This is a genomic window from Mesorhizobium sp. B2-7-3 (genome assembly GCF_006440715.1).
Classification (GTDB): domain Bacteria; phylum Pseudomonadota; class Alphaproteobacteria; order Rhizobiales; family Rhizobiaceae; genus Mesorhizobium; species Mesorhizobium australicum.
The window spans coordinates 1-54,961 of record NZ_VFTY01000012.1 but is presented as its reverse complement, the minus strand read 5'-3'; the positions used below and the strand labels follow the sequence as shown (position 1 = coordinate 54,961).

The following is a 54,961-nucleotide window of genomic DNA, read 5'->3' as shown; positions in this document are numbered from 1 at the left end:
ATGGCGCTGATCGACGGCGATCAGATGATCACGGCCTATCGCGATCACGGCCACATGCTGGCGATGGAGCTGTCGCCGCGTGGCGTGATGGCCGAGCTGACCGGACGCCGCGGCGGCTTGTCCAGAGGCAAGGGCGGTTCCATGCACATGTTCTCCAAGGAGAAGCATTTCTATGGCGGTCACGGCATTGTCGGTGCGCAGGTGTCGCTTGGAACAGGTCTGGCCTTTGCCAACCGCTACCGCGACAACAACAATGTCTCGCTGACCTATTTCGGCGACGGCGCCGCCAACCAGGGCCAGGTCTACGAAAGCTTCAACATGGCCTCGCTGTGGAAGCTGCCGGTGATCTACATCATCGAGAACAACCGCTACGCCATGGGCACCTCGGTGTCGCGCTCTTCGGCGGAAACCAATTTTTCGCATCGTGGCGCGTCGTTCAAGATTCCGGGCATCCAGGTCGACGGCATGGATGTGCGTGCGGTGAAGGCGGCTGGCGATCTGGCTACCGAGTGGTGCCGTGCCGGCAATGGGCCGATCATTCTCGAAATGCAGACTTATCGCTATCGCGGCCACTCGATGTCCGACCCGGCGAAATATCGCTCCAAGGAAGAAGTCCAGAAGATGCGCTCCGATCATGATCCGATCGAGCAGGTCAAGGCGCGGCTCATCGAGAAGAAGTGGGCGACCGAGGACGAACTCAAGACCGTCGACAAGGAGGTTCGCGACATCGTCGCCGACGCCGCCGAATTTGCCCAGCACGACGCGGAGCCGGATCCGTCCGAGCTCTGGACCGATATCGTATTGTAAGGGAGGGCCAGGACATGCCGATCGAAATTCTCATGCCCGCCCTCTCGCCGACCATGGAAGAGGGCAATCTTTCCAAGTGGTTGAAGAACGAGGGCGACAAGGTCGTCGCCGGCGACGTCATTGCCGAGATCGAAACCGACAAGGCGACGATGGAAGTCGAAGCCGTCGACGAAGGTACGCTGGGCAAGATCCTGATCGCCGCCGGCACCGAAGGCGTCAAGGTCAACACGCCGATCGCCGTTCTGCTGCAGGATGGCGAAAGTTCTGGCGACATGGACAAGGCCTCCAAGGCGGCTCCCGCCTCCACGCAGGACGCGGTGTCAACTGGTGGGCAGCGCGCCGACGCGGCCGAGGAAGGCTCGCAACGGGCGCCGCAGGATGCTGGAGAGGCGCCGAAAGCCTCCGTCCCCGCCGCCCCGGTGGTCAACCTCGCTGCCGATCCGGACATTCCTGCCGGCACCGAAATGGTCTCGACCACGGTGCGCGAGGCGCTGCGTGATGCCATGGCCGAGGAAATGCGCCGCGACGGCGATGTCTTCGTCATGGGTGAGGAAGTCGCCGAATACCAGGGCGCCTACAAGATCACACAGGGCTTGCTGCAGGAATTTGGGCCGCGGCGCGTCGTCGACACGCCGATTACCGAGCATGGTTTTGCCGGCGTTGGTGTCGGCGCGGCGATGGCTGGGCTGAAGCCGATCGTCGAGTTCATGACCTTCAACTTCGCCATGCAGGCGATCGACCAGATCATCAACTCCGCCGCCAAGACGCTCTATATGTCGGGCGGCCAGATGGGCGCGCCGATCGTGTTCCGCGGGCCAAATGGCGCGGCGGCCCGCGTCGCGGCACAGCACTCGCAGTGCTATGCCGCCTGGTACAGCCACATTCCAGGCCTGAAGGTGGTGATGCCATACACGGCCGCCGACGCAAAGGGGTTGCTTAAGGCAGCGATCCGCGATCCGAACCCGGTCATCTTCCTCGAGAATGAAATCCTCTACGGCCAGTCCTTCGACGTTCCGAAGCTGGACGACTTCGTGCTGCCGATCGGCAAGGCGCGCATCCACAAGGCAGGCAAGGATGTCACCATCGTCTCCTTCGGCATCGGCATGACCTATGCGGTGAAGGCTGAAGCCGAGCTGCGCGGCATGGGCATCGACGCCGAGATCATCGACCTCAGGACTATCCGTCCGCTCGATCTCGACACCGTCATCGTCTCGGTCAAGAAGACCAACCGGCTGGTCGTGGTCGAAGAAGGCTACCCGCAGAATTCGGTTGGCGACCACATCGCCAACCAGGTCTCGCAGCGCGCCTTCGATTTCCTCGACGCACCGGTCATCACCATTGCCGGCAAGGACGTGCCGATGCCTTATGCGGCGAACCTCGAAAAACTGGCTTTGCCGAATGTCGGCGAGGTCATCGAGGCCGTCAAAGCCGTCGCATATCGCTGAACCGGGTGGGAGGACAATATGCCAATCAACATCACCATGCCGGCGCTCTCGCCCACTATGGAAGAGGGCAATCTTTCCAAGTGGCTGGTCAAGGAAGGCGACAAGGTTTCGCCCGGCGACGTGATCGCCGAGATCGAAACCGACAAGGCGACGATGGAGGTCGAAGCCGTCGATGAGGGCACGGTTGCCAAGCTCGTCGTGCCGGCCGGAACCGAAGGGGTCAAGGTCAACGCGCTGATCGCGGTGCTTGCGGCGGAAGGCGAAGATGCCGGCGCCGCGGCGAAAAGCGGCGGCGCCACACCGGCGAAAGCCGAAGCTCCGAAAGCGGATGCGCCTAAAGCCGAAGCGCCGAATGCTGAAGCGCCAAAGGCCGAGGTCGAGGCCCCAAAGGCGCAGGCGGCTCCGGCCGCCAATGGCAACGCGGCTGGCGACCGCACCTTTGCATCGCCGCTTGCCCGCCGTATCGCCAAGGACGCCGGCGTCGACGTCTCTGCGGTCACCGGCACCGGCCCGCACGGCCGCGTGGTCAAGGCTGACGTAGATGCCGCGATTGCCGGTGGTGGCGCCAAGGCGGCACCGGCTGCCAAGGCTCCGGCCGGCGCGCCTGCCTCCACCCCGGCGGTAAAGGCGATGTCGGACGAGCAGGTGCTGAAACTGTTCGAGGAAGGCTCCTACGAACTCGTCCCGCACGACAATATGCGCAAGACCATCGCGCGGCGCCTGGTCGAAGCAAAAACCACCATCCCGCATTTCTATCTGACGCTCGACTGCGAACTCGACGCGCTGCTGGCTTTGCGCACTCAGCTCAATGCCGCGGCACCGGTGAAGAAGACCGACAAGGGCGAGGCGCCCGCCTACAAGCTGTCGGTCAACGACATGGTCATCAAGGCGATGGCGATGGCGCTGAAGGCCGTGCCGGATGCCAATGCGTCATGGACCGAGAGCGCCATGGTCAAGCACAGGCATGCCGATGTCGGCGTCGCTGTGTCCATTCCCGGTGGCCTGATCACGCCGATCATCCGGCATGCCGATGAAAAGACGCTGTCGGTCATCTCCAACGAGATGAAGGACCTGGCCAGCCGCGCCCGCAGCCGCAAGTTGAAGCCGGAGGAATATCAAGGCGGCACGACCGCCGTCTCCAATCTCGGCATGTTCGGCATCAAGGACTTTGCCGCCGTCATCAACCCGCCGCATGCGACGATCCTGGCGGTCGGCGCCGGCGAGGAGCGGGCGGTGGTCAGGAACGGCGAGATCAGAATAGCCACCGTGATGTCGGTGACGCTGTCAACCGACCATCGTGCGGTTGATGGCGCGCTGGGGGCCGAACTGCTGGTCGCCTTCAAGAAGCTGATCGAGAATCCGATGGGCATGCTGGTCTAGGAAAGGGAAAGGCTGTGCGGATATTCTTCACCAGCCTTTTCGCCTTTTTGATTTCCGGCTTGGCCGGCGGCCTTATCGCGCAATGGTTGGCTGTCGCCACCGGCGCCGAGGAAGAATACATCATCGTCTTCATGTTCTCGGTGCTGGTGACTTTTGTCGTCACCTTCATCTTCTTCGTTGCGCAATTGACGAACGATCCGGTCGCGGCCGTCGCCAGCGCAGGCAAGTGGACGCTGATTGCCTTTGTGGCGCTTCTCGTCCTGCTGGTCGCGCTGATCCTCTACAGCGACAGCAGCGCCGCGGTGGTCAGGAAAGACATACCGATGGTTGCCGGTCTCGGTCTGCCGGGCCTGGTGACGATCGTCATCCATTGGTTGTTCGCACGCTGGCGCGTGAAGCGCGGCGTGGCCGACACAAAGGCAGGTTGAACGGATGAAGACGGTGCTTTGTTACGGCGACTCGCTGACCTGGGGCTACAATGCCGAGGGCGGCCGTCATGGGCTCGGGGATCGCTGGCCAAGCGTCCTGCAAGCAGGCCTCGGCGAAGGCGTTCAAGTCGTCGCGGAGGGGCTCAATGGCCGCACCACCGCCTTCGACGATCATCTGGCCGGAGCCGATCGCAACGGCGCGCGGCTGCTGCCGACAGTGTTGACGACGCATGCGCCGATCGACCTGATCGTCATCATGCTCGGCGCCAATGACATGAAGCCATGGATCCATGGCAACCCGGTTGCCGCCAAGCAAGGCATCCAGCGGCTGATCGATATCGTGCGTGGCCACGACTATCCGTTCGACTGGCCGGCACCGCAGATACTGATCGTTTCGCCGCCTCTTGTCAGCCGCACCGAAAATGCCGACTTCAGGGAGATGTTCGCCGGCGGCGATGAGGCCTCGAAGCAGCTTGCGCCGCAATACGCCGCACTCGCCGACGAGGTCGGCTGCGGCTTCTTCGACGCTGGCACGGTGGCGCAAACAACACCTCTCGATGGCGTCCACCTCGATGCCGAGAATACGCGAAACATTGGCGAGGCGCTGACGCCGGTCGTGCGCGTCATGCTGGAATTGTGATTGAAGGAGAAAACCCGTGGCTGAGAACTACGACGTCATCATCATCGGCTCCGGTCCCGGCGGCTATGTCACCGCGGTGCGCTCCGCCCAGCTCGGCTTCAAGACGGCGATCGTCGAGCGCGAGCATCTAGGCGGCATCTGTCTGAATTGGGGCTGTATTCCGACCAAGGCGCTGCTGCGGTCGGCCGAGATCATGCATTATTCCGATCATCTGAAGGATTACGGCCTGAAGCTCGATGGCGGCAAGATCAGTGCCGATACCGCTGCCGTCGTCGATCGGTCGCGAAAAGTGTCGCTCAGGCTCAATGGCGGCGTCGCCTTCCTGATGAAGAAGAACAAGGTCGACGTCATCTGGGGCGAGGCCAAACTATCCAAGCCCGGTGAGATCGTGGTTTCCAAGACGGCCAAGAAGCCGATGGAGCCGCAGCCGCCGGTGCCGAAAGGCGTCAAGGGCGAGGGCACCTACACCGCCAAGCACATCATCCTGGCGACCGGCGCCCGGCCGCGCGCTCTGCCCGGCATAGAGCCGGACGGCAAGCTGATCTGGACTTATTTCGAAGCCATGGTGCCGAAGGAGATGCCGAAGTCGCTGCTGGTGATGGGCTCAGGCGCTATCGGCATCGAATTCGCCTCCTTCTATCGCACAATGGGCGCCGAGGTCACGGTGGTCGAGCTGCTGCCGGCGGTGATGCCGGTCGAGGACGCCGAGGTCTCGAAATTCGCGCAAAAGCAGTTCGAGAAGCAAGGCATGAAGATCATCCTCGAGGCCAAGGTAACCAAGGTCGAGAAGGGGACGAACTCGATTACCGCGCATGTCGAGATGAAAGACGGCAAGGTCGAGAAGATCACCGCCGATCGCATGATCTCGGCCGTTGGCGTCCAGGGCAATATCGAGAACCTCGGCCTTGAAGCACTCGGTGTTAAGACCGAGCGCGGTTGCGTGGTCATCGACGGTTACGGCAAGACCAATGTGCCTGGTATCTACGCCATCGGCGATGTCGCCGGTCCGCCCATGCTTGCTCACAAGGCCGAGCACGAGGGCGTCGTGTGCGTCGAGAAGATCGCGAATTTCCCCGGTGTTCATGCCACGGACAAGCTCAAGATCCCCGGCTGCACCTACTGCAATCCGCAGGTCGCCTCGGTTGGACTGACGGAAGCAAAAGCCAAGGCCGAGGGCAAGGATATCCGCGTCGGCCGGTTCCAGTTCGGAGCCAACGGCAAAGCCATCGCGCTTGGGGAAGACCAGGGCTTCATCAAGACCATCTTCGACAAGAAGACCGGTCAGTTGCTCGGCGCACACATGGTCGGCGCCGAAGTTACGGAACTGATCCAGGGTTTTGTCGTGGCGATGAACCTCGAAACCACCGAGGAAGAGCTGATGCACACCATCTTCCCGCATCCGACGCTGTCCGAGATGATGAAGGAAAGCGTGCTCGACGCCTATGGCCGCGCCTTGAACGCATGATAGATTCCCCGCAGGAGACTCAGCTGTCAAAGCCGTGGGATCTCGACGGCGAGGCAGTTCGTTTCCGAATGCATTTTTACTGGCGCAAGGAGAAGGCATATGCACTTGAACGGCGTGGGCTGGATCGCAGCAATCATTATCGGCGGCCTGGCAGGCTGGTTGGCCGAAATGGTCATGAAGAGCAACACCGGCATATTCATGAACATTATCATGGGCATCGTTGGCGCGGTGGTGCTGAACGCAGTCTTGCAGGCGCTCAACATCGGCGTGTTCGGCGTCGGCTGGACCGCCTATCTGATCACCGGCTTCATCGGTGCCTGCCTGCTGATCTGGGTAGGTCGCCTGTTGCGCCGTTAGTCGATATCGTTTTCGCTATGCGAAAACGGTTGTAGCGGCATGCGCCGCTGCAGCCTTTTTCTTTGTCCCGAAAAGTCCTAGATGACGTTAAGGTGACGATCGCCGACGGGCGGTCGCAAGAAAGGCCAGGGTTCAGATGGTCACTGTCCTCGACACGATCGCCAACGCGCCGCGGCTGCGGCATCCCGAGAAGGCCCACAAGCCCGACCAGGAGGTATTGCGCAAGCCGGACTGGATCCGCGTCAAGGCGCCGGTGTCGAAGGGATATGCCGAGACACGGGAGATCGTGAAATCGCACAAGCTGGTGACAGTATGCGAAGAGGCCGGTTGCCCGAACATCGGTGAGTGCTGGGAAAAGAAGCACGCCACCTTCATGATCATGGGCGAGATATGCACGCGCGCCTGCGCCTTCTGCAATGTCGCCACTGGCATCCCGACCGCACTCGACTCCGACGAGCCCGCGCGTGTCGCGCATGCCGTCAAGCAAATGGGCCTCAGCCACGTCGTCATCACCTCCGTTGACCGCGACGATCTCGACGATGGCGGTGCGCAGCACTTCGCAGATGTCATCCGTGCGATCCGGGCGGCAACGCCTCTGACGACGATCGAAATCCTGACGCCCGATTTCCTGCGCAAGGAAGGCGCACTGGAGATCGTCGTGGCGGCCCGGCCCGACGTCTTCAACCACAACCTCGAAACCGTGCCGTCGAATTATCTTAAGGTCCGGCCGGGCGCCCGCTATTTCCACTCGATCCGGCTGCTGCAGCGGGTCAAGGAACTCGATCCGTCGATTTTCACCAAGTCCGGCATCATGGTCGGCCTTGGCGAGGAGCGGAACGAAATCCTGCAATTAATGGACGATCTGCGTTCGGCCAATGTCGACTTCATGACCATCGGCCAATACCTGCAGCCGTCGAAGAAGCACCACCCGGTGATCCGCTTCGTCACGCCGGAGGAATTCAAGTCCTTCGAGACGATCGGCAAGACAAAGGGTTTCCTGCTGGTGGCATCGAGCCCGCTGACACGCTCTTCGCACCATGCCGGCGACGATTTCGCCCGGCTGCGCGCCGCGCGCGAAGCGCAGCTCCAGAAATTGGTCTAACGCCGGTTTCATGCCGAAATTCGAAGCCACCCGCCGCGTCGCCCACACGCCTGAGCAGATGTTCGCGCTGGTCGCCGACATCGAAACTTACCCGCAATTCCTGCCGCTTTGCGAAGCGTTGGCGGTCCGCTCGCGCAAGGAGCGTGACGGCCGCACCATCCTCGTGGCCGACATGAGCATCGGCTATAAGGCGATCCGGGAGACTTTCACGACGCAGGTGCTGCTCAAGCCCGACGAACATGCCATCGACGTGAAGTATATTGACGGCCCGTTCAAATATCTGAGCAATGTCTGGCGGTTCGAGCCGGATGGTGCCGGTTGTGCCGTGCGCTTCTTCATCGACTATGAATTCAAGAGCCGCATCTTGGGTGCGCTGATGGGCACGATGTTCGATCGTGCCTTCCGCATGTTCGCCGAAGCTTTTGAAAAGCGCGCCGACATCATCTACGGCAAGAAACCGGCGGCCTGACTCTCGCCAAGCGCCTGCAAGCCGATCTCAAGTGCATGATGGACCGTTTCCCGGCGGATGAAGTCACGGCCATTGTCGGCAAACAGCTTGCGTTCAGCCGTCACGGGTCGGCCGTTCACCGCAACGCCAAACCAGACCAGCCCGACCGGCTTTTCCCTGGAACCGCCACCCGGACCGGCAATGCCGGTGACGGCCAGCGCCAGCCCGGCACGCGAACGGGCGAGCGCTCCGGCGGCCATCTCGATGGCTGTCTCGCGGGAGACCGCACCATGCACGTCGAGCGTGGCGGCGCGAACGCCGAGCATGTCCATCTTGGCTTCATTGGAATAGGTGATGAAGCCGCGATCGACCACGGCGGAAGAACCGGCAATGTCGGTCAGCGCGGCGATGATCATCCCGCCGGTACAGCTTTCCGCGGTCGCCAGCATGATGCCGCGCTCCCGGCACGCCTCAAACAGGGCGGTTGCCAGTTCGCTGTTGGTCATTCCGGAACCTCGCCTGGAAACACCACACTGGCGGTGGCGATCGCCGCGATACCTTCCTCGCGGCCGACAAAGCCGAGCTTCTCGTTGGTTGTCGCCTTGACCGAGATGCGGTCGGCGGAAATGCCCAGCATCTGCGAAAGGACTGATGTCATCGCCTCGCGGTGCGGGCCGACGCGCGGCGCCTCGCAGATCAGCGTGATATCGGCATTGGCGATGCGTCCGCCGCGCTCGCGCACCAGTCTTGCCGCATGTTCGACGAATATCCGCGATGCAGCGCCTTTCCACTGCGGATCGGATGGAGGAAAGTGCGTGCCGATATCGCCGGCCCCGCAGGTCGCCAGCAGCGCGTCGGTCAGGGCGTGCAGGCCGACATCCGCGTCGGAATGGCCCGACAATTTCCTGTCATGCGGGATGGCGACGCCACAAAGCGTAACATGGTCGCCGGGCTCGAAGGCGTGGACATCGTAGCCATTGCCGGTGCGGATGTCGGGAAAGTGTGTCCGCTCGCTAGAAAGTCGCTGGTGCGCCATGGCGATATCCCGTGCCCATGTGAGTTTGACATTGTCGGGCGATCCAGGAACGAGCTTCACCGGCATTTGCATCCATTCGGCGATCGACGCGTCGTCGGTAAAGTCGGATTTGCCGCTGTCATAGGCTTGCTCATGCATCGTCATGATCGCGAGGAAGGGAAAGCCTTGCGGCGTTTGCGCCGCGTGCAGCCCGCTCCTTGGCACCGTTTCGCCGACCATGCCGGTCGCCGATTCGCGTTTCAGCGTGTCGGCGACCGGCAGGGCGGGAAGCGCGCCTTCACGTTCGCCGATGGCCGCGATTGTGCGGTCGATCAGATCCATGTCTACAAAGGGGCGCGCGGCGTCGTGGATGAGGACCTTGTCCGGCGCGTAGCTTCTCAGCGCCTGCAGCCCGAGCCGAACCGAATCCTGCCTGGTCGCGCCTCCGGCAATTGCCGTTACCCGATCCGCATCGGTTCCGACCGCTTGCTGAAAAAGCTCGCGGTCCTCGGCATGGATGGCCACGACGATCCGGCCGATGAGTGGGTGCGCCAGAAAAATGTCTATCACACGAGCGATAACGGCGCGTCCGCCAATTCGTTGATATTGCTTCGGACCATCGGTTTGTCCGGCGCGCGCGCCGCGACCGGCCGCGACGATAACCACCGCGACTTTGCCACCCGGATCCGGAGCCTGATTTTCGGTTGCGCCAGTCATGCAGTCCGGTCCTAGTCGCGGCCAAGGCCGAAGGCCAGCATTTTCCCAATTGCGCCTTAATGTGGCGTCATTCCGCGTTGCACATTTCTCTCGATCTGGCTAGAGAATGTGCAACGAATGGACGTGCTTGGTTTTTGTGCATGGTTAACTTGACCGGATTGGCCCAGCCTCTCGACGTCGGCGGCGTCAGAATACGCAACCGCGTCTTCCTCGCGCCAATGTCGGGGATCACGGACGAGGCGTTCAGGCAGCGCGCCCATGGGCATGGCGCAGGCCTGGTCGTGTCCGAAATGGTGGCCAGCGGCGAGCTCGCCAAGGGCAGGGCGGGTTGTGGCCTGCGGATACGCCATTCCGGACTGCCCGTCCATATGGTGCAGCTTGCCGGGCGCGAGGCCAAGCATATGGCCGAAGGCGCGCGGATCGCCGCCGGCGAGGGCGCCGACATCATCGACATCAACATGGGCTGCCCGGCCAAGAAGGTCACCGGTGGCTATGCCGGTTCGGCATTGATGCTGGATTTAGACCACGCGCTCTCGCTGATCGAGGCCGTGGTAGGCGTGGTCCAGGTGCCGGTGACGGTCAAGATGCGGCTGGGTTGGGACGAAGGCGTGCTCAACGCTCCTATCCTGGCGCGCCGGGCCGAGCAGGCGGGCGTCAGGATGGTCACGGTCCATGGCCGCACACGCTGTCAGTTCTACCAGGGCAAGGCGGACTGGCGCGCCATCGCTCGCGTCAAGGAGGCTGTTTCCATTCCGGTCGTCGCCAATGGCGATGTCTGCTCCCCAAGCGAGGCAGCCGCCGTTCTCGAACAGTCCGGCGCCGATGCGTTGATGGTCGGCCGCGCCCATTATGGCGCGCCGTGGGTCGCCGGCGGCATCGCTGCGGCTGCCGCCGGGACATTTTCGCCCGGCATTCCCCAGACCCCGCAAGCGCTTACCGACTATGTCGCCGCCCACTACGAGGACATGCTGGCGCTTTACGGCATCGAGAGCGGCCTGCGCCAAGCGCGCAAGCATCTGGGCTGGTATCTCGACCGACATGCCGAGGGTGTCGCTGGCGAGAGTAGGAAAGCGATATTGACCGCGTCCGAACCGGCCCGCGTCATTGCCTTGCTGCGTGACGTGTTTTCGCGCGATCCGCAAACCTTGAACCTGCGGAGCGCCGCATGACCGCAACCCCTGGCCAAGGCGTTGAAATGGCGGATGCTGCCCAGATCGTGCTAAACACGATCCGCCGCCCGGTGATCATGATCAGCGAGGAAGGCTTCATCACCTTCGCCAATGCCGATGCCGAGGACTTCTTTCGCTCCAGCGCGACCATGCTGGCGCGCAACACCCTGTCCAAGCTCATACCCTTCGGCAGTCCGCTGCTGACACTGGTCGACCAGGTGCGCGAGCGCCGCGCGCCCGTCAACGAATATCGGGTCGACGTTTCGTCGCCGCGCCTCGGCATCGAAAAGGTCGTCGATCTCTATGTCGCGCCGGTACCGGAGTTTCCGGGCTCCGTCGTGGTCATGTTCCAGGAGCGGTCGATGGCCGACAAGATCGACCGGCAGATGACGCATCGCGGCGCCGCGCGCTCGGTGACCGGTCTGGCGGCGATGCTGGCGCATGAGATCAAGAACCCGCTCTCCGGTATCAGGGGGGCGGCTCAGCTGCTCGAGCTGTCCGCTTCCGATGAGGATCGCGCGCTGACGCGGCTGATCACCGATGAGACGGACCGTATCGTGTCGCTGGTCGACCGCATGGAGGTGTTTTCCGACGAGCGGCCGATCGACCGCTATCCCGTCAACATCCATGTGGTGCTCGATCACGTGAAAGCGATCGCAAAGAACGGTTTCGCTAGGAAAATCAAGATACTGGAGGACTATGATCCATCATTGCCTCCGGTGTTTGCCAATCGTGATCAGCTGATCCAGGTGTTCCTTAATCTGATCAAGAACGCCGCCGAGGCAATCGGTAGCGACCCCCAGGGCGAGATCGTGCTGTCCACCGCCTTCCGGCCCGGTATTCGCGTTTCGGTTCCGGGGACGCAGGACCGCGTGTCGCTGCCGCTGGAGTTTTGCGTGCGCGACAATGGTTCCGGCGTGTCGGAGGATATCCTGCCGATCCTGTTCGATCCCTTCATCACCACCAAGCCGAACGGCTCGGGGCTCGGGCTGGCGCTGGTCGCCAAGATCGTCGGTGAACATGGCGGCATCATCGAATGCGATTCGACGCCGCGCGCGACAACATTCCGGGTTCTGATGCCGGCCTGGAAGGAAACGGCGCTTGGCGCTGATCAAGACGGTGAAGGAGACCGCAAATGACCGTTCGCGGCAATATTCTGGTCGCCGACGACGACGCTGCGATCCGCACCGTTCTCAATCAGGCCTTGTCGCGTGTCGGTCACGAGGTGCGCGTCACCTCCAACGCCTCGACCCTGTGGCGCTGGGTGGCGGCTGGCGAGGGGGATCTCGTCATCACCGATGTCGTGATGCCGGACGAGAACGCTTTCGATATGCTGCCGCGCATCAAGAAGGCACGGCCGGAACTGCCCGTTATCGTCATGAGTGCCCAGAATACTTTCATGACGGCGATCCGCGCCTCCGAAACGGGCGCCTATGAGTATCTGCCGAAGCCTTTCGACCTGACCGAACTCCTTAACATCGTCAACCGCGCTTTGTCCGAGCCCCGGCGGCCGAAGATCGATGCCAGGCAAGAAGAGCCGCCCGAAACGATGCCGCTGGTCGGCCGTTCGGCAGCCATGCAGGACATCTACCGCATGCTGGCGCGCATGATGCAGACCGACCTGACGGTGATGATTTCGGGCGAATCGGGCACCGGCAAGGAACTGGTGGCGCGCGCGCTGCATGAATATGGGCGCCGTCGTGGCGGCCCGTTCGTTGCCATCAACATGGCGGCTATCCCGCGCGATCTCATTGAATCGGAACTGTTCGGTCACGAGAAGGGCGCCTTCACCGGCGCGCAGAGCCGCTCGACTGGCCGTTTCGAGCAGGCGGAGGGCGGCACGCTGTTCCTTGACGAGATCGGCGACATGCCGATGGAGGCGCAGACGCGCTTGCTGCGCGTCCTGCAGCAGGGCGAGTACACGACTGTCGGCGGCCGCACGCCGATCAAGACCGATGTGCGCATTGTCGCCGCCACCAACAAGGACCTGCGTACGCTGATCAACCAGGGCCTCTTCCGCGAGGATCTTTTCTACCGTCTCAATGTCGTGCCGCTCAGGTTGCCGGCCCTGCGCGAACGCTCCGAGGATGTGCCCGATCTGGTGCGCCATTTCTTCAAGCTCGGCGAAATGGAGGGGCTGCAGACCAAGCGCATCTCTTCCGGCGGCATCGAACTGATGAAGCGCTATCCCTGGCCAGGCAATGTGCGCGAGCTGGAAAACCTGGTCCGCAGGCTCGCCGCGCTTTATTCGCAGGACGAGATTTCCGCCGAGATCATCGAGACGGAGCTCAAGACAGGCGAACGCCCCGTGGTACCAGGCGGCGGCAACCTCATTCCCGACGATCTTTCCATCGGGCAGGCGGTGGAGCACTTCCTGCAGCGCTATTTCGCCTCCTTTGCGGGCGAATTGCCGCCTGCTGGTCTGTACGAGCGTATCCTGTCCGAAGTCGAATATCCGTTGGTGCTGGCTTCGATGACGGCAACCCGCGGCAACCAGATCAAGGCCGCTGAGCTCCTGGGACTCAACCGCAACACCCTGCGCAAGAAGATTCGCGAATTGGGCGTCAACGTTTACAAGTCCTCCCGCCAGACCTGAGCCCGCGCTGCATACAGGATCTTTTCAGGGGACCCCGGGGAAAGAGTCCTGTAGTTGTCACACTTGTTGCATAATCGCCACAATGCGTTGCATAGATCGGACGCAATCACTGGCTCTAGACGGCGACATGGCTCCGCAGACACCTGTACTCAACAAACCGCTCTTCAGCGAACCTGGCGCGCGCGACGGGCGCCGGCTGCTGGCACTCCCCGGCGTGGTGGCGGTCGTCGGTGCCTTGGTCATGGCGGCTATTTCGTTCGCCATCCTGGTCGGTGCGACACCGATTGCGCCTGACGCCAAAACGACCTGGGCGCTGATCGCTCTCAACGCCGCCTTCGTGCTCTTCCTCATCGCGCTGGTTGGACGCGAGGTGCATCGCATCGTCATGGCGCGCCGGCATGGCAAAGCGGCTTCTCGGCTGCATGTGCGCATCGTTGCCATGTTCGCTCTCGTTGCCGCCATTCCCGCCATCATGGTGGCGATCATCGCCTCGATCACGCTCGATATCGGCCTTGATCGCTGGTTCGAAATTCGCACCAAGACGATCGTCAATTCGTCCCTGTCGATCGCCGACGCCTATGTGCAGGAGAACGCGCGCAACCTACAGGGTACGACGTTGTCGATGGCCTACGATCTCGATGCGTCGCGAACGCTCTACGGCCTCGATCGCACTGGCTTTCTCGATCTCATGAACAAGGAAGCCGTGGGGCGCTCGCTGGCGCATGCCGCCCTGATCAAGCCCGATGGCTCCTTCGTCATGAGCGCCAAGACCGATGCCGATTTCGCCATGCCGGAACCGCCGGAAGGAGCGGTGGCCACCGCCACCGACGGCAAGCCGGTGCTGATCGAGCCGCGCACGCGCAACATCATGGGCGCCATCGTCAAGCTGCGCGAGCTCGATGGCCTCTATCTCTACACCATCCGTCTGGTCGACCCCGAGGTGATCAAGGCGCGGCAGATCGTCAGGTCCAACACCGACGAGTATCGCAATCTCGAGGACAACAGGCGTACCTCGCAAGTGGCGTTTGCGCTGCCCTATCTGTCGCTGACCCTGATCATCATCCTATCGGCGATCTGGACCGGCATAGCTGTTGCCGACCGGCTCGTGCGGCCGATCCGTCAGCTGATCGGCGCTGCCGACGAAGTCGCGACCGGCAATCTCGACGTCGCGGTGCCGGTGCGGCCATCCGATGGCGATGTCGCCTCGCTCGGCGACACGTTCAACAAGATGCTGCTGGAGCTCAAATCACAACGCAACGAGATCCTGTCGGCGAAGGACCTGATCGATGAGAGGCGGCGTTTTTCCGAAGCCGTGCTTGCCGGCGTCACCGCCGGCGTCATCGGCGTCGACCCTTACGGCATCATCACCATCGTCAATCGTTCTGCCGAATCGATGCTGGCCGTTTCCGCCAGCGCGGCACTTGGGCAGAATCTTTCCGCGATCCTGCCGCATGTCGGCCGCGTCTTCGAGATCGGTCGTAAATCCGGCAAGCCGGTCTACCGCGAACAGGTGACCTTCTATCGCGCCGGCGCCGAGCGGACCTTCAATGTGCAGGTCACCATCGAGGCAGGCGACGACGGCTCGGAGGAAAAATCCTATGTCGTGACCGTCGACGACATCACCGATCTGGTTCAGGCCCAGCGCTCATCCGCTTGGGCCGACGTGGCGCGGCGCATCGCCCACGAGATCAAGAATCCGCTGACGCCGATCCAGCTTTCCGCCGAACGCATCAAGCGCCGCTACGGCAAGGTCATCACCGAAGACCGCGAGGTTTTCGACCAGTGCACCGACACCATTATCCGGCAGGTGGAGGATATCGGCCGCATGGTCGACGAGTTCTCGGCTTTCGCGCGCATGCCAAAGCCCGAGATGAAGGCCATCGACCTGCGCGAATCGCTGCGCGAGGCTTCCTTCCTGGTCGAAGTCAGCCGCGCCGATATCACCTTCGAGCGGATATTCGGCAACGAGCCGCTCAAGGGCACGTTCGACAGCCGGCTGATGGCCCAGGCTTTCGGCAATGTGATCAAGAATGCCGCCGAGGCGATCGACGGACTGGAACATAAGGACGGTTCGCACGGCATAATCCGGATTCAAGCCGGCCGTCAGAATGGCGCGATTCGCATCGATGTCATCGACAATGGCAAAGGCCTGCCGCGCGAGAATCGCCAACGGTTGCTGGAGCCCTATATGACCACGCGTGAAAAGGGCACCGGGCTTGGTCTCGCTATCGTCAAGAAGATCGTGGAGGACCATGGCGGCAGGCTGGAACTCCATGACGCGCCTGCGGATTTCCACGGCGGGCGCGGCGCGATGATCAGCATCATCCTGCCGCCTGCGACCAGCGCGCTGCCGCGCGGCGAAACCAAGGCGGACCACGAAAGAGAAACTGAAAAGGTCGATAATGGCGTCTGATATTCTCATCGTCGATGACGAGGAAGACATCCGCGAACTCGTCGCGGGCATCCTGAGTGACGAGGGTCACGAAACCCGTACGGCATTCGATGCCGACAGCGCACTGGCGGCCATTGCCGACCGAGCACCGAGGCTGATCTTCCTTGATATCTGGCTGCAGGGTTCGCGTCTGGACGGCTTGGCGCTGCTCGACGAGATCAAGACCATGCACCCGAACCTGCCGGTAGTGATGATTTCAGGCCACGGCAACATCGAAACGGCGGTTTCCGCCATCCGTCGCGGCGCCTATGATTTCATCGAAAAGCCGTTCAAGGCCGACAGGCTGATCCTCATTGCCGAACGCGCACTCGAGACCTCGAAACTGCGCCGCGAAGTTTCCGACCTCAAGCTGCGCAGCGGCGAGACTTTCGATTTGATCGGCATGTCCTCGGCGATGAGCCAGTTGCGCCAGACCATCGAGCGTGTCGCGCCGACCAACAGCCGGGTGATGATCGTTGGCCCTTCCGGATCGGGCAAGGAACTGGCCGCCCGCGCCATTCATACGCTGTCGACGCGCAAGGGCGGGCCGTTCGTGACACTGAGCGCCGCCAATATCACGCCTGAACGCATGGAGATCGAACTGTTCGGCACCGAATCGAACGGGGTCGAACGCAAGGTGGGGGCGCTGGAGGAGGCCCATCGCGGCATTCTCTACATCGACGAAGTGGCCGACATGCCGCGCGAGACGCAGAACAAGATTTTGCGCGTCCTGGTCGAACAGCAATTCGAGCGGGTGGGCGGTACTAAGCGGGTCAAGGTCGACGTCCGCATCATTTCCTCGACCTCGCAGAACCTCGAGGCGATGATCGCCGACGGGCGTTTCCGCGAGGATCTCTATCACCGGCTCGCCGTGGTTCCGGTCATGGTGCCGGGACTGGCCGAGCGGCGCGAGGACATTCCCTATCTCGTCGACAACTTCATGAAGCAGATCGCCCGCCAGGCTGGCATCAAGCCACGCCGTATCGGCGACGACGCGCTGGCCGTGCTGCAGGCGCACAACTGGCCGGGCAACGTGCGCCAGTTGCGCAACAACGTCGAGCGACTGATGATCCTGGCGCGCGGCGAGGACGTGGACGCGCCGATCACCGCGGATCTGCTGCCGTCCGAAATCGGCGATGTCATGCCGCGCACGCCCAACCAGTCGGACCAGCATATAATGGCGCTGCCGCTGCGCGAGGCACGCGAACAGTTCGAAAAGGACTATCTGATCGCCCAGATCAACCGGTTCGGCGGCAACATTTCGAAGACAGCCGAGTTCATCGGCATGGAGCGTTCCGCCTTGCACCGCAAGCTGAAGTCGCTGGGCGTCTGACCCAATCCTCGGTGGCCCACGCGATTGTCCGTTACCTGCACGGCGGAATCGCCTAAACAGGCCGAACCAAATCTCCCGAGGTGACCATGCCGCGCATTGCCTATGTGAACGGGCGCTACATCACTCATGCCGATGCCGCCGTGCATATCGAGGATCGCGGCTACCAGTTCGCCGACGGCGTCTATGAGGTCTGCGAGGTGGCGCGCGGCTTCATCGTCGACATGCCGCGCCACCTTGCCCGGCTGAACCGCTCGCTGACCGAACTGTCGATCGCCTGGCCGGTGACACGCAATGTGTTGCCGCTGATCCTGCGCGAAGTGGTCAACCGCAATCATGTCGTCAACGGCCTGGTCTATGTTCAGGTGACGCGCGGTGTCGCCAGCCGGGAATTTGTCTTCCCATCGGCGAACGTCAAGCCCGCGCTGGTGGTGACAGCCAGGAAGGCCGATCCTGCCGCGGGTGCCAAGCGAGCCGAGACCGGTATCGCCGTCATCACCGTGCCGGAGAACCGGTGGGACCGTGTCGACATCAAGACCGTCGGGCTGCTGCCCAATGTATTGGCCAAGCAGAAGGCCAAGGAAGCGGGCGCACAGGAGGCGTGGTTCGTGGATGCCGACGGCAACGTCAAGGAAGGCGGGTCGTCGAATGCCTGGATCGTTACCAAGGATGGCGTTCTGGTCACCCGGCCGGCCGAACATGGCATTCTGCGCGGCATCACGCGCACCACCATGTTCGAAGTCGCGGCAAGGCTCGGCCTGAAGATCGAGGAACGGGAATTTTCCGTCGCCGAGGCCAAAGCGGCCCGCGAAGCATTCATCAGTTCCGCGACGACTATTGCCATGCCGATCGTGGCCATTGACGGCGATCCCATAGCCAATGGCCACCCCGGCTCAATAACACTTTCGTTGCGGCATGCCTTTTTTGACATTGCGGAAAAAAGTCCAGCCTGATAACCGCACAGGTGGAATGAACATCAATATATCTCGTTCTGCTTGTCGTTACTGACGGCAAGAGGGTGTTTGCGCGCTTGACATGTGCCCGCTAATTTGGCGCATTGGCTGCAAACCGAAGGGGATCGGCGAAAGACAAAAACAATGGCGGAACGATCGCAAAACCTTCAGGACCTGTTCCTGAATTCAGTTCGCAAGAGCAAGAACCCGCTCACCATCTTTCTTATCAACGGCGTGAAGCTGACCGGCGTGGTCACTTCTTTCGATAATTTCTGCGTCCTGCTGCGCCGCGACGGTCACTCCCAACTCGTCTACAAGCACGCCATTTCCACGATCATGCCGAGCCAGCCGGTTCAGATGTTCGATGGCGAGGAAAGCCAGGGCGCCTGATTGGCACGTGAGAAGGACGCGGACGGCACGGTTCGCGGAAAACCAGCGCATCATCCCGGGACGGAAGCCAAGGGTCCGACCCGGGCTGTTGTCATTGTGCCTGTGCTTACGCGCCAACCGCGTAACGACGATGACACGAACCGTCCGCGGCTGACGCGCTCGGCCGAGGCGCGCCACGACGAAGCAGTCGGCCTTGCCCGCGCCATCGACCTTGATCTGATCCATACGGCGGTCGTGACCGTCAACGACCCGCGCCCGGCGACGTTGCTGGGCAGCGGCAAGGTCGAGGAGTTCGCCGGGATCGTCAGGGAAGGGCACGCGGAAGTGGTCATCGTCGACCATCCGCTGACGCCGGTGCAACAGCGCAATCTCGAGAAGCAATTCAACGCCAAGGTGCTGGATCGCACCGGGCTGATCCTGGAGATTTTCGGCGAGCGCGCGCGCACCAAGGAAGGCACGCTGCAGGTCGAGCTTGCCCATCTCAACTACCAGAAGGGCCGCCTGGTGCGCAGCTGGACCCACCTGGAGCGTCAGCGTGGCGGTGCAGGCTTCCTCGGTGGCCCCGGTGAAACGCAGATCGAATCCGATCGGCGGCAGTTGCAGGAAAAGATCATAAAGCTGAAGCACGAGCTGGAAACCGTGCGCCGCACCCGCGACCTGCACCGCGCCAAGCGCAAGAAGGTGCCGTTTCCAGTGGTGGCGATCGTCGGCTACACCAACGCTGGCAAGTCGACGCTGTTCAACAAGCTGACCGGAGCAGGGGTGCTGGCGCAGGACATGCTGTTCGCCACGCTGGATCCGACACTGCGCCGCGTGCGGCTGCCGCATGGCACGCCGATCATTCTTTCCGACACGGTGGGCTTCATTTCGGACCTGCCGACGCATCTGATCGCAGCGTTCCGGGCGACCTTGGAAGAGGTGGTCGAGGCCGATCTCGTCATCCATTTGCGCGACATTTCCGATCCCGACACGGCGGCGCAGGCCGAGGATGTCGAGCGCATCCTCGCCGATCTCGGCGTCGACGCCAGCGACACCAGGCGCGTGATCGAAGTCTGGAACAAGATCGACCTGCTGGACGAAGGCAACAGGCAGCGGCTGCTCGCCGATAGCACCGACGGTTCCAAGGAGCCGCCGATTGCCGTATCGGCGGTGTCAGGCGAAGGCATCGATGCGCTGAAAGCGGTTATCGAAACGCGGATGGCCGGCGAACTGCAAGACCTGACAGTGACGATCGAGCCGGCACAATTCGGCCTGGTCGACTGGCTTTATCGCAATGGCGATGTCGTTTCGCGAACCGACAATGACGATGGCAGCGCCACCGTTTCGCTGAAGGCCACGCAAAGCGCCCGAGAAGAGATTGAAAGCCGATTGCGACGCAAAAACAACGGCTAACGCGCAGAAATTCCAGGATAAGTATCGCGCTTTCCGTCCGGAATTGCCGGAGCTATAGGCTTACCTTGCAGTCTTTGCTTCCTGCCAGAGCGCTTCCATCTCCTCCAGGCTAGCTTCCTCCAGCGAGCCGCCTGATTTTTCCAGGGCTCGCTCGACATAGTGGAAGCGTGAGCGGAATTTCTCGTTGGTGCCGCTGAGTGCCGCCTCCGAATCGAGCTTCAGGTGACGGCCGAGATTGACGACGGCAAACAACATGTCGCCGAACTCGTCCTTGATCGAGGCCGTCTCACCCTTGGCCAAAGCCTCGCGCAACTCCCCGATCTCTTCCTCGATCTTGTCCAGGATGGGAGCCGCCTCGCTCCAGTCGAAGCCGACACGGGCGGCTTTTTCCTGAAGCTTCAGCGCTCGCGTCAAGGCGGGCAGGGCGACCGGAACACTGTCTAGGAACCCCTTGCCGTTGTCCTCCGGGTCGAGGCCGCGTGCGAGGCGGGCTTGTCGCTTCTCGGCCTTCTCCTGCGCCTTGATCTTCTCCCACATGCCCTTGGCCATGCCGGCGCTGCGGGCCTTCTCATCGCCAAAGACGTGCGGATGGCGGCGGATCATCTTGGTGGTGATGGCCTGGACAACGTCAGGGAAGGCGAATTCGCCGGCTTCCTGCGCCATCTGGGCATGGTAGACGACCTGCAGCAGGAGGTCACCGAGTTCGTCGCGCAAATCGTCGAGATCGCCGCGCGCGATGGCATCCGCCACCTCGTAGGCCTCCTCGATCGTGTAGGGCGCGATGGTGGAGAAGTCCTGCTCGATGTCCCACGGGCAGCCGGTCTTCGGCGCGCGCAACGCCGCCATGATCTCGATCAGGCGTGAAATGTCTTTCGATGGCGTCATGGAGCCGATGCTATCGCGCGAACCGCCACTCGGCCAACGCTGTCAGCCGGCGAGGGGACCTTGTCCACAGGCGCACCGTACCCGCCTCGTCAGTCCAGCACGGAAACGATCGCCTTGGCGAGGTCATCCATGCCGTCCTCGGGCAGGCCGGCCACGTTGATGCGGCTGTCGCCGACCATGTAGACGGCGTGCTCGGCGCGCAGCCTTTCGACCTGCGCTTCCGTGAGGCCGAGCCGCGAGAACATGCCACGATGGCTGGCAACGAAGTCGAAGCGGTCGGAATTGGATTGCCGGCGCAGCGCCTCGGCGAATGCGACCCTAAGCCTCAGCATACGAAGACGCATCTCTTCCAGTTCTGCTTCCCAGTCGGCACGCAGCGCGGCGTCTTCCAGGACGATGCGCACCGCCGCCGCGCCATGGTCGGGCGGCATAGAATACATGGCGCGCGCCGCCGACAGCATCTGGCTCATCGCGACGTCGGCCTGCGCGCCGTCCCTGGCCAGGATCATCGCCGCGCCGACCCGGTCGCGGTACACCGCGAAATTCTTCGAGCAGCTCGACGCGACAACCATTTCCGGAACTTTCGCGGCCAGCAGCCGCAAGCCGAGGGCATCGGCCTCCAGGCCGTCGCCAAAGCCTTGATAGGCGATGTCGACAAATGGCAGCAGGCCGCGCTCGACGACGAGATCGGCGATGGCTTCCCACTGGGCCGCATCCAGATTGGCGCCGGTCGGATTGTGGCAGCAGCCATGCAGCAGCACCACGTCGCCGCTGTTGGCCGACCGCAGCGTCGCCAGCATGTCGTCGAAACGAACCGCTCCCGAGGCCGCATCGAAATAGGGATATTCGCGAATCTGCAGGCCGGCGGAACGCATCACTGGCATATGGTTCGGCCAGGTTGGGTCGGAGACCCAGACCGTGGCATCCGAACGCGTCCGCTTGAGCAGTTCTGCCACCAACCGCAGCGCGCCGGAGCCACCAGGCGCCTGTGCCGCCCGGATGCGCGACAGGTCCGCGCCCGGACCGAAGGCGAGCTTGGCCATCACAGTGTTGAACCCGGTATCGCCGGCAAGGCCGAGATAGGTCTTGGTATCCTGGCCCTGCAGCAGCCGCTTCTCGGCCTCGCGCACGGCCCGCATAACCGGCGTCTTGCCGTCGCGATCCTTGTAGACGCCGACACCGAGATCGACCTTGCCAGGGCGTGGATCGGCGCGATAGAGGCCGATCAGCGCAAGAATCTTGTCGGCGGGAGCTGGCTGCAGGTCTTCGAACATCATCATGGTTCCGTTGGCGCGGCGGAGTGATACGCAAATTGGCCACGTTTCACCAGCGGTTTTGATCGCGCCGGCGCGAAAGGCGGCACCTGCCGGTGCTGCTTTTCAACCACTTCAGAGAAGGCATGCCATGCTCGTCCGTCTGACCATGATCTGCGCCGGTGCCACGGCGGCGACCCGGAAAGGGCGGTTTCCCTCGGATGAACCGCTGGAGCCACGATCGCCGACATTGGCAAAGGCGATGCGCGGGACGCTGCGTCGCGCCGACCGTGTGTGGACAGCGCCGGCGCTTCGCGCCTGTCAGACCGCCGACGCGCTGTCGCTGAACGCGACTGTCGATCCGATGCTGGCCGACCAGAATAACGGACGATGGGCAGGCAAGAGCTTTGAAGAGGTGCAGGCGCGACAGCCTGAAGAAATCGCCGCATGGCTTACGGATCCGAATGTGGCCCCGCATGGTGGTGAGTCGCTGGCCGATGTTGCCCGACGGACCGCTGGATTGATGGATCGATTGATCGCCGAACGTGGCCATACCATCGCCGTGACCCATGCCAGCGTCATTCGCGCCGCGATCCTGCATGTTCTCGGGGCGCCGATTGCCGCCAGCTCAAAGATCGACGTCGAGCCACTGAGCATCACCGATTTTCGCAGCGACGGCCGCCGGTGGGTGTTGCGCGCCTGCGGTGTCACGGTTCCCAAACCGGCAAAACCACTTGGACCTAAGGGCGTTCACGGAACCTAGGCGAGACGAGATACCTGCAACCGATATTTTCGCGCGAAGAAAAATCGGCAGGGCCGGGATTAAAATCCCCACATGCTCCGTAAACAGGGCATGAAACGGTCGATGCCACGCTTTGACATCCTAGGACAGCTCGGGTCGCTGCGGCGCTACGCCCGTTCGCTGACGCGCGACGGCGTCGAGGCCGAGGATCTCGTCCACGACGCGCTGGTGCGCGCCTATGAGCGGCGCGGCTCGTTCCGCTCGGGCGGAAACCTGCGCGCCTGGCTGCTGTCGATCGTCCACAACACCTTCATCGACCGTCTGCGCTCGCGCCGCTCGGAAGCCGCTCGCCTCGAACAGGCCCGATATCTGGCCGACGGCAGCACCCCGGCGCCGCAGGACCATTCCGTGCGCCTGGCGCAGGTTCGCGAAGCCTTTTTCAGCCTGCCGGAAGAGCAGCGCTCGGCACTGCATCTGGTCGCCATCGAAGGGCTCTCTTACCAGCAGGCCGCCAACGCCAGCGGCGTGCCGCTGGGCACGCTCATGTCGCGTATCGGCAGGGCGCGCGCCGCCCTGCGCCAGATGGAAGAGGCGCCGGCACGCGGAAAAAATCATCTCAGGATCGTGGGAGGTGACTCATGACCGCTCTTGTCGACCCGGTTACGGACGCCGATCTCGACGCCTATGTCGACGACCAGCTCGACGTTAGCCGCCGCATCGAGGTCGAAGCCTTCCTGTCGGCGCGTCCGGACAGTGCCGCGCGTGTGATGTCGGATCTGCGCACCCGCGATGAATTGCGCGTGGCGCTGGCCGGCTCCGAAGGCATGGCGCGGCCGGCGACGGCCGATGCGGCGCGGCGGCTGGAGAGGGGGCTTGGCCGGGGCCGCATCTTCGGTGTGCTGCAACGCGCGGCAGCGGTCGCCGCTTTCGTTGCCGCCGGTTGGCTGGCCAACGGCATCGTCGGGCCGATGTCGGTGACCAAGGTCGTCGCTTCACCGCAGCCGCCCGCCTATGTCGACGAGGCGGTACAGGCACACAGGACCACGCTGCTGCGCGAAAACATGCCCTCGCAGACCGAGGCGCCTAATTACAATGCCGGCGAGATCCGCGCCGCCACCGCCATCGTCATGCCGGCGCTGCCGAAGGATTGGAAGGTCCGCGACGTGCAGATCTATCCGTCGCGCTTCGGCCCGAGTGTCGAGATTGCGGTCGACACCAAGGAGATGGGCCTGGTTTCGCTGTTTGCGATCCGGCCGGGCACTTTCGATGTAGTCAAGCCGACCATGGCGCCCTCGGGCGACATCTCCTCGGCCTATTTCCAGATCGGCGATGTCGCCTACGCTGTCGTCGCCAAGAGCGAGGTTCATGATCTCGACCGCGCCGCCGAAACGCTCGCCAGAACGCTTTACTGACCAATCCACAAAGGAGACCTCGAATGAATACGCCCAATCTTGGATACCGCGTGGGCACAGGCGCCCGGACTGGAGCCGTCTATGACGAGGGCCTGCGCCAGCACATGCTGCGCGTCTACAATTATATGGGCCTTGGCCTGGTGGTTACCGGCCTTGTCGCCTTCCTGGTGTCGTCGACGCCGGCGCTTTATGTGCCGATCTTTTCCAGCCCGCTGAAATGGGTGGTGATGCTGGCGCCGCTCGCCTTCGTGCTCCTGTTTTCGTTCAAGATGCAGACCATGTCAGCGGCAAGCGCGCAGGCGATGTTTTGGGCCTTCTGTGCCGTCATGGGCCTGTCGCTGGCTTCGGTGTTCCTCGTCTTCACCGGCACCAGCATCGCGCGCACCTTCTTCATCGCCGCCACCATGTTCGGCGCCACCAGCCTCTATGGCTACACGACAAGGCGCGACCTGACGCAGTTCTCGTCCTTCCTGATCATGGGCCTGATCGGCGTGGTGATCGCCAGCATCGTCAACATCTTCCTCGGCTCAACCGCGCTGCAGTTCGCCATCTCGGTCATCGGCATCGCCGTGTTCATTGGCCTGACGGCCTGGGACACGCAGACGATCAAGGAGCAATACGCGGAGAATTTCGATGCGGAGTCGCGCCAGAAGCTCGCCGTCTTCGGTGCCTTCTCGCTCTATCTGAACTTCATCAACATCTTCCAGCTGCTGCTGAATTTTACCGGCGAGCGGGAATAGTCCGGACCGTAGCAGGCAACAGCTTTGAGCCTTGGCTGGCCGGAGGGAAACCTCCGGCCATCTTCTTTCGAAAGGGGCGCCTGGCCCACCATCAAGGTTCATCGGGATCGCGTGAAATGCAAATGCCGTCCGCCACCTTGAGTTCACGCCCGGCCATTTGCTAGCCTGCCGGCCACGCCGGACGAACCGCGAGGACATATGGAACAGGACAGTCTGACGCTTCATGGCGATGGCATATCGGCAACCATCATCGCCCACGGCGCAGAGTTGGTTTCCCTGCGGGATGCACGAGGATTTGAGTTCCTGTGGCAGGCTGGACCGGCCTGGCGGCGCCATTCGCCGGTGCTGTTTCCGATCGTCGGCCGGCTGAAGGGCGATCACCTGCACCATCGCGGCCAGACCTATCCGATGACGCAGCACGGCTTCGCCCGCGACAAGCCTTTTATGTGGGCGGAGAGGGGGCCTCGATCCTGCACGCTGGTGCTCACCGACGACGCGGAAACCCGAACGCACTACCCTTTCGCATTTCGACTGGCCGTGACCTATACGCTGGGCGAGGCGCAACTCGACATAGAATTCGAGATTACCAACCCGGGCGACGAACCGATGCCGGCGTCGATCGGGGCGCATCCGGCGTTCAACTGGCCGGTTCTGCCCGATATGGCCAAGGACGCCTATCGCCTGACGTTTGCCCAGGCAGAGCCAGCGCCGATCCGCCGGCTGAAGGATGGCCTGCTCATCGCAACGCCGCAGCCGACGCCGGTCAAAGGCACTGTGCTCGAGCTGTCCGAACGGCTGTTTGACGACGACGCTGTGATCCTGGACCGGCCGGCCAGCAACAGCGTTCGCTATGGCGCCGATGACGGTCCGGCGATCGAGGTCTCATGGCAGGGATTTCAGGAAGTGGGCATCTGGTCCAAACCCGGCGGCGCACCGTTCCTGTGCATCGAGCCCTGGCACGGCATTGCCAGTCCGTTGGATTTCGATGGCGAGTTCACCGACAAGCCCGGCCTGATGCTGATCGCGCCGGGCGCGAGGCGTTCGCTGAGTTACCGGATCAGCCTGGAGCAGGGGCCTCGGTAAAGTTTTCCTGCAAGCCATGAAGCGGGCGCAAAGCCGGACCGGGGCTGTATTCGACCTCAGGTCGGGTCTCAGACCTGCCTGACCAAGGCGCCGATAACATTGACAAGAAGGCGCGCGGCGGTGAGCGCCGACAGGCCGTCAATGTCGGCTGGCGGATAGAGCTCCACAAGATCGAATCCCGCGATCCTCGCTCGCTTGCCCAGGCCCGCGATGAGATCGATGACCTGCGTATAGGTGAGGCCGCCGGGCGTACGCGCGGCCACGCCCGGCATGATGCCGGGGTCGAGACTGTCGCAGTCGAGGGTAACGACGACTCGCGCGCCTTCCGGAATATGGCCGAGCGCCGCTTCGACACCCAGGGCGTGGACCTCGCGAGCGGTGACGAAACGGCTGCCATAGCGCCGCGCCGCTTCGATTTCCGTGAGACGTGCGCTGCCGACGCTGCGCAGTCCGACCTGCACCATGCCGGCGACATGCGCCATCTCGCTCGCGCGGCGCATCGGGCTGGAGTAGCCATGGCGTTCGCCATGCACCTCGTCTCGCCAGTCGATATGGGCGTCGATCTGCAGGATCCAGACAGGCCCGTGATCCGCGAAGCCGGCGAGGAAGGGACTGACCACGGAATCGTCGCCGCCGAGCAGGATGGGCACGGCCGGCAAGGACAGGATCTCGCGCGTCTTCGCCTCGATCCGGGCGCGGTTGCCGGCATTGTCATGCATGATGGTCAGGATGTCGCCGACGTCGACGCAGCAGACGGGCTTGCCGTCGAACAGCGGGCCGCCGAGATCGAAATCCCAATGCTCGACGAGCGCGGCATCACCCTGGCTCGCAACGCGGATGGCATCGGCGGCCAAGGCATGACCGCTGCTGTCCTTGCCGGGATAGGTGCTGCCGTGCCCGGCGCCGAAGATCACCGCGCGGGGCGCCGTGCCATCGGCGAGGCGATCGGGCAAGCCGAGAAAGGAAGATCGTGTGGTCACTCTTGATAAGCCTTTGAGTCCAGCCGAGGCGTGATGGATTGAAGCTAGCGTAGTTGCTGGGATGGTCGAATTCCATTGCCGAAATCGCCGTCCAGAAGTTCCGTCGGTTCCAAGCTGGAGGCGGCCCTGAGACGGGGACATTGAGCTTGCTAAAGTGGGTAAACGTTGCAGATTACTGGAACTGCGATAAAGCGAATGGACCGACCGAGGAAAATCCGCATGATCTATCTTTGTTGTCGAGTGCCGCGGTTCTTATGGCCGAACGCATCCGCATAGATGTGGTTGATGGGGAAGGGAATGACATTGCCAAAGTTCTCATGGCAGGCAGGTCTCCTTTTCGGCCTATGCGCTACTCCCGTTGCCTTCCTGCTGGCACTCTTTTCGGCCGGAGCTGGGCATGGCGACTATGTGCTAGCCCGCATTCTCTATCCAATCCCCATGTTGGCAACTCTTTTGACCGACAACACGATTACCAGCCTTTCCCTAGGGTTGGCTGTGGCACAGTTTCCTGCCTATGGGGCATTTGTTGCTCAAGCCGGCCGCGCCGGTTGGTTGGCGCTTGGCCTCGTCCACGTCATTGCAATAGCAACTGCTTTCAGCGGGGTGCTCGACAATTTTTAGGAACGCCTACGACGCCTCGCTGCCGCTACGCGCAACGGGACCAGCCAGCAGATAGCGCTGCGCTGGCAGCTATGCCTATTTGCGCGAAAGACAGCCGCCGACTCTCATCGCCTGGGGACCGGAAGATGGCTACATGCCGGCGCAGTGAAAGGCGCCGGCCACTGGCTTCTGGAAACCCATTTCGATAGCGCGCTTCCGCTGGTGCGGGACTTCCTGACGCGCGTCCATGGCTCAGCAGAAGGATTTGAAGAGGTGCAAAAGGAGAAAGATCGATGACGACAACGCCGACCATCGCACGCATCTGGCGCGGCCGTACCCGGGCTGACGTAGGCGACGCTTACGAAGTCTATTTGAGAGCCGAAGGTATTCCGCCGCTTGAGAAGACCGCCCTGGGCGTCCAGCTGTTTCGCGAGGATCGCGAAGGGGAAAGCTGGTTCACCACCATCTCGTACTGGCCCGACCACGAATCGATGACGGCTTTCACCAAGGGTGAGCCAACCAAGGTCCACCATCTCGACCGCGACCCGGAGTTCCTGATCGAATTACCGGAGCGAATCCAGATCCACCGCATCCTGCTCGACCACCGGAGGCTGCCCTGATGCGACCGGTCGCGATGTAGGAACACATGGAAAGCGTCGCGCGCCGCCGCCGCGTCATCTGGCATGATATGCTCGGTACGGGCGTCCGCCAAACCGGACGCGATGTCTCGAGCGACGTCCCGGTGTCGGCGGCGCCGGGTCAGGAGGTCGGGTGAAAATCTATAGTCCGCGTGTAGTGGAGGGACAGGAATGGGTTCTTCCCCAACAAGCCGAGGACTACCAGCTATTCGCGAGCCTCGGCGACCTGGGCCAGAAGCGATGGCGTCCGCCGCGGATGAAATTCCTGCGCGAGCAAGAAGACGGAACACCCCGGCTATATTCCGATTTTCCTTGGCTCGGCGAGCACGTGCTCATTCTGAGGAGCACGGCGTTGAAGTTGCTAAGGCCGATTCTAGAACCGTATGGTGACTTCCTGTCGCTTCGTGCTGACGAACCCATATCGCTGTTCAACGTCACCAATGTGGTCGATGCGATGGACGAAGAACGTTCAAGAACCGTCCGGTTTGACGATGGCGGTATCATGATGATCGAAAATCTCGTCCTTCGGCCGGAGGCCATCGGCGGGGCCGAGATATTCAAGTTGCCGGAGCGGCCCGATGGCGTGCGACTATCCGATATCTATCTGCAAGAGACCATCGTGCGTCAGATCGGCGAGCTCGGATTCAAAGGCATCGCCTTTGAATTGGTCTGGAATGACGAAGCGGTCGGTCGCGACAGGATCGAATACCGCGGCATGGAGCGGCGTGCGCTAGTTTCATTCGCGAGTTTGAGACGCTTTTGGTCCGGTCTGCTTCGGAAGCCCGGGCTGTGAAGCAGGGCTGTGAGATGGATTCGAGATGCTTTTCACGTTGTGATAAAAGTCGCATAAGATAGATTATGGAACCTACGCACGTAGCGCGGCCGGGGAATTGCTGCGGTTCCGACCGCTGTCGGCAAACATCATGAATGGGCGCCACCGGCACTTCACGACCTCGAACCCATGGTCGAGCGTTCAAACGACGACTTGAAACGCCAACTGAGCAGCAGCCTCTACCGGTTTGACTCGTATGGGATTTCGATCACCATGCCATCATAGGCTGGTTCGACATTGTCGGGCGTCTCGGCCATCACGGCGGTGTAATCGAGCGGCACGTGCATGTGCGTCAGCACGGCGCTCCCAGGCGAAAGCGCCTCGATCCAGTCCAGCGCCTGGCCAAGCGAAAGATGGCTTGGATGCGTGTTGTATTGCAAAGCGTCGATGACGAGCATGTCGAGACCTCGCAGCCGTTCTGCGGTGGTCTTGGGAAAGTCGCTGACATCGGGACAGTAGGCGAGCCCACCGATGCGGAAACCCAGCGAAATGATGTCGCCATGGATCTGGGGCAGCGGCTCGAAGGTGAGGGCGCCCCCCTCTCCTTCGATCACGATCGGCCGGGTATGATCGATGATGTGGGCGTCGACGATCGGCGGATAGGAACTGCCTACCGGCGTCTGGAAGCAATAGCCGAACGCCTCGCGCAGCCGCAGCATGGTCGGCTCGTCGGCATGGATGCCGATGCGGTGCCGTTGTTCCAGCACATAGCCGCGCAGGTCATCGATGCCGTGGATGTGGTCGGCATGCGGATGGGTGTAGATCACCCCGTCGATGCGCCGGACTGAAGCCATCAGCATCTGCTCGCGGAAATCGGGGCCGGTGTCGATGACGACCGTGGTGCGGCCGCCATTGGCGGCAATGCGCTCGACAAGCGCCGCCGTGCGCATGCGCCGGTTCCTGGGATTGGTGGGATCGCAATTGCCCCAGTCGCCGGTGATGCGCGGCGTGCCTGGGGATGACCCGCAGCCGAGAATTGTCAGGCGCAGCCGGTCGCTCATGTCTCGAGCGCCTGCTGGCGAGGCATTTTTCCAAACAGCCGAAAGAAATTATCGGTCGTCACCGCCGCGATCTCAGCCTCGCTGACGCCGATTATCTCGGCCAGCACCTTGGCGGTTTGCGCGACGTAAGCCGGCTCGTTGCGCTTGCCGCGGAACGGCACCGGCGCCAGATATGGCGCGTCGGTCTCGACCAGCAGCCGGTCACGCGGCAGATCGGCGGCGATGGCGCGCAATTCGACGGAGTTCTTGAAGGTCAGGATACCCGAGAACGACACATAGCCGCCTAACGACACGCCGACCTCGGCGAGCCGCCGTCCCGACGAAAAGCAATGCAGGATGAACGGGAAGGCGCCCTTCCCTGTCTCGTCCTCGAGAATGGCGGCCATGTCGTCGTCGGCATCGCGTGAATGGATGACGAGAGGCAGCCCGGTCTCGCGGGCGGCGGCGATATGAGCGCGAAAACCCTGCGCCTGCGCATCGCGCGGTGCCTTGTCGTAGAAATAATCGAGACCTGCTTCGCCGATCGCCACCACCTTTGGGTGAGTGGACAGGCGGACAAGGTCGGCGGTGGTGACGTCGAGCTCCTCGGCGGCATTGTGCGGGTGAGTGCCGACCGAGCAATAGACTTCGTCGAAAGTCTCCGCGATCTCAAGAACTTGCTGAAACCGCTTCACGCGCGTGGAGATCGTCACCATGCGGCCGATTCCGGCCGCCTTGGCGCGGGCGACAATGGCCGCCCGCTCCTCGGCGAAGTCCGGAAAGTCCAGATGACAATGGCTGTCGACGAGCATCAGGCGTTCGCGTCCGTCTGTTCGACATAGCGCGGAAACACGCCCTCCGGCGCAGGCAGCGCCGTCCCGGAAACAAGCGCGTGGTCGGCGTGGACATGCACGAACTCGCGATAATCCGCCGGCACCGCCAGCAGGTCGAGCAGCTTGCCGGCCGAGCCCGGAATGAAGGGCTGGCATAGAACCGCCACGCGCCGGACCACTTCGGCCGTAGTCCACAGCACCGTTTCCATGCGCTCGGGATTGGTTTTCTTGAGCGCCCAGGGTTCCTGTCCGGCGAAATACCGGTCGGCTTCCGCAACCACGCCGAAGATCGCCGCCAGTGCCAGATGGATGCCCTGTTCGGCCATTGCCTTGCGCGCGGTGGCGAGAGCGTCGATCGCTTGATCCAGGATCACCTTGTCGGCTTCCGCCAGGTCGCCGCGCTTCGGTACCACGCCGCCGCAATTCTTGGCGATCATCGACAGCGAGCGCTGCGCCAGATTGCCGAGACCGTTGGCCAGATCGGCGTTGGTGCGGTTGACGATCGCTTCATGGCTGTAGCTGCCGTCCTGGCCGAACGGCACTTCGCGCAGGAAGAAGTAGCGTACCTGGTCGAGGCCATAATGCTCGATCATGGTGAACGGGTCGATGACGTTGCCGACCGATTTCGACATCTTCTCGCCGCGGTTGAACAGAAAGCCGTGGCCGAAGACGCGCTTCGGCAGCGGGATGCCGGCCGACATCAGGAAGGCCGGCCAATAAACCGCGTGGAAGCGCACGATGTCCTTGCCGATGATGTGCGCATCGGCTGGCCAGAACTTCCATTTCTCATCTTTTTCATCGGGATAGCCGACGCCGGTGATGTAGTTGGTCAGCGCGTCGACCCACACATACATGACATGCTTTTCGTCGCCGGGTACCGGCACGCCCCAGTCAAATGTGGTGCGCGAGATCGACAGGTCCTTCAGTCCCGACTTGACGAAGCTCATCACCTCGTTGCGGCGCTCGGCCGGACCTATGAAGTCGGGCTGGCCTTCATAAAGCGCGACGAGCTTGTCCTGATAGGCCGACAGGCGGAAGAAGTAGCTCTCTTCCTCGACCCATTCGACCGGCGTTCCCTGCGGCCCGTAGCGGACATTGTCGGGACGGACCTCGGTCTCCTCCTCGCCGTAATAGGCTTCGTCGCGCACCGAGTACCAGCCGGCATAGCCGCCCTTATAGACGTCGCCATTGGCGGCCATCGCCTTCCAGATCGCCTGCGAAGCAGCGTAATGGCGCTCCTCCGTGGTGCGGATGAAATCGTCGTTGGAGGCGTTGAGCGCGGTCGCCATGCGCTTGAACTCGGCTGAATTGCGGTCGGCCAGTTCGCGCGCAGAAATGCCTTCGCGCTTGGCTGTCTGCAGCATCTTGATGCCGTGCTCGTCGGTGCCGGTAAGGAAGAAGACCTGCTTGCCGTCGAGCCGCTGGAAGCGGGCAAGAGCATCGGTGGCGATCAGCTCGTAGGCATGGCCGATATGCGGCTTGCCGTTCGGATAGGAAATCGCGGTCGTGATGTAGAATGTGTCGCGTGACATGAATGAACCGTCATGAATGTCTGAATGGAGGCCGTGGCGGTGGATATCGCATCGGAATGGCGATTGCCATCCCGAGACCAGTGCATGCCGCCCAAAAGTGGCCCCGGTTTAAGGGGCAACGGCATGCACCAAAAAGGCCCGTCACATTCGCATTGCAGAATTCAGGCGGTCGATCATGGTCAGGGCGTGCTGCTTTTTATCGAGATTGTAGGTGTCCGTCTCAGATATAGCGTCCAGCGCCTCATGCCAACTGTCCGACAGCGTTTTGGCCCGCTTGAGATCGCCAGCCCGCGCCGCCTGGCTTGCCGCATCCGACAGAAGGTCCAGCGCCCGGCGATTGAAGATGTCGAACTGTATCGCCTGGTCCTTGCCCGCGACCGCCTCGGCCAGGCGATAGGCGCCGCCAATATCGCTCTTTCCCGTCGCCACCAGTCCATCCAGCGTCCGCGCGATCTCCAGCCCGCCATACTGCGTCAACAGGATCGCGTTGCGGGCGCTGCCCCCTGCCCGCTCGACCAATGCAGCCCTCGCGGTCGGATCGTCCGGCGGCGGCGGCTCCGCTGTCTCCAGCACCGCCATCAGTTCGTTGGCGTCGAGCGGTGTCAGCCGCACCACCTGGCAGCGCGAGCGGATCGTCGGCAGCAGACTGCCGGGTGCATGGACGATGAGAATGAACAGGGTCCGTGCCGGTGGTTCCTCGAGATTCTTCAGCAAGGCATTGGCCGCATTGGCATTCATGTCGTCGGCCGGATCGACGATCACCACCCGGTAGCTGCCGTCATGCGAAGTCAGCGACAGAAAGCGGCTGACCTTGCGGATTTCGTCGACGGTGACGACGGTCTTGAAACTCTTGGTCTTGTCGTTCAACGGGCGGGTCAGATGCAGTACGCCGGGATGCGCGCCGGTTGCGATCTGGCGAAACAGCGGCGAGGCCGGATCGGGAACTGCTAGGTTGCCAGGCGCCTGGTCGAAGGCCGGATGCTTCAAAAGGTGGTGGGCGAGATGGAAGGCGAGCGTCGCCTTGCCGATCCCGACCGGACCGGCGAAGATAAGCGCATGAGGCAGCTTTCCCGCACGATAGGCGGCGGCAAGCATGGTGACGGCCTGCCCGTGTCCGACCAGACGCGGTGTTTCGGAGGGTTCCGGCACACCGTCCAGCGTATCATGCTGTTCCGGCGCGATGCGTTCGAAGATCATACGGGTGCGACCTGCCTGTTGCGCTCGGACGCCCTTGCCTCCAGTGCCGCGAACACGGTCGCCGTGACGACATCCTCCACCGTGTCCGGATCGGCGGACGCATCGACGACGATGCAGCGTTCCGGCTCTGCCGCGGCGATCGCCAGGAACGCTTCGCGGCGGGCCTGGTGGATGGCCAGCGTCTCTTTTTCGAAGCGGTCGGCTGTGGCATCGCTGCCACGCCGCAATGTCGCGCGCTTCAAACCCTCGGCCGGGTCGATATCGAAGATCAGCGTCATGTCGGGCATCATGCCGTTGATGGCGACCTGTTCCAGCATGGCCATGAATGCCGGATCGATCCCACCCGTAACGCCTTGATAGACACGCGAGGAATCCAGGAAGCGGTCACAAAGCACGATGGAGCCGCGTTCGACCGCCGGACGGATGACCTGCTCGACGTGGTCGGAACGCGCGGCTGCGAAGAGCAGCGCTTCCATCTTGGGCCCGAACGGTTCGGCGGCACCCGAAAGCAGCACATGCCTGACCGCTTCGGCGCCCGGCGAGCCGCCCGGCTCGCGTGTCCGTACGACATCATACTTCTTGGCGCGCATCTTGGTGGCCAGCCGCTCGATCTGTGTCGACTTGCCTGCGCCTTCGCCGCCTTCGAAGGTGATGAAAAAACCGCGCGCCAACCGAGGGCCTTTGTTCGTGTTCGAGTGGATTGTTGGGCTGTAGATAGTCCGCGTTCGGGAAAACGTCCATGCCGTCGGCGCTATCGAAGCCAGCCGATCGCCAGTTCCTTGACGGCATCGAGAGCGCGTTGCGGCAACGTGCCGACGCTGATCGACTCGGCGGCGAACAACGGTGTCTCCTGGCTCAGCGTGTCGCCGATCCAGACGCGCAGTGCGCCCACCGGCTGCCCCTCCTCCACCGGTGCCGCGACCGGGCCGGTGTAGATGATCCTGGCCGTCAGCTTGTCGCGGTTGGTGATCGGCAGGAAGATGTCGATCGGACCTTTTGCCTTGAGCGTCACGCCGGATTTCATGCCGCCAAAAACCTGGGCCTCTCCGACCACCTCGTCCTTGGCGAAGATTTCGGTCTTCTCGAACGAGCGAACGCCCCAATCGAGCAGTTTGCGTGCCTCTTCTGCGCGCTCCTTGTCATTTGCCAGCCCGCTCATCGCCGCGATCACCCGCGTGCCGTTGTGGCTGGCCGAAGCCACGATGCCAAAACCGGATGTCTCGCTTGCGCCGACAGCCAGGCCGTCGGCGCCGATGTCCATCGCCAGCAACGGGTTGCGGTTCCTCTGCGAGATCTTGTTCCAGGTGAAATCCTTCAACCCGTAATACCGGTAGAAATCGGGGTATTCGCGCCATAGATGCAGGGCGAGCTGCGCCAATTCGCGCACGTTTGTCTGCTGGCCGTCGGCCGGCAGGCCAGTGGAGTTCACGAAAGTCGACGTCTTGAGGCCGATCTGGCGCGCACGTTCGGTCATCTCTCCGGCAAAATTGTCCTCGGATCCGGCCATGCCTTCGGCGATGACGATACAGCCGTCATTGGCGGCCTGCACGGTCACCCCCTGGATCAGGTCCTCGAGCCGGATCGCCGATTTGAGCTTGGCGAACATCGTCGAGGTTCCCGACGGCGCGCCACCTTTGCGCCAGGCGTTTTCGCTGACCACGAACGTATCGTCGAGTTTGAGGCGCCCGGATTTGAGGGCGTTGAAAACCACTTCCATCGTCATCAGCTTGGCCATCGAAGCCGGCGGAATGGGTTTATCGGCATCTTTCGAAAACAGCACCGTGCCGGTATCGGCATCGATCATGAAGGCTTGCGCGGCCTTGGTCTCGAAAAGCTGCGCTTGGGCCGGCGAAAGCGTAAGCAGGAGGCTGAGGAGAAAAAAAACGGCGAAAGGCTGTAGCAAGCGAAACTGCATGAAAATCGACCCGTTGGCCGGCCCCTCCGGCGTCCCGAAACTATCGGGCTTTTTCGGTGAGGGATCAACTGCCGGGCGCAACCGGCGCTGGATCAGTCGCGCACGACCAGCGCGTCGGGCGCGCCATGAGACCACGCCGCCTTCAGCAACTCGTCCAGACCGCCATGGCCGTCCGGATAGAGGTTGACCGCATACCAGTCATTGCCGTCGAGATCGGAGCGCTGGATTTCTATTCTGCCGAAGGGCTTTAGTGCCGAGGCCACACGTGTGGCTTCGGTGGCGTCGTCGAACGTGCCGGCGGCGACATAGTCGGCACTGGATGGCGCCGCTTGGCGGCCGGTGTTTTTCCACGACCGCAGGATGTCTGCGGGCGACATGCCGCTGTCGTCAAGAGCGGCAAAGACATCCGCGCGATGGACGCGTTCATCCGCATAGGACAGCGACGCCATGGCGAACGGCGATTGCGGCGGCAGGCTGATCTGCGGCCGTTCCGGCACGATCGGTCCAAAATCGGGCAGCGCCGGATCGCCGAAGGCCGGCTGCGCAGCCATCCGTCCCTGCATCGGTGCCGCGGCATCCGTCAGCTGACCTGGAAACGGCACGGCGGCCGCGCCGACCGGAAGGCTCGGCGAAGGCCCGTTCATGGCCACCATGACGCCGGTCGGCAGGCCGTCCGATGGGTCCGGTATGCGGTTGCCTGGATGGTAAGAGGCCATCAGGTACTGGTCGTCATTGCCGTCGAGCGGCGCGCGGCCGACATATTCGACCTTCACCTTCGCGGTACCGACCTTGTCGTAGTCCAGCATCTGCGCGGCTCGCTCCGAGACGTCGATGATGCGGCCCTCATGGTAGGGGCCGCGGTCATTGACGCGCACGATGACCGAACTGCCGGTTTCGAGGTTGGTGACGCGGGCATAGCTGGGCAGCGGCATGGTCGGATGCGCCGCCGTCAGATGCGCCATGTCGTAGACTTCGCCATTGGCGGTCAGCCGGCCATGGAAGGCGTCGCCATACCATGATGCCAGACCCACCTTGGCGTACTTCTTGTCTTCCTTGGGATAATACCACTTGCCGCGCACCTGATAGGGCTTGCCAAGCTGGTCGCGACCGCCGCCGCGCCGCATGAAGGCAGCGCGCGGACTGGCCTTCACCCCATATTCGGTCTCGGCGAAATATTCCTTGGAGCGGGTCTTCTTGTAGACCATCCCTTTCGGCTCGGGCTGCGACGCGCAAGCGGCGAGCAATGCAGCCGACGCTGCAAGCAACGCAACCGTGGCAACGCGACGAAGACGCGGGTGCGTCACAGCCTGCATTCTTGATTGCCCCCTAAATCTCATGAAGACGTCGCATCCGACCATCAGAGGAGCCAAAGCACTCACTCGACAATGCCAACGACGCCTCGAACCCCGATCCTTTGTGCGCAGGAATTGTTTATCACGGTATTAACCGATTGTGGCCGGAACCGGGCAAGATTGTGACGCCGCCTGTCCTGTCCTAGGCTCAGGGAGCGACCTGCTCATGCAAGCCGGTTGACAGGCCTTTGCCGGGCACACTAGAGCAGTGGCCGGCAGTCGCTGGAGGGATGGCCGAGCGGTTTAAGGCACCGGTCTTGAAAACCGGCGTGGGCGCAAGTTCACCGTGGGTTCGAATCCCACTCCCTCCGCCATAACATCAATAAATCAACGGTTTATGTGGGGAAAACGGGGCCTGCCATAACCTTTGCCCCGCCCCAATAATCAGGTCAGTCGGCCGATAACCCTGACGGCTCCGAGCCTGTAGGGGTCCACTATCACCTCCCCCTCATCGTAAAAGCCTTCAGGCTCGCGGATCAAAAGAACTGCCTCTGGCGTTGCCAAAGTCTCCATCACTACGGCGCCGATGCTGCGTTTCGCCTCAGCAAAGCTCTCTGCGATATTCACATCCTGAGACCACGAAAAACCGTAAAGACGGCTCCGCCGCTCTCTGGCGCTTGCACCGCGATAGAGCTTCATGGATTCGGACACAGCGGGCCGCAACGGCGAAAGGAGCACGCGCAGAGCCTTCGCCATGGTCGGCCGGTGGCCAACCTCCAGCGGAAGATGCTTCATTTGAATCCAGACGTTCAGGAATGCCGCACTGACCTCGGGTGAAACCTCGCCTAGCCGCCCCACTCTTGCCAATGCAAGCCGCCATCCGTCAACAGCGTACTCCATCTGATCGATTGCCTGTAGAAGCTTCTCCGGGTCATCTCCAGCAAATGCGTCCGCAAGCATCTTCGCAAGTTGCTTGTCTCTAGAACGCTCCTCGCGCAAGGCGGCTCGAAAATCGAAATGGTCGGGTGTCATGACGACTGCTTCAATATTTCGATAGCCGCGAACTCTGAGGGCATAATCGTACGGAAGCAAAGATACCAAGATCGAGCCTTCTGGCTTCCACCACCTGTATCCGAAAGGACGTCAAACCATTCCCGTTCCAGATGCTTTCTACCCCAGGTGACCCAGCGCTTTAGGTCGCGGTCGGTCGATGGCAACACGACCTTTCATCGCGGGAGAGAGCGCGATCATCGCTGAGCCCATGACCATCGCTGTTGCTGTCCGTTGTGAACCAGACCGCGTTCGTGGTGCGACGCGCTGTGATGGGCACTTCGCCCTTGGAAAGCCCTTCGGCCTTGATCTTATCAAGAAGTTCAAGAGCCGTGAAATGGTAAAGAATCATCGCCGTCACCTCCCAAACAAATACTGGCATACGACGCCCGGCAACCGAAGCCGCCGGGCCAATTGATCAACCAGTTATAAGTTAATCTTCCAAGACCATTTCGCGATCGACGCACACCTCCCGTTCATGATCGCCACGGGCTCCAGCGGCCCAATGCTCTTGATTGTGGTGGCGGTTCGGCGCGCCTAGTGTCGGCTCCACCGTACCGTCGTCCTCGTCGTCGCTGCCGTCCAGTTCGCGATCGTCGTAGGGGCTTCCCCTGCCGTCATCAAAGCCGCTCACGGTCTGCGGGCCGAGCGCGCACCACCCAAGCCACGGTTCGGCATCCGCGCCGTCTTCCAGATCGCAATCCACCTCCATAAGGTCCAGCGCCGTGATGAGGCTCATGGCCCTGTCCAAAAGGTCGTTCAGTTGCGTTTCGATCGCCTGCCGCCATGTGCGTGGATCGGTGCCGAGTGGCATTCCCAGCGGCTTGAGAACAGCGACTGTCTTCAACAGCTCGCTCACGGTGACGCCGGCGTTCATAGCGTCGTCCCCAGTGTCGCCTTGAATTGTGCGAAGACTTTATCGCGGTACCTCAGGCTGCGAATGTAGGCCAAGATATCAGCACGAGGCGCGCCGCTCTCTTGCATCCATACAATGTGGGTAAGCCACTCATGCATCTGCGCACGATAGGCGGCGGCGATATGTGGCGGCAGCGTGTCCAACAGGGCTTCGAGGCGCGCGAGTTTGGCATGAGCGCTTTCCCTGGTGGGCGGTATGGGCGGTGTGATCAGAAGAGCCAGCGGTGCCGGTAATGCCGCTGTAGCGCCAGCTATGGCCGGCAGAGAGGCAAGGACGCCGAACGTGGCGCGTCGTGAGAGGTGCGCGCTCATTGGCCCAACTCCTGCTACACGCGCCCCGGCATCATGGAGCGCGTTTGAGAGGCGTAGAATTCTCAGAGCTAGGTGGAGGCGCACAACGCGCGTGCGGATGGCTCCTGCCCCAAGCAGAAGCGCTATTGCTGCATATGTCATGTTTAGTCCCCACGGTTAAACCGGCTTTCTACGGCCGGCGAGGCGGCGGAAAACTTTTCCGATGCCTCGTTCATCGGCGACGGGCCGAAAGCCGGGGGGTAGAAACCAGCCGTGAGACTGGCGCGACGCTTTTAAGGGTTTCCCCTCTGGACAGAACGGCGCCCCCCGGCCATAAAGGTCGGGTCTGGAGCCGCGCCGCCAAGCGCGTCCATTGGAGTGGAAAACTTTTCCTCTCCATTCATCCGAGAGAGCTTTCCCGCCAAGGAAAGTTCAGTGTCCCCGCCAAGGGACCGATCGGAGATATCACGGTCCGGGTTTCTACGCCCACGGACACGTTCCGCTGATTTGCTCAAATCGTCAAGTGTTCCCCTTCCGGGGCAACCACCGGGTGAGCCGGTGCGGACCCTTGCAGAGAAACAAGCAGCCCGCACCTTGATGCTTTAGTGGCTGTTCTTTCGATACCGTCGCTTCGCCTCTGCCACCACGAAAGCACGTGAAGCCCTGTCCTCTGCTGCTTCCCGATCGTGTTGCTCCTCAATGGGATCAGGTTCGAGATCAGGATCGCCATCCATCTGGTCCAGCACGGCGATCAGATGTTCGATGGTCGCCTCGATCCGATTGCGAAAGAACGCGCTCATTGCACGCTCCAGTGAATGGCTAGAGTTCCGCCAAGCTCGTGGATCGCACGAACAATATGATGGTAGTTGATGTTACCCCAGCCGCCGCGCCACCCTTTGCCAGAAAAATATCCGGCTGATGGGACAAACTTTTCGACGTCCAGCATGGTGAGGTTGGAGCGTCGGCAATACTGGCGTAGATCGTCAAGCAATGGGTCACCCGTCAATTTGAACGGTTTGACGGGCCGAACCAGGCCAAGTCTGTACCCACGCTCATATAGAGCATGGAGGCTTTTCACTGGGAAGGCGGCGATAAGTTCCTCAGTGGTTCCGCTTCTGTAAACTCTCCGGAACAGCGAATTCTCCTTGGCGGTCCAGTTCGTCCTGGCATTCGTGATTTTCAGCGCCCCACATCTTTTCTTTAAGGCCCCCCGCGTTCGATGCGGGAGCAGCTTCCTCATTGCGTCGTAATCAGGATAATGTCTGCGGCATACTTCATCTTCCGAGGCCGGCCAAAGCAGACGGCCACGTGTGGTAACCCCTGTAAATTGAGTTCGTTCGCGGCTCTTTTGAGCCTGAGCCGCGTTTCTTGACACATTGGCTAGATACATCGCTGGTATTTCCTCCGCTGATGTCCACCGCCCCCGTTGGATGCTGAATGGAGAGGCAGGCGATTGCCACAACGGATAGCGCTTATGCCCGTTAATCCCGCAGCGAAAATGAATTGTTGTGCAAAGCTGTCAGCTAGCCAGAACAAAACGGGGATTCCCTGTTTCGCGTTTCCGATCTATGTTGATCCTCATGGAAGCGATCTTCGATGATATCGCCAGCGCCTTGAAAGCCCCTCCGAACAGCCAGGGGAGCCGCTACAGCGCGTTTGCTATGAAGATGGCAGCGAACTTGCTCTTGGGCTTCGCAATCGGCCTAGGAATCGCAATAGGGCACGCTGTAGCGGGCTGAGCGGTCACTCGGTCATACCCAGCACCGGCCCGGTGGTGTTCCACTGGATGAACTCGACTTCCTTCCCCGTCACTTCCCGCACTGACTTCAACAGGGCCTCATGCAAGGTCCGCGTTGCGCGGTAATGCTCGCAGTGTGGCGATATAAACGGCTTTATGATGCTTTTGTGCAGCGCTTCCGCCGCCACGAGAAAGCGCTCGATTTCAGCCTGGGAAAGCTGCTTGGATGGTTTGGACCTGGCCGCCATTGGCGATCTCCGTTTTAAGGGTTCGCCGCAACGAAAGGATTATATTCCTCGCCCCCGTCTGCTTGCAAGACGATGCCGTTATTTTTCCCGGAAGTCCTTCAGAGAGGCGTGACGTAGCTTCTCCTCGCCCTTCAGGAACCTCACGCGGCCGACCAGACCCGGCTTCAGCCATTCCGCCTTGTCGCTCTTAAGCCCCTTCGGAACAGGTCCGCCGACCTTCCCCTGCACGCGGTCCCAAAGCGCTTGTCGTTTGTCAGCCTTGAAGGTGACAAAGGCGCCGCCGGCATAACGGCCTTTGTCGGCCATGAGCACCATCGCGGGTTTCCCGGCCTCACGCTGCACGCCAATGATGTCCATTTCCTTTTCGGTATAGCACTTGATCTTGCGCCAGTTCATCGTCGGCCCGCTGCGATATTTGCTCTCCTTGCGCTTTGAAACCATGCCCTCCAGGCCGGCTTGGTCGACAAGGTGATAAACGGCATCGCCGGTCCCCGGCATTGCTTCGCTGAACTGGATGCGGCCACCGGTCGGGATCAGTGCCTGAAGGATGTCGCGGCGATCTTCCACCGGCATGTCGCGCAAATCATGGCCATTGAGGTGCAGGAGATCGAACGCCACGAGATACAGGTCGCGAGATGGCTTGCGGCTCGTGACGGCTGATTGCAGTGCATGGAAGTCAGATAGGCCAGCTTCGTTGATGGTGATCGCCTCGCCGTCGATGATGAAGTCTTTCGCTTCGATCGCCGCTGCTTCGCCGGCAAGCTGGATATAGCGGCCTGTCCAGTCATAGCCATTCTTGGTGATCAGCCGAATCCCGTCGTCATCCTTTATGACCTGGGTCCTGTACCCATCGAACTTTATCTCGTGGATCCACTCATCGCCCTGTGGCGGGGTATCGACCAGTTCGGGCTCCATTGGCTTAATGAACTTCAGACGCATCAACTCACTCACGCAAACCGTCGATTCAATAAGCTTTAGCTAAAATGGTTCCGGAACATTTAGCATGACCGGATGTTGCAGCCCGCATGACGAAGCTATCTGACCTTGGTCCTCCGATTCCCGGCAAACTGCATGGAGGGCAGCAAATTGAAGAGCATCTTCACTTCTACAACTGCCCGCACTGCGGTCAGCGGGTCGACCAACGCGATCTGCGGCAAGTCTTCTGGCATGAGCGGCCTGGCCATGAGCCGCTGGAGCCGGAGTCCGAGGCGAAGGTGATAGAATTTCCAAAGCGGAAATAACAAAGCCCGCCGGCCGGAGCCAGCGGGCAGCTGACAGAAGTGGAGAACCGCCGGAGTACCCGGCTGGCTCCCGAACCTTTGACTCTGACGTATGTTCCAGTGAGGCCCGCACCCCACCCCACTGTAGAGCGCGGGCCGGCCAGCGTCGCGAAAGACCCGGACGCGCCGCCGGCTTCACCCGAACTTGCGACCAGTCGAGCTGTTCCCGAACACTAAAAGCCCGCTGGCTCCGGCCGGCGGGCTGCTTTGATGATGCTTGTGTGGAGCGGTTAGCCGGCCGACTTCGAGATGACGATCACTTGGGCCGCGATGCTGCCCAGACGCTCGCGCTTCTTCAGTTCTGGCTTTTCGTAGGTCTTCTTCATAATGGTCCTCCCCGGTTGTCCTCGGCAGAGAAAATGCCTTGCGAAGGACAGCGTTGTCAACCGTACGAGAGGTCGAAGGAAGACAAGTCAGTCCGCCAACCCGGCATCGTGGTGGACGATCGCATCAAGGACCGCCTCATAGACGCTGCCGGTGTCCTCCTCGATCTCAGTGCTGCTGATGCCGACCTTTTTGGCATCGGCGAAAAGCCTTTGTGTCAGTTCGGCGACTGAGATGACATCCGCACCGACTGTCCCCGGAACGTTGGACCGGATCCACCGGTCGAGGAAGTCAGTGCCTCGCGTGCTCATCCGAACCAACCGAACGTAAGGCTGACCATCGCCACCGCAACCATTACCGAGATTGGTACCGCCGCGAGCAGGGCCGCTTCTAAAACTCGAGTTTCTTTATCCCTGAACATTAGGCGCGCCTCGTGCAAGCTTCTTTGAAGCTACAAGTCGTAAGCCACTGATTCGGTTCCCCTCGTGCCGCCAAAGCGTAAGGGCCGCTGGTTGGACAAACCGACTTTAATGGGGCAGTTGGCTCATGATAAATGCCAGCACTGCGCCGACCACAAGGACGAGGAAGAGCGCGACCTGGCGCAGTCGTTTCGATGAAATCTGGCGGCGCGGCCGCGCTACTTTTGTGCCGTTGAAAACGCGCTGTAAAGCCGCCGACCGTCTTCGCCGAAGCGGTCGCTATTCGGGTAAGCTTTCTTTGGCTTTGAGCGCGGTCGAAGTCGGGCTGGCGGGCGTTCTGCATCTAGTCTATCATCATCCTTCATGGGGCCTTTCACTCGCGGCCCGAGCACCGCATCGCATAGCACTGCAATGGCTGTCCTTTGGCCTTGGGAGGGCTAGGGGATGAAAATCAAATCAAAGTTGGCACTTGGTGCATTAGGCCCATGACCCCCAGTCGCAGCCGCTATAACGGTTTCGGAAACATTTTAGACAAATTGAATGTTTGATTGATCGTGCCGATCCGGGATATGTTCCCTTGTCAAAAAAACGGGGAGAACACCGTGACCAAAGCAACTTTCTCAGCACAAGAGATTCAACTGGAACTAGACCGGCGCCGCCTCGTAGAACGCGAAATCGAGGCCCGCAGACAGCGACCGCTCCCAATCAGGGATGGGTTCGAGTGCATCCATTGCGGGTCCAAGTATCCCGAATATGAAGGAGGTGGCGGGCTATGCGACCTCTGCTTGCATAGGGACTGATCCTAAACCTTCGATTTCCGCCAACCCGCCCACCACGCTTCCCATTGTGAGCAAAACCAGCGTTCGCCTTTGGCCGGGTTGACGTCCGTGTCGTTGTAATATCGCTGGCCCGGCATGTGATAGATGCGCTCGCCGGTTTCCATGCTGATGTTGCCTTTGATGTTGCAGCCATTCGGCGCGGCGTTTGCATCGCCTCGGTGGTGAACAGTCGGCAAGTGATGCTGATTGCTGTGCGGCGCGAGGTAGGCGGCTGCGGCAGCGCCGCATAGCAGGACTGGGATTAGCGCCCGCTGTTGCAACAACGAACGCCTAGGCCGTCTCTGCGGCCCCTTGTGTCTCTGCTGGCCCATTGCCCTCTCCCAAAGGGAGAATGCGACTGCTAGGGCTTGGAGTCTAGAGTGAGAGATTGTCTCGGCGATTGTCAGGTCAGCGTGATCTTCGGGTCGATGTAGAAGGTCGACGAAGCTTTGCCTGCCTTTACGCGAGCCGCGATCCAACCTTTTTGCTGCGGCGTGAACGAGACGGCGAGTTCGAATTTCGTCGTACTGCCGCCCCATGTGCCGGAACCAGCCGTTTGACCAGCAGCAGCAGCCAGAACATCGGCCTTGCTGTCATTGACGAATGATCCTTGTGGCGACGACCCGCTGCCGAGATATTCGACCTCCACCCATATCTCGTCATTGTTCGGGACAGCACCGCCGGCCCAAATGCCTTGGATGGTGGCTGTGATAGATGAGCCCGTGGTGTCGTTCCAGATGTAGATGGGCAGCGCTTCGAACGGGAGGAGCCAAGAGCAATTGGCGTTTGTGGTAATGTTCCAGGCAATCGTTGTCGTGCCGTCCGATGCCCCACCGGTGCGGACAACTGTCAATTCCTCAACGAGGTCGCCGCTGAATTGGCCGCTGGCTACACCGTAGTTGATGCCGGAAGCGCCCGTCCGGGTGAAGTCGACGAAGTACGTATTTGGCGACTGCGGCGCTGCATATCGGGTGACGGACGCATGGAGTTTGCAGTCGATGAACCTGGCAAATGAACCCGCTGCGCCGACCAACGAGTTTGCCACGATGGTCCCGGTACTCATCGAACTGAAGTCGACGCCAATGCATTCCAGCGCCTCGGGCATGTTGCCGCCCCACTGGAAGAGGTTAGACGGGACGGTCCCGAGCAGGGCTGAAGCCGTATTCAACCACCTGACGTAGCCAGCAAGAAGGATGGCTTGAGAGGCATTGGCGAAGGAGACCGTCGTGTTCTCCAGCACGCAGGAACACCTGCCGGCGGTATTCGTGAAATCGATCCTGCCGGAGATGTTGTTGCCGCCGAGGCGAAGCGAACAGTTTTTAAGGTGAATTGAGCCAGCGCCGAAGTTTGGCGCGATTGACGCGTTCGACGTGCTGCTGCCCGCCGTGAAAATGATGCCGTAGAAGTAGGAATGTCCGCCGGTGCTATAAAGGCGCATGGAACTGGCGCCGGTTGTCGAGATTGTCGCTGTCGTGCGGAGGTCTGCCGAGACGGCAGGCTTGGAGCCCGTGGTGTCGACGCAAAGGACCTGGCTCGGCAGAAGGTAGGTAGCTGGGCAAAGCAGCCCCGTCATTGCCGTCGCCTGCGTTTCCGCGTGATTGTCGCCAATGTAGAACTTGTTTCCGGCTTGCCCCCAGTTTGCAGCGAAGGCATTGGCGAGGCGCGCATGAGGCGCCTGCCAGCCGGTGAAGTTGCCAACAGCGCCAAGCGAGGTCCACGTCACGGTGTTGTCGGCCGTGGTTGTGCCTGCCGTATTCGAGAAGGCCGGCTCCGCACCGTTGCCCGCCGTGCCCGCCGTGGTGCAGATCTGATAGCTCGCGCCATTGTCGCGCTTGATCACCTGGCCGAGCGTGATCGCGGTGTTTTTGACGCCGCCCGGAGGCGTGGCCGAGATCGTCCAACTCGGCGTGTTTGTGGCGTCGCCATTGAGCGCGGCGATGCCTGTGCATTCCTGCCATGTGACGGTATTGTCGGTCGTCTTGCCGCCGCGCGTGATGATCCATGTCGGTTCTGTCGTGGCGTGCGTGGTGCCGGCAACGACACAGACGAAAACGCGCTCAGAGCCTACCGCCGGCGCAGCCAGTTGGCGCCGGAGAACACCGGCCGCGATTGCTGCCCCGGTAGCCCATTGCGTAACAGCATAGTAGCCCGTCGAGGAGCCATTGCCGAAGTTGATATACCAAGCATTGTCGACCAGAGCCATTTGCCCAACTCCTACAGTTCGTTCATGAAGCCGCTAGGCGCGGTCATGACAGGCGCGCTCCAATGCCAATCGTCCCGGCGACCATTCCCCAGGCAACGGCAATCTGCTTTTGGTCAGGCTTGCCCGGCGCCGGCAGCGAGGAAGTTTTCGGCTGTTTTGGTTCGGGCTTTTTCTCTTGCTTAGATTTCATGATTTCACCTCTCAAACATGGCAATGGAATTGTTTTGAGATCATGCAGGCCGGCCATTTTATGCGCTCGCTTGTGCTCGGACGAGTTCGTTGAACATATCGCGGGCGCGCTGCTTGGCCGTGGCCTCGCTCTCGTATGGCGATGCGACATAATTCAGCGTGATAGTGCTTCCCGGCTGCTGGACATTGACGGACGTGTTGGATGTTCCGTCGCTAGTGGTCGGGGCGAGATGATAGGAACCGATCTTACGGCCGTACGAAGTCATTCCAGGAATGAACACCTGATCGTGCGTGAGGAAGCCATTGCCAGGAGTGGACCCATCCTCAGTATCATTCTTCGAGACAAGCGCGGCCAGCACGGCACTGGACAGCCTTCCGAAGGTCTGAGCGGTTACGTCACTCAGTTTATTGATTACGATGTTCTGCTGCTGGGAATAACCGCCGATGTCGCTGCTAAGGCTCTGAAGATACTGCTTGGTGTTCGCGTCCAGCTTCGACACATTGTTGGACGTGTCTTTGGTATACCCGGCGGTGTCCTTCGAGCTATCGTAAATCTGAGCGCCGTACTGATCGGTATGCTGGCTGAGGAAATTGCCCGGATCGCCCTCCTGCCCACCATACTTCCTGACTCGCACGCCGTTTATGATTGAATCATCGGCTCGGGATGACCTGTCTATAAGACCGATATCTGAACTTCCGGCACCATACTGTGTGACAGTAGGCGGTCCAGAAGTCCCGCTTCTATAGCCAGTCACTGTAGGCAATGCCCCCGGCGCAGGCGCAGCTTTTTGCATGGCCGCGAGTGCATCCATCGAAGCGTTTTCTGCCTCTCGGAAAGACTGGGTAATTGCCGTTCCAGTAGCGGCGGCTGCGCCCTGGATATCCAGCAATCTTGCTTTCAGTTCGTTGAGGCTTTGGGTGGCATCCGCGATCTCAATATGAACATCCGCACCCTGCGCTGCTTGAGCTTGGAGTTCGGCAAGCTTGTGCGTGAGGAAGTCGATTCCGGCCGTTATGTCGGCAATATCCTTGGATGACGACGCCAGACCGGCTGTGCCCTTGGCCAACTGATCGAGGACACTGCCCTCTCGGAACGGCTTCCCACCTAGCGCTACGACCAGCTTTTCCAAGTTCGCCCAACTCGGATTGTTGACGAAGTTGTCGAGCGACACGGAGGTGGTGTTGATCTGCTTCGAGAAGTTGGCGAATCCTTCCATGGCGCCAGTCAGCACCGGGGCAAGGTTGATCAGCGCTTCGCCAAGCTGGACGTGAATGACCTGGCTCAGCACATCGAGCTTGTCATCGAGTTCGCCGGCACGCTGGAGCAGCTCGTCAGGGACGATGATCCCCAAGCCTTGGGCGGCTTTTTTCATAGCCTCAATGGAGGCGCGGCCCTGGTCCAAGAATCTTGCCATTTCGACGCCACCTTTGCCGAAGACAACCGCTGCAAGCGCCGCCTTCTGGCTCGCATTGCTGGTGTTTTCCAGGGCATCGGAAACCAGCTTCAAGCGTTCCTCCTGGTCCTTGGTGTGCAGGATGGAGCGGAGCAGTTCAGGGTTGAGGTTTTTCAGCCCGGAGTAGAGAGCGCCGGTGCCGCGTTCGGCTAAGCCAGCGTTCTTGGCGAAGATTGTCAGCGAGGCGTTGAATGCTTCCTGATCAATGTTCGCCTGCTTCGCTGCGAAACCAAGAGCCTGAAAGGTCTCTGTCTTCAACCCGGCCTGCTTGGCGTTGGTCGCGATTTCGTCGTATTCGCTGATGGTCGATTTCAACTTGTCAAAGGCACCGCTTAAAGACCCCAGTGCCGCCAGTCCAACGCCCGCCGCAAGGCCGGTGCCGAAGTTCTTAAGCGTGGTGCCGATCCCGATAACGCCTTTCTCTACAGCGGCAACGGACTTCGCCATACGGGCCGACTGCTGTTCAACCGTCGTGGCGCTGCTTTTAAAGCCGTTAGCAAACGAGTTGGCATTTGTGACCAAATCGATCGAAATCGAACCGACTGTCGCGACCATCAGGCTGTTCCTTCCGTTTTGATAGCAGCGATTTCAGCCGCCATCGGTGCGTTGTGCGCAGCGAGAAAAGCACCCATCGCAGTCTCAGTTTCGTGGAGTGCAGCCAGGCCGGAACCGGAGACCAAAAAGGCCATTTCGATCCCGGCAAGGATGACGTTCCGGGCGATGTGAAGCTGCTCTTCTCTGGACATTGAGGTACGTACCCCCTGGGGTGTTTTGCTCATGGCGTTCAAATCCTGCCGCAGCGGCCGACTAGCGCGAGATCGCCCATGTAAGCGCGCATCTGCCCATGCTTCGCCGCAGGGAAGCGCACTGGCCAGGCTTGAAACTCCTGCCACAGTTCGCAAAAGGCGATAGCGGCTGGCTCCCGGAAAACATCAAGCCAACCCGCCGGAGCGATGAATCGATCCCACGCCTCGCCGACCCCACCGCGCATCCAATCGGGCTTGATCAGCCGTTCTTGCGCAACATGGGCGTTTTCTGCAGGGCCGTGCCGATCGGAGCGATAGGTGCCTTCGACAAGACGCAAGCCGTGCGGCAGTGGTCGTTTTCCTCGTCTCATCGAAAATTAGGCCTTCCGGAGTTTTAATTCGCCATTGTGAAAGTTTTGGATCCGCGAGCGGTCGGCGCTGTTTGCCCAACAAGGTCGGAAATACCCCCCCGGTCATGGCTTCCACCACGCGCTGGGGACTGCCCTGGCTCGCCATAGGTCGGCGTCCTTCACCTCAACGGAATGCGTGTCCAGTTCTTCCGTCGCTTGGTGCACTGTCTGGAGGTAGAGCGCTTCGCCGGCATAGGCGTGCAGGATCACGGTCTTGCGGTCCTCAGCCAAGGTCACGTCTACCTGGTCAAACTCTGTTGTTGGCTTCATTAGCGCCGCTCCATCTTCTCTGCATCGCCGCGCTTCACCGCGAGTTTCCATACTCCCGGTGCGGTGCCCGGCTTGACGCCCTTGCTGTCTGTCTCAGCGTGCCAGAGCGCACCGCTGGCAGTGATGAACTGTCCGCGCTGATATTGCTCGCCCTCAGCCCACACACCCGCGTAAGGCAGTTCCGGTTCAATGTGCTTGACTGTGGCTTTGGCTGCTCTGTCGGCGATAGGCCAACTGAAGAATTTGCTTTCGCTCGAACCAGGCACATAGATGTCGAAGACAGAATCGGGATTGGCGCCGATGGGGCAGACCGACACCTCCAGAAGATTCCAGGCGCCATAGAAGGTCTTGCCCTCTACGATCCCCTGAATGCGCAGGGTCGAATTCTTCGCCGCACCAGAGAAGCACCGCAGTTCGCGGGACTGGATCATTTCCCAGGCGAAGTCACCGGATTCGTTGTCGTTGATCTGTGCGCGGACATAGATCCTGTCGTGCGAGCGCCTGACATAGAAAACCTCTCCTATCGGCGCCTCGTAGCCCTTATGGCTGGACAGAAGCGGCACCGGAAGTTCGCAGTCCATGCCGTTGGCAATGAGAGAATAGCCGTGGGTGTTGATGCTTGAGCTGGATGCCAAGCCATGGATCATTCGAGCGCCAGGCCTAGCCGGGATCGACATTTCGTCGGTGCCGTCCTGACGTCTGGTCCATGTCGGCTTGGCCCGCTCCACCGGCGCCGCGTATTGCGCTTCGAGATCAGCAATCCTCTTGGCTTCTATCTCCTGCCAGAGCCTTGCGATCGTCTCGTCGTGGCTTTCCTGCATACGCACCTGTCAGGCCCTCTCAGTCGCTGCTCATGCTTCGGTGAAGATAGCCGCTGGCTGTTCGCTTCCTCGCGGGTTGCCCTCGCTCCAGCACTTCCAGGGCCTGTTCCAGGCCTCGCCGGAGGTCTTTGGAATTCGGTTCGCTGGGTGCTTTCGTCGCCGTCTTCGTAACCGCGATGGTCGACACGCGGCGCCAGAACTTTTCCGCCAAATGGCCGGTCGGCTTCAGCCCGCGCGTGAGGTCGAATTTCGCCTGGTACGTCTCACCGAGATACCGGCAGCGCTCGCCTTCGGTATACGTGACCAATGGGTGCCAAGGGTCGGACATGCCTCATGATCCTTTCGAAATCATCTTCGCGATGGTGTTTACAAATGGCTCGGCCAAGCGCCGCGCGATCGGTGCGTCGTTGATGAGCCCAGGGAGTTCAAGGCCGGCTTCTCGCCCCTTGATGCTCAGAGTCGAAGCGATATCCAACAATTCTAAAACGTCGCTCAGACGCTGGTTTATTGCCGCGCCAAGGGCAGCAATATCTCCGTCTAACTCTACGCGGGCCTGCTCCCGATACCCGGCGCGCTGACTGTCGAATTCGGCCCTGGTCTCATGGTTGCGCGTGTCGGCTTCCGAAAGCTGGACTGCGAGGGCCTTAAGCGTATCGTGCAACTGTTGGGTGGGGATCTTCGTTCGTGCGGGATTGTCGACTTTCGACTCCACCTCCAAGGCCTGGCGCCGATCATTCAGTTTCCGGCGAGCGTCGGATGCTTCGCGATAGGCCTTTTCGGCGGCGACATATTCAGCAGTCGGCGCGGGTAAACGCAGGGCCGCCCTGAGGCGATCGGTTTCGGTCGGATTGAGTTTGGTCATTTTCATGACCTTAGAATCGCACCCGAAACGCGACTGGGCGCGTCGCGATTGTCGCGTTCGGCGAAATATCCGCGCAGCAATGTCAGATTGGCCTGCCAGCGGCCGCCGACCTTCCGGCCAAAGCCGTTACGGCAGAGCTTCCTAACGCTATCGACCGGAATGCTGAAGCGCTCGGCCGCCACTACAGTTTCCACCCAGACACTCGGGCTGACTGGCTCCTCTACCTCTGTTTCGATTGCAGCTATCAGTTCCATGACTTCCGCCAGCCTTGAGCGGATGGCAGCGAGTTTGCGCGCGGTGTTGCTCATGCCGCAGCCCCCGTCACAGGAGCTTCGAGCTGGGCGCCTAGTTCCTCGTAAAGCCGTTGAGCCCGGCCAAAGTTTGGATCGTCGCGATCATCTTGGACGACGACGATGCCATCGAGGTAATCAAACCATCGCTGTGCCGTTGGCCTGTCGAAGCCAACCTTCATCGAGCGCTCCAACATGGCCAGGATCGCGCCGACGCTTGCCGAGTTCGCCCGCTCATTGCCCCTTCCTTTCGAAGGCGCTAGCGTCGATGACGCCGTTTCAACGGGATATATTTCTACTGTTTCAACAGGATCTCTTAAAGCTTCGCTTAATATATTATACGAAGCATCCTCTTGATTTGATTGAGCGTTTTTTTCAACTCGGTTACCCATGCGGAACGAGTTTGTTACCCATCGGGTAGCCAGTTTGTTACCCATCGGATCATCTGAGGTAACAGCCTCGTTACCTGGGGAGGTAACAGACTGGTTACTACCCTTGACTGCCTTCAGGATGGCCTCGTCCCACTCGTTGTAGATGACGAAATAGCATCTCGCCTTCGGGTTGAGAGGGTTGGCGCGGCCACCGATATAACCGCGCTCGGCCAGTGTCCTGATCGAACGCGACAGGCTTTTGAGATGGCAGCCGACCAAGTTGGCCAGTCGGGTATGACTGGCTGTGCAGCCGATGCCGTTCTTGCTGAAGCGGTCGTGCACGGAGATTGCCATCAGCACCCGGATATCAAGTGCCGATAGATGCTGATCCGCCATGGTGCGGGCAGGATCAGGAGAGAAAACCGGGCCGCCCTTAGCCATGGCCACCTGCCTTCCGCAGACATGCATGCCGGCGGCGATGATGCAGGCGACAGAGAAATTCCCCGCTCAATACGTCCTCATATCGATCGGGATCGTGATGGAAGTCGGTCGGCTCTGCGCCACATTCGGCGCAAGGTTCTCTAATCAACTCGCCTTTCTTGATCGCGACCGCAACAGCGTGATGGGCGCGGCGAGCGTGGCGATTGGCAGCATTCCAGGCGCGTTGAGAACGCCAGCGAGGATCAAGCTCCCGTTGTGTGCTGCTCTGGACTTTGCTATGGTTGAAACAGTCATCTGCTGCCAAGCGTGACGTTTCGAAGCCGGTGGTCGTTTGCAAGAACGGCGCCGGCTTCCCTGCATTAGGAGGCGCGCTGGTTGTCATTGGAGACACCTCCAGCCCTGATGGCGTTAGCCAATCGAAGCGCCGCGCAAGCACCTTGGCCGTCGAGCGGATAGCGGCTGCGGATCTCGGCTACGGCCGAGCGAGGCCTTTGCGATTTGGGTGTCTCGATGATGAAACGGGCGGCTTCCAGCACCACGAGATCGGGATCGAGGTCGATCTGTTCCATCATGCCGCCACCTGCGTGCGGGCCGCGATGCGCTGGCGAATCCAGAAGTCTACTTCAGCCCTGACGAAGGCGATTCGTTTCTCGCCAAGCTGCACCGCTGCCGGGAAGTCGCCCTGCCGACGCAAGATATTGATTGCCCCGCGAGACAGCGAAGTCAGCGCGGAAGCCTGCTTGATGCTGATAAGAGGATGGTCTTCCATTGCCGTTCCTTTGTGCTTGGAACGGCATTGTTGAAATTGCCGTTCCGGTTGAACGGCTCTTCAGATGCAACAGGTTCGGTCAGTAAATCAAAGGTCCGATTTACGGATTCTTTTAATCGCCTTCTTTTTATCGGCTGGGACCGATGAAATTTGCGCGAGCATTTCTGAAGCAGAAGCATCAAAGACGTCGACGGGGATCGTTTCCAAAAACGTCATGCTTTGTTCGTAGGCCACCTTTCTGGCCGGTTTTTCCTTTCCCCTCTTTTCCTTGCCCTTTTTCGTATTTTCCCGAAAAGCCTCGATCACTTCCGGATCGATGCCGGTCAGCTTCGCGACGTGCTCAGTAGCATCATTCAGGTTCCGCAATCCGAGCAGCATATACTGCGAGACTGCCGCAGCGGCGAAGGCCTTTGGCCACAGCTGCGCCTCGGGAAGTGACGCGCTGGATTTGCGGAAACCTTTGTCTCGCAAAGCCGTGATGCGAAGCCAAATCGGCATGGTGATCCAAGCCGGGATTGCCGTCTCACTCAGGTAGCTGCGAATAGCCTGCAAAACCTTGAGTTCATCCCCGTTTGCTTCCTGCATTTCTAGCGCAAGCTGGACGTGGCGATCATAGAGTTTCAGCGCATCGAACATCTTGTCGGCTAGATAGGCCTGTTCGTCGTCGGTGGCTTCATCGTTGAGCGACCTGATGAGGATGTCAGCGTCCTTCAAGATAGGCCTCCCATGCTGTCATCAACTCGCGTCGCTTATCTATTGCCTTTTCGCGCCGATACGCGGCTTCGGTCTTGTCGCGGAGCGCATGCGCCAGCGCAGCCTCGGCAACGTCGCGCTCAAAATTGGTCTTGTCCCCGCACCAGTCGCGGAAAGAGCTACGCAAGCCATGAAGTGTTGCCTTCTTGTCCGGCGAGGCAAGGCGGAGAGCCTTTGTCATCGCCGTGTCCGATATCGGCCGGTCCTCGATGTCGCCGCCGAATATCAAATCCGACGTTGAGCGCTGGCGCATGATCTCGACCAACGCAAGAGCCCGGTCACAAAGCGGCACGACGTGTTCGACGCCGGCCTTCATTCGCTCGGCCGGAACGGTCCACGTCTTCGCCTTCACATCGATCTCAGGGAATTTCGCTCCACGTACCTCGCCGGATCTTGCCGCTGTTAGGGCAAGGAATTCGACGGCACGAGCCGCAGTGCCGGTCGACTGTCGCAGCTTCGCGATCATCTTGGGCGTTTCGGCGTATGCCAGCGCAGCATGATGGCCGCGAGATAGTTTCTTGCGCTCCGGCATCACCTTGTCGAGCAAGCCCTTCCAGCGAGCCGGATTGGCCGTCTTACGCCATTCGTGGGCGATAGCGTAGTCAATGACCGCCTGAATGCGAGAACGTAGCCTGTCGGCTGTCTCCGGCCTTTTCTGCCAATGAGGCAGTAGGCAATTCTTCACGTCACCCAGAACGATGTCGGCCACCGGCATCGCGTGCAGCGGCTGCGCATATTCGCGCAGGGTCATCAACCATTGAGCACGGTGCTTCGCATTTTTCCAGTTGTCGGCCTTCGCCTTCAACAACTCGTCCATGCAGTGCTCGAAGGTGATGACGCGCAACGGCTTACTGTCTGCGCGCAATTCCTCGCCTCGCGCAAGCTTCTGCCGAAACGTCTCGGCCTTGTCCCGTGCCAGGGAGAGCGACACGGGCGCCGTCCCTTGCCCGTAGCCACCCAGACCAAGCTCGGTGCGCTTGCTATCGCGCTTGTAGATGAAAAACCATTGGCGGCTTCCGCCCTTGCGAACGCGAAGGAAAAGCCCGTCGCCGTCGCTGTAAATTCCCGGCTTGTCGATGCGCTTTAAACCGGCTTCAGAAAGCTTGTGCCGAGCCATTTTCGTGTCCCGTTGCCATAACCGCATACGTGACATTATTGATTTTATCGGCTTTTACAATGGGTTATGACCAGCAAAATCAGCAGAAACGGCGGAACGGCGGGCACTCCCTCCGCCATAACGTCTAGGTCCGTTCCGGACACATAGGTTACGGTTTATACCGGAGACATGGGTAACACTTTTGGCCCGAAGGGGTTTTGGAG

Annotated in this window: 62 protein-coding genes, 1 tRNA gene and 1 pseudogene (1 of these 64 cut by a window edge); 28 read left to right on the top strand and 36 right to left on the bottom strand. The window is 61.1% G+C overall.

All coding sequences use genetic code 11. From position 1 onward, the window contains the following. From pdhA to FJW04_RS24325, 9 genes are all read left to right on the top strand, one after another. Positions 1-807, top strand: the 3' portion of a protein-coding gene (pdhA, locus tag FJW04_RS24365; protein WP_015317934.1) for a pyruvate dehydrogenase (acetyl-transferring) E1 component subunit alpha. The gene continues 231 nt to the left of window position 1, outside the view; the window shows 807 of its 1,038 coding nt (coding positions 232-1,038); its start codon lies off the left edge, out of view; the stop codon is at positions 805-807. Between the two features lie 14 nt (positions 808-821). Next, positions 822-2,252, top strand: a complete 1,431-nt coding sequence (locus tag FJW04_RS24360) for a pyruvate dehydrogenase complex E1 component subunit beta (protein ID WP_140717244.1) — start codon at positions 822-824, stop codon at positions 2,250-2,252. Positions 2,253-2,270: 18 nt separating this feature from the next. Next, positions 2,271-3,632: a pyruvate dehydrogenase complex dihydrolipoamide acetyltransferase gene (locus FJW04_RS24355; protein ID WP_140717242.1), complete on the top strand. Its 1,362-nt coding sequence runs from the start codon at positions 2,271-2,273 to the stop codon at positions 3,630-3,632. A gap of 14 nt (positions 3,633-3,646) precedes the next feature. Then, complete coding sequence (locus tag FJW04_RS24350; protein ID WP_140717240.1) at positions 3,647-4,060, top strand: hypothetical protein; 414 nt, start codon at positions 3,647-3,649, stop codon at positions 4,058-4,060. A gap of 4 nt (positions 4,061-4,064) precedes the next feature. Continuing rightward, positions 4,065-4,700, top strand: coding sequence for an SGNH/GDSL hydrolase family protein (locus FJW04_RS24345; protein WP_015317930.1), 636 nt, complete (start codon positions 4,065-4,067; stop codon positions 4,698-4,700). Positions 4,701-4,716: 16 nt separating this feature from the next. Continuing rightward, on the top strand, positions 4,717-6,165 hold the full coding sequence (lpdA, locus tag FJW04_RS24340) for a dihydrolipoyl dehydrogenase (protein ID WP_140717238.1): 1,449 nt from the start codon (positions 4,717-4,719) through the stop codon (positions 6,163-6,165). A 99-nt stretch (positions 6,166-6,264) separates the two neighbouring features. Beyond that, positions 6,265-6,522: a GlsB/YeaQ/YmgE family stress response membrane protein gene (locus FJW04_RS24335; protein WP_015317928.1), complete on the top strand. Its 258-nt coding sequence runs from the start codon at positions 6,265-6,267 to the stop codon at positions 6,520-6,522. A 136-nt stretch (positions 6,523-6,658) separates the two neighbouring features. Next, positions 6,659-7,624 (top strand): lipoyl synthase, encoded by a 966-nt coding sequence (lipA, locus tag FJW04_RS24330; RefSeq protein WP_140664404.1) that lies wholly within the window; start codon positions 6,659-6,661, stop codon positions 7,622-7,624. Positions 7,625-7,634: 10 nt separating this feature from the next. Continuing rightward, positions 7,635-8,093 (top strand): type II toxin-antitoxin system RatA family toxin, encoded by a 459-nt coding sequence (locus tag FJW04_RS24325; RefSeq protein ID WP_015317926.1) that lies wholly within the window; start codon positions 7,635-7,637, stop codon positions 8,091-8,093. Here FJW04_RS24325 and FJW04_RS24320 read toward each other — a convergent pair. Next, positions 8,069-8,578 (bottom strand): CinA family protein, encoded by a 510-nt coding sequence (locus FJW04_RS24320; RefSeq protein ID WP_140717236.1) that lies wholly within the window; start codon positions 8,576-8,578, stop codon positions 8,069-8,071. The two genes, FJW04_RS24325 and FJW04_RS24320, sit on opposite strands and share 25 nt — an antisense overlap. Further along, complete coding sequence (locus FJW04_RS24315) at positions 8,575-9,804, bottom strand: bifunctional 2-C-methyl-D-erythritol 4-phosphate cytidylyltransferase/2-C-methyl-D-erythritol 2,4-cyclodiphosphate synthase (RefSeq protein ID WP_140717234.1); 1,230 nt, start codon at positions 9,802-9,804, stop codon at positions 8,575-8,577. The genes FJW04_RS24320 and FJW04_RS24315 overlap by 4 nt, the downstream gene beginning before the upstream one ends. 140 nt (positions 9,805-9,944) lie before the next feature. On the opposite strand from FJW04_RS24315, the gene dusB reads away from it, so the two are divergent. The 8 genes from dusB to hflX all read left to right on the top strand — a co-directional run bounded on the left by dusB (position 9,945) and on the right by hflX (position 20,065). Beyond that, positions 9,945-10,973: a tRNA dihydrouridine synthase DusB gene (dusB, locus tag FJW04_RS24310; RefSeq protein WP_140717232.1), complete on the top strand. Its 1,029-nt coding sequence runs from the start codon at positions 9,945-9,947 to the stop codon at positions 10,971-10,973. Beyond that, positions 10,970-12,112 (top strand): nitrogen regulation protein NR(II), encoded by a 1,143-nt coding sequence (locus FJW04_RS24305; protein WP_140619608.1) that lies wholly within the window; start codon positions 10,970-10,972, stop codon positions 12,110-12,112. Before dusB ends, FJW04_RS24305 begins: the two co-directional genes overlap by 4 nt. Then, the gene (gene ntrC, locus FJW04_RS24300) at positions 12,109-13,569 is read left to right on the top strand and encodes a nitrogen regulation protein NR(I) (RefSeq protein ID WP_023783973.1); all 1,461 of its coding nucleotides are present in this window, start codon (positions 12,109-12,111) and stop codon (positions 13,567-13,569) included. The genes FJW04_RS24305 and ntrC overlap by 4 nt, the downstream gene beginning before the upstream one ends. Before the next feature lie 127 nt (positions 13,570-13,696). Beyond that, positions 13,697-15,982 (top strand): PAS domain-containing sensor histidine kinase, encoded by a 2,286-nt coding sequence (locus FJW04_RS24295; RefSeq protein ID WP_015317920.1) that lies wholly within the window; start codon positions 13,697-13,699, stop codon positions 15,980-15,982. Then, complete coding sequence (locus FJW04_RS24290) at positions 15,972-17,333, top strand: sigma-54 dependent transcriptional regulator (protein ID WP_015317919.1); 1,362 nt, start codon at positions 15,972-15,974, stop codon at positions 17,331-17,333. The genes FJW04_RS24295 and FJW04_RS24290 overlap by 11 nt, the downstream gene beginning before the upstream one ends. An 86-nt stretch (positions 17,334-17,419) precedes the next feature. Beyond that, on the top strand, positions 17,420-18,283 hold the full coding sequence (locus tag FJW04_RS24285) for a D-amino-acid transaminase (protein ID WP_140619610.1): 864 nt from the start codon (positions 17,420-17,422) through the stop codon (positions 18,281-18,283). Positions 18,284-18,427: 144 nt separating this feature from the next. Next, positions 18,428-18,673, top strand: coding sequence for an RNA chaperone Hfq (hfq, locus tag FJW04_RS24280; protein ID WP_006202172.1), 246 nt, complete (start codon positions 18,428-18,430; stop codon positions 18,671-18,673). Then, the gene (hflX, locus tag FJW04_RS24275) at positions 18,674-20,065 is read left to right on the top strand and encodes a GTPase HflX (protein WP_015317917.1); all 1,392 of its coding nucleotides are present in this window, start codon (positions 18,674-18,676) and stop codon (positions 20,063-20,065) included. It begins immediately after the preceding gene. A 60-nt stretch (positions 20,066-20,125) separates the two neighbouring features. Here hflX and mazG read toward each other — a convergent pair whose 3' ends face one another. Both mazG and FJW04_RS24265 read right to left on the bottom strand, forming a co-directional pair. Next, positions 20,126-20,950 carry a nucleoside triphosphate pyrophosphohydrolase gene (gene mazG, locus FJW04_RS24270; protein ID WP_140664421.1) on the bottom strand — a complete coding sequence of 275 codons (825 nt, stop codon included), beginning with the start codon at positions 20,948-20,950 and terminating at the stop codon, positions 20,126-20,128. Between the two features lie 89 nt (positions 20,951-21,039). Continuing rightward, complete coding sequence (locus FJW04_RS24265; protein WP_140717230.1) at positions 21,040-22,224, bottom strand: amino acid aminotransferase; 1,185 nt, start codon at positions 22,222-22,224, stop codon at positions 21,040-21,042. Between the two features lie 130 nt (positions 22,225-22,354). Between FJW04_RS24265 and FJW04_RS24260 the strand changes: the two genes are divergently transcribed. The 5 genes from FJW04_RS24260 to FJW04_RS24240 all read left to right on the top strand — a co-directional run bounded on the left by FJW04_RS24260 (position 22,355) and on the right by FJW04_RS24240 (position 26,180). After that, positions 22,355-22,966 (top strand): histidine phosphatase family protein, encoded by a 612-nt coding sequence (locus FJW04_RS24260; protein WP_140717349.1) that lies wholly within the window; start codon positions 22,355-22,357, stop codon positions 22,964-22,966. 102 nt (positions 22,967-23,068) lie between these two features. Next, positions 23,069-23,587, top strand: a complete 519-nt coding sequence (locus FJW04_RS24255; RefSeq protein WP_246674008.1) for a sigma-70 family RNA polymerase sigma factor — start codon at positions 23,069-23,071, stop codon at positions 23,585-23,587. Then, positions 23,584-24,357 carry an anti-sigma factor gene (locus FJW04_RS24250; RefSeq protein WP_140717226.1) on the top strand — a complete coding sequence of 258 codons (774 nt, stop codon included), beginning with the start codon at positions 23,584-23,586 and terminating at the stop codon, positions 24,355-24,357. The genes FJW04_RS24255 and FJW04_RS24250 overlap by 4 nt, the downstream gene beginning before the upstream one ends. Positions 24,358-24,380: 23 nt before the next feature. Next, a complete protein-coding gene (locus tag FJW04_RS24245) occupies positions 24,381-25,097 on the top strand; it encodes a Bax inhibitor-1/YccA family protein (protein WP_015317911.1) in 717 nt (238 codons plus the stop codon). Positions 25,098-25,295: 198 nt separating this feature from the next. Further along, complete coding sequence (locus FJW04_RS24240) at positions 25,296-26,180, top strand: aldose 1-epimerase family protein (RefSeq protein ID WP_140717224.1); 885 nt, start codon at positions 25,296-25,298, stop codon at positions 26,178-26,180. 68 nt (positions 26,181-26,248) lie between these two features. On the opposite strand, the gene FJW04_RS24235 is transcribed toward FJW04_RS24240, so the two are convergent. Further along, entirely contained in the window at positions 26,249-27,160 is a 912-nt protein-coding gene (locus tag FJW04_RS24235; protein WP_140717222.1) for an agmatinase, read from the bottom strand. A 297-nt stretch (positions 27,161-27,457) separates the two neighbouring features. On the opposite strand from FJW04_RS24235, the gene FJW04_RS24230 reads away from it, so the two are divergent. From FJW04_RS24230 to FJW04_RS24215, 4 genes and pseudogenes are all read left to right on the top strand, one after another. Beyond that, the gene (locus FJW04_RS24230) at positions 27,458-27,781 is read left to right on the top strand and encodes a hypothetical protein (RefSeq protein WP_140619624.1); all 324 of its coding nucleotides are present in this window, start codon (positions 27,458-27,460) and stop codon (positions 27,779-27,781) included. A 76-nt stretch (positions 27,782-27,857) separates the two neighbouring features. Then, positions 27,858-28,057 (top strand): annotated as a pseudogene (locus tag FJW04_RS30485) (hypothetical protein); the annotation flags it as partial. Further along, positions 28,054-28,380 (top strand): hypothetical protein, encoded by a 327-nt coding sequence (locus FJW04_RS24220; RefSeq protein ID WP_140717220.1) that lies wholly within the window; start codon positions 28,054-28,056, stop codon positions 28,378-28,380. The pseudogene FJW04_RS30485 and the gene FJW04_RS24220, both read left to right, overlap by 4 nt. Before the next feature lie 151 nt (positions 28,381-28,531). Then, positions 28,532-29,191 (top strand): DUF1629 domain-containing protein, encoded by a 660-nt coding sequence (locus tag FJW04_RS24215; protein WP_140664439.1) that lies wholly within the window; start codon positions 28,532-28,534, stop codon positions 29,189-29,191. Between the two features lie 218 nt (positions 29,192-29,409). Here the strand turns inward: FJW04_RS24215 and FJW04_RS24210 are convergent, their stop codons facing one another. The 7 genes from FJW04_RS24210 to FJW04_RS24180 form a co-directional block, all read right to left on the bottom strand. After that, complete coding sequence (locus FJW04_RS24210; protein WP_140717218.1) at positions 29,410-30,231, bottom strand: MBL fold metallo-hydrolase; 822 nt, start codon at positions 30,229-30,231, stop codon at positions 29,410-29,412. Then, positions 30,228-31,022 (bottom strand): TatD family hydrolase, encoded by a 795-nt coding sequence (locus FJW04_RS24205; protein WP_140717216.1) that lies wholly within the window; start codon positions 31,020-31,022, stop codon positions 30,228-30,230. The genes FJW04_RS24210 and FJW04_RS24205 overlap by 4 nt, the downstream gene beginning before the upstream one ends. Next, positions 31,022-32,575 carry a methionine--tRNA ligase gene (gene metG / locus FJW04_RS24200; RefSeq protein WP_015317902.1) on the bottom strand — a complete coding sequence of 518 codons (1,554 nt, stop codon included), beginning with the start codon at positions 32,573-32,575 and terminating at the stop codon, positions 31,022-31,024. Before metG ends, FJW04_RS24205 begins: the two co-directional genes overlap by 1 nt. Positions 32,576-32,716: 141 nt before the next feature. After that, a complete protein-coding gene (locus tag FJW04_RS24195; protein ID WP_140717214.1) occupies positions 32,717-33,772 on the bottom strand; it encodes a DNA polymerase III subunit delta' in 1,056 nt (351 codons plus the stop codon). After that, a complete protein-coding gene (tmk, locus tag FJW04_RS24190; protein WP_015317900.1) occupies positions 33,769-34,443 on the bottom strand; it encodes a dTMP kinase in 675 nt (224 codons plus the stop codon). The genes FJW04_RS24195 and tmk overlap by 4 nt, the downstream gene beginning before the upstream one ends. Before the next feature lie 80 nt (positions 34,444-34,523). After that, positions 34,524-35,687: a D-alanyl-D-alanine carboxypeptidase family protein gene (locus FJW04_RS24185; RefSeq protein WP_015317899.1), complete on the bottom strand. Its 1,164-nt coding sequence runs from the start codon at positions 35,685-35,687 to the stop codon at positions 34,524-34,526. A gap of 92 nt (positions 35,688-35,779) precedes the next feature. Then, positions 35,780-37,000: a septal ring lytic transglycosylase RlpA family protein gene (locus FJW04_RS24180; RefSeq protein ID WP_015317898.1), complete on the bottom strand. Its 1,221-nt coding sequence runs from the start codon at positions 36,998-37,000 to the stop codon at positions 35,780-35,782. Positions 37,001-37,263: 263 nt separating this feature from the next. On the opposite strand from FJW04_RS24180, the gene FJW04_RS24175 reads away from it, so the two are divergent. After that, positions 37,264-37,353: transfer RNA gene (locus FJW04_RS24175), tRNA-Ser, on the top strand. 70 nt (positions 37,354-37,423) lie between these two features. Here FJW04_RS24175 and FJW04_RS24170 read toward each other — a convergent pair. The 20 genes from FJW04_RS24170 to FJW04_RS24070 form a co-directional block, all read right to left on the bottom strand. Further along, on the bottom strand, positions 37,424-38,080 hold the full coding sequence (locus tag FJW04_RS24170; protein WP_140717212.1) for a hypothetical protein: 657 nt from the start codon (positions 38,078-38,080) through the stop codon (positions 37,424-37,426). A 382-nt stretch (positions 38,081-38,462) separates the two neighbouring features. Further along, entirely contained in the window at positions 38,463-38,906 is a 444-nt protein-coding gene (locus FJW04_RS24165) for a hypothetical protein (protein ID WP_140717210.1), read from the bottom strand. Beyond that, positions 38,903-39,256: a hypothetical protein gene (locus FJW04_RS24160; RefSeq protein WP_140717208.1), complete on the bottom strand. Its 354-nt coding sequence runs from the start codon at positions 39,254-39,256 to the stop codon at positions 38,903-38,905. The genes FJW04_RS24165 and FJW04_RS24160 overlap by 4 nt, the downstream gene beginning before the upstream one ends. Positions 39,257-39,837: 581 nt before the next feature. Beyond that, positions 39,838-40,035: a hypothetical protein gene (locus FJW04_RS24155; protein WP_140717206.1), complete on the bottom strand. Its 198-nt coding sequence runs from the start codon at positions 40,033-40,035 to the stop codon at positions 39,838-39,840. Continuing rightward, entirely contained in the window at positions 40,032-40,625 is a 594-nt protein-coding gene (locus FJW04_RS24150) for a hypothetical protein (protein WP_140717204.1), read from the bottom strand. Before FJW04_RS24150 ends, FJW04_RS24155 begins: the two co-directional genes overlap by 4 nt. Positions 40,626-40,978: 353 nt before the next feature. Next, on the bottom strand, positions 40,979-41,221 hold the full coding sequence (locus tag FJW04_RS24145; RefSeq protein ID WP_140717202.1) for a hypothetical protein: 243 nt from the start codon (positions 41,219-41,221) through the stop codon (positions 40,979-40,981). Between the two features lie 78 nt (positions 41,222-41,299). Beyond that, on the bottom strand, positions 41,300-42,160 hold the full coding sequence (locus FJW04_RS24140; protein WP_140717200.1) for an ATP-dependent DNA ligase: 861 nt from the start codon (positions 42,158-42,160) through the stop codon (positions 41,300-41,302). 754 nt (positions 42,161-42,914) lie between these two features. After that, positions 42,915-43,136, bottom strand: a complete 222-nt coding sequence (locus FJW04_RS24130) for a DUF768 domain-containing protein (protein ID WP_140717195.1) — start codon at positions 43,134-43,136, stop codon at positions 42,915-42,917. Between the two features lie 910 nt (positions 43,137-44,046). Continuing rightward, positions 44,047-44,394 (bottom strand): hypothetical protein, encoded by a 348-nt coding sequence (locus tag FJW04_RS24125; protein ID WP_140717193.1) that lies wholly within the window; start codon positions 44,392-44,394, stop codon positions 44,047-44,049. A 71-nt stretch (positions 44,395-44,465) separates the two neighbouring features. Further along, positions 44,466-46,265 carry a hypothetical protein gene (locus FJW04_RS24120; protein ID WP_140717191.1) on the bottom strand — a complete coding sequence of 600 codons (1,800 nt, stop codon included), beginning with the start codon at positions 46,263-46,265 and terminating at the stop codon, positions 44,466-44,468. Between the two features lie 43 nt (positions 46,266-46,308). After that, positions 46,309-46,512 (bottom strand): hypothetical protein, encoded by a 204-nt coding sequence (locus FJW04_RS24115; RefSeq protein WP_140717189.1) that lies wholly within the window; start codon positions 46,510-46,512, stop codon positions 46,309-46,311. A 1-nt stretch (position 46,513) separates the two neighbouring features. Beyond that, positions 46,514-48,463 (bottom strand): hypothetical protein, encoded by a 1,950-nt coding sequence (locus FJW04_RS24110; RefSeq protein WP_140717187.1) that lies wholly within the window; start codon positions 48,461-48,463, stop codon positions 46,514-46,516. Next, the gene (locus FJW04_RS24105; protein WP_140717185.1) at positions 48,463-48,687 is read right to left on the bottom strand and encodes a hypothetical protein; all 225 of its coding nucleotides are present in this window, start codon (positions 48,685-48,687) and stop codon (positions 48,463-48,465) included. The genes FJW04_RS24110 and FJW04_RS24105 overlap by 1 nt, the downstream gene beginning before the upstream one ends. Before the next feature lie 5 nt (positions 48,688-48,692). Continuing rightward, entirely contained in the window at positions 48,693-49,025 is a 333-nt protein-coding gene (locus FJW04_RS24100; protein WP_140717183.1) for a hypothetical protein, read from the bottom strand. Between the two features lie 102 nt (positions 49,026-49,127). Continuing rightward, positions 49,128-49,334 (bottom strand): hypothetical protein, encoded by a 207-nt coding sequence (locus FJW04_RS24095; protein ID WP_140717181.1) that lies wholly within the window; start codon positions 49,332-49,334, stop codon positions 49,128-49,130. Beyond that, positions 49,334-50,161, bottom strand: a complete 828-nt coding sequence (locus FJW04_RS24090; protein ID WP_140717179.1) for a hypothetical protein — start codon at positions 50,159-50,161, stop codon at positions 49,334-49,336. The genes FJW04_RS24095 and FJW04_RS24090 overlap by 1 nt, the downstream gene beginning before the upstream one ends. 13 nt (positions 50,162-50,174) lie before the next feature. Further along, positions 50,175-50,483 carry a hypothetical protein gene (locus FJW04_RS24085; RefSeq protein WP_140717177.1) on the bottom strand — a complete coding sequence of 103 codons (309 nt, stop codon included), beginning with the start codon at positions 50,481-50,483 and terminating at the stop codon, positions 50,175-50,177. A 3-nt stretch (positions 50,484-50,486) separates the two neighbouring features. Then, a complete protein-coding gene (locus tag FJW04_RS24080) occupies positions 50,487-51,017 on the bottom strand; it encodes a hypothetical protein (RefSeq protein WP_140717175.1) in 531 nt (176 codons plus the stop codon). A 2-nt stretch (positions 51,018-51,019) separates the two neighbouring features. Further along, positions 51,020-51,325 (bottom strand): hypothetical protein, encoded by a 306-nt coding sequence (locus tag FJW04_RS24075; RefSeq protein ID WP_140717173.1) that lies wholly within the window; start codon positions 51,323-51,325, stop codon positions 51,020-51,022. Next, positions 51,322-52,119, bottom strand: coding sequence for a helix-turn-helix domain-containing protein (locus FJW04_RS24070; protein WP_181173044.1), 798 nt, complete (start codon positions 52,117-52,119; stop codon positions 51,322-51,324). The genes FJW04_RS24075 and FJW04_RS24070 overlap by 4 nt, the downstream gene beginning before the upstream one ends. A gap of 25 nt (positions 52,120-52,144) precedes the next feature. Between FJW04_RS24070 and FJW04_RS30075 the strand changes: the two genes are divergently transcribed. After that, positions 52,145-52,429, top strand: coding sequence for a hypothetical protein (locus tag FJW04_RS30075; protein ID WP_181173043.1), 285 nt, complete (start codon positions 52,145-52,147; stop codon positions 52,427-52,429). Positions 52,430-52,478: 49 nt separating this feature from the next. Here the strand turns inward: FJW04_RS30075 and FJW04_RS24060 are convergent, their stop codons facing one another. The 4 genes from FJW04_RS24060 to FJW04_RS24045 all read right to left on the bottom strand — a co-directional run bounded on the left by FJW04_RS24060 (position 52,479) and on the right by FJW04_RS24045 (position 54,758). Then, positions 52,479-52,688, bottom strand: coding sequence for a hypothetical protein (locus FJW04_RS24060; protein WP_210241323.1), 210 nt, complete (start codon positions 52,686-52,688; stop codon positions 52,479-52,481). Beyond that, positions 52,688-52,888 carry an AlpA family phage regulatory protein gene (locus FJW04_RS24055; RefSeq protein WP_140717167.1) on the bottom strand — a complete coding sequence of 67 codons (201 nt, stop codon included), beginning with the start codon at positions 52,886-52,888 and terminating at the stop codon, positions 52,688-52,690. Before FJW04_RS24055 ends, FJW04_RS24060 begins: the two co-directional genes overlap by 1 nt. An 87-nt stretch (positions 52,889-52,975) precedes the next feature. Beyond that, entirely contained in the window at positions 52,976-53,602 is a 627-nt protein-coding gene (locus FJW04_RS24050) for a hypothetical protein (RefSeq protein ID WP_140717165.1), read from the bottom strand. Continuing rightward, positions 53,589-54,758, bottom strand: a complete 1,170-nt coding sequence (locus tag FJW04_RS24045) for a site-specific integrase (RefSeq protein WP_140717163.1) — start codon at positions 54,756-54,758, stop codon at positions 53,589-53,591. Before FJW04_RS24045 ends, FJW04_RS24050 begins: the two co-directional genes overlap by 14 nt. Positions 54,759-54,961 lie beyond the last annotated feature (203 nt).

Coding starts and splice junctions, on each gene's coding strand:
- FJW04_RS24360 (WP_140717244.1), top strand. CDS start 822: ATGCCGATCGAAATTCTCATGCCCGCCCTCTCGCCGACCATGGAAGAG.
- FJW04_RS24355 (WP_140717242.1), top strand. CDS start 2,271: ATGCCAATCAACATCACCATGCCGGCGCTCTCGCCCACTATGGAAGAG.
- FJW04_RS24345 (WP_015317930.1), top strand. CDS start 4,065: ATGAAGACGGTGCTTTGTTACGGCGACTCGCTGACCTGGGGCTACAAT.
- FJW04_RS24335 (WP_015317928.1), top strand. CDS start 6,265: ATGCACTTGAACGGCGTGGGCTGGATCGCAGCAATCATTATCGGCGGC.
- lipA (WP_140664404.1), top strand. CDS start 6,659: ATGGTCACTGTCCTCGACACGATCGCCAACGCGCCGCGGCTGCGGCAT.
- FJW04_RS24325 (WP_015317926.1), top strand. CDS start 7,635: ATGCCGAAATTCGAAGCCACCCGCCGCGTCGCCCACACGCCTGAGCAG.
- FJW04_RS24320 (WP_140717236.1), bottom strand. CDS start 8,578: ATGACCAACAGCGAACTGGCAACCGCCCTGTTTGAGGCGTGCCGGGAG.
- FJW04_RS24315 (WP_140717234.1), bottom strand. CDS start 9,804: ATGACTGGCGCAACCGAAAATCAGGCTCCGGATCCGGGTGGCAAAGTC.
- dusB (WP_140717232.1), top strand. CDS start 9,945: ATGGTTAACTTGACCGGATTGGCCCAGCCTCTCGACGTCGGCGGCGTC.
- FJW04_RS24305 (WP_140619608.1), top strand. CDS start 10,970: ATGACCGCAACCCCTGGCCAAGGCGTTGAAATGGCGGATGCTGCCCAG.
- ntrC (WP_023783973.1), top strand. CDS start 12,109: ATGACCGTTCGCGGCAATATTCTGGTCGCCGACGACGACGCTGCGATC.
- FJW04_RS24295 (WP_015317920.1), top strand. CDS start 13,697: ATGGCTCCGCAGACACCTGTACTCAACAAACCGCTCTTCAGCGAACCT.
- FJW04_RS24290 (WP_015317919.1), top strand. CDS start 15,972: ATGGCGTCTGATATTCTCATCGTCGATGACGAGGAAGACATCCGCGAA.
- FJW04_RS24285 (WP_140619610.1), top strand. CDS start 17,420: ATGCCGCGCATTGCCTATGTGAACGGGCGCTACATCACTCATGCCGAT.
- hfq (WP_006202172.1), top strand. CDS start 18,428: ATGGCGGAACGATCGCAAAACCTTCAGGACCTGTTCCTGAATTCAGTT.
- mazG (WP_140664421.1), bottom strand. CDS start 20,950: ATGACGCCATCGAAAGACATTTCACGCCTGATCGAGATCATGGCGGCG.
- FJW04_RS24265 (WP_140717230.1), bottom strand. CDS start 22,224: ATGTTCGAAGACCTGCAGCCAGCTCCCGCCGACAAGATTCTTGCGCTG.
- FJW04_RS24260 (WP_140717349.1), top strand. CDS start 22,355: ATGCTCGTCCGTCTGACCATGATCTGCGCCGGTGCCACGGCGGCGACC.
- FJW04_RS24255 (WP_246674008.1), top strand. CDS start 23,069: ATGCCACGCTTTGACATCCTAGGACAGCTCGGGTCGCTGCGGCGCTAC.
- FJW04_RS24250 (WP_140717226.1), top strand. CDS start 23,584: ATGACCGCTCTTGTCGACCCGGTTACGGACGCCGATCTCGACGCCTAT.
- FJW04_RS24245 (WP_015317911.1), top strand. CDS start 24,381: ATGAATACGCCCAATCTTGGATACCGCGTGGGCACAGGCGCCCGGACT.
- FJW04_RS24240 (WP_140717224.1), top strand. CDS start 25,296: ATGGAACAGGACAGTCTGACGCTTCATGGCGATGGCATATCGGCAACC.
- FJW04_RS24230 (WP_140619624.1), top strand. CDS start 27,458: ATGACATTGCCAAAGTTCTCATGGCAGGCAGGTCTCCTTTTCGGCCTA.
- FJW04_RS24220 (WP_140717220.1), top strand. CDS start 28,054: ATGACGACAACGCCGACCATCGCACGCATCTGGCGCGGCCGTACCCGG.
- FJW04_RS24210 (WP_140717218.1), bottom strand. CDS start 30,231: ATGAGCGACCGGCTGCGCCTGACAATTCTCGGCTGCGGGTCATCCCCA.
- FJW04_RS24205 (WP_140717216.1), bottom strand. CDS start 31,022: ATGCTCGTCGACAGCCATTGTCATCTGGACTTTCCGGACTTCGCCGAG.
- metG (WP_015317902.1), bottom strand. CDS start 32,575: ATGTCACGCGACACATTCTACATCACGACCGCGATTTCCTATCCGAAC.
- FJW04_RS24195 (WP_140717214.1), bottom strand. CDS start 33,772: ATGATCTTCGAACGCATCGCGCCGGAACAGCATGATACGCTGGACGGT.
- FJW04_RS24185 (WP_015317899.1), bottom strand. CDS start 35,687: ATGCAGTTTCGCTTGCTACAGCCTTTCGCCGTTTTTTTTCTCCTCAGC.
- FJW04_RS24180 (WP_015317898.1), bottom strand. CDS start 37,000: ATGCAGGCTGTGACGCACCCGCGTCTTCGTCGCGTTGCCACGGTTGCG.
- FJW04_RS24165 (WP_140717210.1), bottom strand. CDS start 38,906: ATGAACGCCGGCGTCACCGTGAGCGAGCTGTTGAAGACAGTCGCTGTT.
- FJW04_RS24160 (WP_140717208.1), bottom strand. CDS start 39,256: ATGAGCGCGCACCTCTCACGACGCGCCACGTTCGGCGTCCTTGCCTCT.
- FJW04_RS24155 (WP_140717206.1), bottom strand. CDS start 40,035: ATGAGCGCGTTCTTTCGCAATCGGATCGAGGCGACCATCGAACATCTG.
- FJW04_RS24150 (WP_140717204.1), bottom strand. CDS start 40,625: ATGTATCTAGCCAATGTGTCAAGAAACGCGGCTCAGGCTCAAAAGAGC.
- FJW04_RS24145 (WP_140717202.1), bottom strand. CDS start 41,221: ATGGCGGCCAGGTCCAAACCATCCAAGCAGCTTTCCCAGGCTGAAATC.
- FJW04_RS24140 (WP_140717200.1), bottom strand. CDS start 42,160: ATGCGTCTGAAGTTCATTAAGCCAATGGAGCCCGAACTGGTCGATACC.
- FJW04_RS24130 (WP_140717195.1), bottom strand. CDS start 43,136: ATGAGCACGCGAGGCACTGACTTCCTCGACCGGTGGATCCGGTCCAAC.
- FJW04_RS24125 (WP_140717193.1), bottom strand. CDS start 44,394: ATGGGCCAGCAGAGACACAAGGGGCCGCAGAGACGGCCTAGGCGTTCG.
- FJW04_RS24120 (WP_140717191.1), bottom strand. CDS start 46,265: ATGGCTCTGGTCGACAATGCTTGGTATATCAACTTCGGCAATGGCTCC.
- FJW04_RS24115 (WP_140717189.1), bottom strand. CDS start 46,512: ATGGCCGGCCTGCATGATCTCAAAACAATTCCATTGCCATGTTTGAGA.
- FJW04_RS24110 (WP_140717187.1), bottom strand. CDS start 48,463: ATGGTCGCGACAGTCGGTTCGATTTCGATCGATTTGGTCACAAATGCC.
- FJW04_RS24105 (WP_140717185.1), bottom strand. CDS start 48,687: ATGAGCAAAACACCCCAGGGGGTACGTACCTCAATGTCCAGAGAAGAG.
- FJW04_RS24100 (WP_140717183.1), bottom strand. CDS start 49,025: ATGAGACGAGGAAAACGACCACTGCCGCACGGCTTGCGTCTTGTCGAA.
- FJW04_RS24095 (WP_140717181.1), bottom strand. CDS start 49,334: ATGAAGCCAACAACAGAGTTTGACCAGGTAGACGTGACCTTGGCTGAG.
- FJW04_RS24085 (WP_140717177.1), bottom strand. CDS start 50,483: ATGTCCGACCCTTGGCACCCATTGGTCACGTATACCGAAGGCGAGCGC.
- FJW04_RS24080 (WP_140717175.1), bottom strand. CDS start 51,017: ATGACCAAACTCAATCCGACCGAAACCGATCGCCTCAGGGCGGCCCTG.
- FJW04_RS24075 (WP_140717173.1), bottom strand. CDS start 51,325: ATGAGCAACACCGCGCGCAAACTCGCTGCCATCCGCTCAAGGCTGGCG.
- FJW04_RS24070 (WP_181173044.1), bottom strand. CDS start 52,119: ATGGCTAAGGGCGGCCCGGTTTTCTCTCCTGATCCTGCCCGCACCATG.
- FJW04_RS30075 (WP_181173043.1), top strand. CDS start 52,145: ATGCCGGCGGCGATGATGCAGGCGACAGAGAAATTCCCCGCTCAATAC.
- FJW04_RS24060 (WP_210241323.1), bottom strand. CDS start 52,688: ATGGAACAGATCGACCTCGATCCCGATCTCGTGGTGCTGGAAGCCGCC.
- FJW04_RS24055 (WP_140717167.1), bottom strand. CDS start 52,888: ATGGAAGACCATCCTCTTATCAGCATCAAGCAGGCTTCCGCGCTGACT.
- FJW04_RS24045 (WP_140717163.1), bottom strand. CDS start 54,758: ATGGCTCGGCACAAGCTTTCTGAAGCCGGTTTAAAGCGCATCGACAAG.